This is a genomic window from Agrobacterium larrymoorei, from assembly GCF_005145045.1.
GTDB classification, from domain to species: Bacteria; Pseudomonadota; Alphaproteobacteria; order Rhizobiales; family Rhizobiaceae; genus Agrobacterium; species Agrobacterium larrymoorei.
Genome location: NZ_CP039694.1, coordinates 284,241 through 341,350, shown reverse-complemented (window position 1 = coordinate 341,350; position 57,110 = coordinate 284,241). Strand labels below are relative to the sequence as shown.

The 57,110-nt window shown below is 55.7% G+C and carries 53 protein-coding genes and 4 pseudogenes (1 of these 57 only partly in view); 31 read left to right on the top strand and 26 right to left on the bottom strand.

Annotated features, from left to right (window positions below; all coding sequences use genetic code 11):
• Window positions 1-43: 43 nt before the first annotated feature.
• The 8 genes from CFBP5473_RS24630 (at window position 44) to CFBP5473_RS24595 (ending at window position 6,673) form a co-directional block, all read left to right on the top strand.
• Entirely contained in the window at window positions 44-1,264 is a 1,221-nt protein-coding gene (locus CFBP5473_RS24630; RefSeq protein ID WP_027676668.1) for an ABC transporter substrate-binding protein, read from the top strand.
• 66 nt (window positions 1,265-1,330) lie between these two features.
• Complete coding sequence (locus tag CFBP5473_RS24625) at window positions 1,331-2,191, top strand: carbohydrate ABC transporter permease (protein WP_027676667.1); 861 nt, start codon at window positions 1,331-1,333, stop codon at window positions 2,189-2,191.
• The gene (locus CFBP5473_RS24620) at window positions 2,188-3,039 is read left to right on the top strand and encodes a carbohydrate ABC transporter permease (RefSeq protein WP_051441384.1); all 852 of its coding nucleotides are present in this window, start codon (window positions 2,188-2,190) and stop codon (window positions 3,037-3,039) included. The genes CFBP5473_RS24625 and CFBP5473_RS24620 overlap by 4 nt, the downstream gene beginning before the upstream one ends.
• Window positions 3,040-3,042: 3 nt before the next feature.
• Complete coding sequence (locus tag CFBP5473_RS24615) at window positions 3,043-3,855, top strand: aldo/keto reductase (RefSeq protein WP_027676665.1); 813 nt, start codon at window positions 3,043-3,045, stop codon at window positions 3,853-3,855.
• Window positions 3,856-3,923: 68 nt separating this feature from the next.
• Window positions 3,924-4,982 (top strand): ABC transporter ATP-binding protein, encoded by a 1,059-nt coding sequence (locus CFBP5473_RS24610; RefSeq protein ID WP_027676664.1) that lies wholly within the window; start codon window positions 3,924-3,926, stop codon window positions 4,980-4,982.
• A 1-nt stretch (window position 4,983) separates the two neighbouring features.
• Window positions 4,984-5,466, top strand: coding sequence for a VOC family protein (locus tag CFBP5473_RS24605; protein ID WP_027676663.1), 483 nt, complete (start codon window positions 4,984-4,986; stop codon window positions 5,464-5,466).
• Window positions 5,463-6,218 (top strand): sugar phosphate isomerase/epimerase family protein, encoded by a 756-nt coding sequence (locus tag CFBP5473_RS24600; protein WP_027676662.1) that lies wholly within the window; start codon window positions 5,463-5,465, stop codon window positions 6,216-6,218. Before CFBP5473_RS24605 ends, CFBP5473_RS24600 begins: the two co-directional genes overlap by 4 nt.
• A 29-nt stretch (window positions 6,219-6,247) precedes the next feature.
• On the top strand, window positions 6,248-6,673 hold the full coding sequence (locus CFBP5473_RS24595) for a VOC family protein (protein ID WP_027676661.1): 426 nt from the start codon (window positions 6,248-6,250) through the stop codon (window positions 6,671-6,673).
• Between the two features lie 68 nt (window positions 6,674-6,741).
• Here CFBP5473_RS24595 and CFBP5473_RS24590 read toward each other — a convergent pair whose 3' ends face one another.
• Window positions 6,742-7,824 (bottom strand): LacI family DNA-binding transcriptional regulator, encoded by a 1,083-nt coding sequence (locus tag CFBP5473_RS24590; protein ID WP_084631799.1) that lies wholly within the window; start codon window positions 7,822-7,824, stop codon window positions 6,742-6,744.
• A 178-nt stretch (window positions 7,825-8,002) separates the two neighbouring features.
• On the opposite strand from CFBP5473_RS24590, the gene CFBP5473_RS24585 reads away from it, so the two are divergent.
• The 9 genes from CFBP5473_RS24585 to CFBP5473_RS25215 all read left to right on the top strand — a co-directional run bounded on the left by CFBP5473_RS24585 (window position 8,003) and on the right by CFBP5473_RS25215 (window position 16,206).
• Window positions 8,003-9,223: an ABC transporter substrate-binding protein gene (locus CFBP5473_RS24585; RefSeq protein ID WP_027676660.1), complete on the top strand. Its 1,221-nt coding sequence runs from the start codon at window positions 8,003-8,005 to the stop codon at window positions 9,221-9,223.
• 55 nt (window positions 9,224-9,278) lie between these two features.
• Window positions 9,279-10,157 (top strand): carbohydrate ABC transporter permease, encoded by an 879-nt coding sequence (locus CFBP5473_RS24580; RefSeq protein WP_037171537.1) that lies wholly within the window; start codon window positions 9,279-9,281, stop codon window positions 10,155-10,157.
• On the top strand, window positions 10,154-11,029 hold the full coding sequence (locus CFBP5473_RS24575; protein WP_027676658.1) for a carbohydrate ABC transporter permease: 876 nt from the start codon (window positions 10,154-10,156) through the stop codon (window positions 11,027-11,029). The genes CFBP5473_RS24580 and CFBP5473_RS24575 overlap by 4 nt, the downstream gene beginning before the upstream one ends.
• A 3-nt stretch (window positions 11,030-11,032) precedes the next feature.
• Window positions 11,033-12,118, top strand: a complete 1,086-nt coding sequence (locus tag CFBP5473_RS24570) for an ABC transporter ATP-binding protein (RefSeq protein WP_027676657.1) — start codon at window positions 11,033-11,035, stop codon at window positions 12,116-12,118.
• A 25-nt stretch (window positions 12,119-12,143) separates the two neighbouring features.
• On the top strand, window positions 12,144-13,001 hold the full coding sequence (locus CFBP5473_RS24565; RefSeq protein WP_027676656.1) for a 3-keto-disaccharide hydrolase: 858 nt from the start codon (window positions 12,144-12,146) through the stop codon (window positions 12,999-13,001).
• Between the two features lies 1 nt (window position 13,002).
• Complete coding sequence (locus tag CFBP5473_RS24560; protein ID WP_051441383.1) at window positions 13,003-13,992, top strand: Gfo/Idh/MocA family protein; 990 nt, start codon at window positions 13,003-13,005, stop codon at window positions 13,990-13,992.
• Window positions 13,989-14,879 carry a TolB family protein gene (locus CFBP5473_RS24555; protein ID WP_027676655.1) on the top strand — a complete coding sequence of 297 codons (891 nt, stop codon included), beginning with the start codon at window positions 13,989-13,991 and terminating at the stop codon, window positions 14,877-14,879. Before CFBP5473_RS24560 ends, CFBP5473_RS24555 begins: the two co-directional genes overlap by 4 nt.
• 28 nt (window positions 14,880-14,907) lie before the next feature.
• Complete coding sequence (locus CFBP5473_RS24550) at window positions 14,908-15,375, top strand: heme-degrading domain-containing protein (protein WP_027676654.1); 468 nt, start codon at window positions 14,908-14,910, stop codon at window positions 15,373-15,375.
• 312 nt (window positions 15,376-15,687) lie between these two features.
• Entirely contained in the window at window positions 15,688-16,206 is a 519-nt protein-coding gene (locus CFBP5473_RS25215; RefSeq protein WP_157835814.1) for an MDR/zinc-dependent alcohol dehydrogenase-like family protein, read from the top strand.
• Window positions 16,207-16,567: 361 nt separating this feature from the next.
• Here the strand turns inward: CFBP5473_RS25215 and CFBP5473_RS24535 are convergent.
• Window positions 16,568-16,870, bottom strand: a pseudogene (locus CFBP5473_RS24535) (integrase core domain-containing protein); the annotation flags it as partial.
• Window positions 16,871-16,916: 46 nt separating this feature from the next.
• Here CFBP5473_RS24535 and CFBP5473_RS24530 point away from each other — a divergent pair.
• Window positions 16,917-17,777, top strand: a pseudogene (locus tag CFBP5473_RS24530) (transposase); the annotation flags it as partial.
• A gap of 18 nt (window positions 17,778-17,795) precedes the next feature.
• Here the strand turns inward: CFBP5473_RS24530 and CFBP5473_RS24525 are convergent.
• The 3 genes and pseudogenes from CFBP5473_RS24525 to CFBP5473_RS24515 all read right to left on the bottom strand — a co-directional run.
• A pseudogene (locus tag CFBP5473_RS24525) lies at window positions 17,796-18,446 on the bottom strand (IS110 family RNA-guided transposase); the annotation flags it as partial.
• Window positions 18,447-18,621: 175 nt separating this feature from the next.
• Window positions 18,622-19,881 (bottom strand): glycerate kinase type-2 family protein, encoded by a 1,260-nt coding sequence (locus tag CFBP5473_RS24520; RefSeq protein ID WP_027676652.1) that lies wholly within the window; start codon window positions 19,879-19,881, stop codon window positions 18,622-18,624.
• A gap of 22 nt (window positions 19,882-19,903) precedes the next feature.
• On the bottom strand, window positions 19,904-21,526 hold the full coding sequence (locus CFBP5473_RS24515; RefSeq protein ID WP_037171535.1) for a GMC family oxidoreductase: 1,623 nt from the start codon (window positions 21,524-21,526) through the stop codon (window positions 19,904-19,906).
• A 373-nt stretch (window positions 21,527-21,899) separates the two neighbouring features.
• Between CFBP5473_RS24515 and CFBP5473_RS24510 the strand changes: the two genes are divergently transcribed.
• The 6 genes from CFBP5473_RS24510 (at window position 21,900) to CFBP5473_RS24485 (ending at window position 28,643) form a co-directional block, all read left to right on the top strand.
• Entirely contained in the window at window positions 21,900-22,763 is an 864-nt protein-coding gene (locus CFBP5473_RS24510) for an ABC transporter permease (RefSeq protein WP_084631791.1), read from the top strand.
• A 20-nt stretch (window positions 22,764-22,783) separates the two neighbouring features.
• On the top strand, window positions 22,784-23,581 hold the full coding sequence (locus CFBP5473_RS24505) for an ABC transporter permease (RefSeq protein ID WP_037171534.1): 798 nt from the start codon (window positions 22,784-22,786) through the stop codon (window positions 23,579-23,581).
• 2 nt (window positions 23,582-23,583) lie between these two features.
• Entirely contained in the window at window positions 23,584-24,660 is a 1,077-nt protein-coding gene (locus tag CFBP5473_RS24500) for an ABC transporter ATP-binding protein (RefSeq protein WP_027676649.1), read from the top strand.
• A 57-nt stretch (window positions 24,661-24,717) separates the two neighbouring features.
• On the top strand, window positions 24,718-25,875 hold the full coding sequence (locus CFBP5473_RS24495; protein WP_051441379.1) for an ABC transporter substrate-binding protein: 1,158 nt from the start codon (window positions 24,718-24,720) through the stop codon (window positions 25,873-25,875).
• 106 nt (window positions 25,876-25,981) lie between these two features.
• The gene (locus CFBP5473_RS24490; protein WP_051441378.1) at window positions 25,982-27,139 is read left to right on the top strand and encodes an ABC transporter substrate-binding protein; all 1,158 of its coding nucleotides are present in this window, start codon (window positions 25,982-25,984) and stop codon (window positions 27,137-27,139) included.
• 109 nt (window positions 27,140-27,248) lie between these two features.
• Window positions 27,249-28,643 (top strand): L-serine ammonia-lyase, encoded by a 1,395-nt coding sequence (locus CFBP5473_RS24485; RefSeq protein WP_027676646.1) that lies wholly within the window; start codon window positions 27,249-27,251, stop codon window positions 28,641-28,643.
• 63 nt (window positions 28,644-28,706) lie between these two features.
• Here the strand turns inward: CFBP5473_RS24485 and CFBP5473_RS25210 are convergent, their stop codons facing one another.
• The 5 genes from CFBP5473_RS25210 to CFBP5473_RS24465 form a co-directional block, all read right to left on the bottom strand.
• Window positions 28,707-28,847, bottom strand: coding sequence for a hypothetical protein (locus CFBP5473_RS25210; RefSeq protein WP_157835812.1), 141 nt, complete (start codon window positions 28,845-28,847; stop codon window positions 28,707-28,709).
• Window positions 28,848-29,380: 533 nt separating this feature from the next.
• A complete protein-coding gene (locus tag CFBP5473_RS24480; RefSeq protein WP_037171532.1) occupies window positions 29,381-30,514 on the bottom strand; it encodes an MFS transporter in 1,134 nt (377 codons plus the stop codon).
• A gap of 202 nt (window positions 30,515-30,716) precedes the next feature.
• The gene (locus tag CFBP5473_RS24475) at window positions 30,717-31,820 is read right to left on the bottom strand and encodes an LLM class flavin-dependent oxidoreductase (RefSeq protein ID WP_027676644.1); all 1,104 of its coding nucleotides are present in this window, start codon (window positions 31,818-31,820) and stop codon (window positions 30,717-30,719) included.
• Between the two features lie 272 nt (window positions 31,821-32,092).
• Window positions 32,093-32,596: a flavin reductase family protein gene (locus CFBP5473_RS24470; RefSeq protein ID WP_037171530.1), complete on the bottom strand. Its 504-nt coding sequence runs from the start codon at window positions 32,594-32,596 to the stop codon at window positions 32,093-32,095.
• Between the two features lie 145 nt (window positions 32,597-32,741).
• Window positions 32,742-34,610, bottom strand: coding sequence for a sigma-54-dependent Fis family transcriptional regulator (locus CFBP5473_RS24465; protein WP_169696921.1), 1,869 nt, complete (start codon window positions 34,608-34,610; stop codon window positions 32,742-32,744).
• A gap of 383 nt (window positions 34,611-34,993) precedes the next feature.
• Here CFBP5473_RS24465 and ribB point away from each other — a divergent pair.
• The 7 genes and pseudogenes from ribB to CFBP5473_RS24430 all read left to right on the top strand — a co-directional run.
• Window positions 34,994-35,653, top strand: a pseudogene (gene ribB / locus CFBP5473_RS24460) (3,4-dihydroxy-2-butanone-4-phosphate synthase); the annotation flags it as partial.
• 74 nt (window positions 35,654-35,727) lie between these two features.
• Window positions 35,728-37,224 carry an aldehyde dehydrogenase family protein gene (locus CFBP5473_RS24455; protein ID WP_051441385.1) on the top strand — a complete coding sequence of 499 codons (1,497 nt, stop codon included), beginning with the start codon at window positions 35,728-35,730 and terminating at the stop codon, window positions 37,222-37,224.
• An 11-nt stretch (window positions 37,225-37,235) separates the two neighbouring features.
• A complete protein-coding gene (locus tag CFBP5473_RS24450) occupies window positions 37,236-37,592 on the top strand; it encodes a RidA family protein (protein WP_037171528.1) in 357 nt (118 codons plus the stop codon).
• Complete coding sequence (locus CFBP5473_RS24445) at window positions 37,592-39,049, top strand: FAD-dependent oxidoreductase (RefSeq protein WP_051441375.1); 1,458 nt, start codon at window positions 37,592-37,594, stop codon at window positions 39,047-39,049. The genes CFBP5473_RS24450 and CFBP5473_RS24445 overlap by 1 nt, the downstream gene beginning before the upstream one ends.
• 11 nt (window positions 39,050-39,060) lie before the next feature.
• On the top strand, window positions 39,061-40,647 hold the full coding sequence (locus CFBP5473_RS24440; protein WP_027676640.1) for a GMC family oxidoreductase: 1,587 nt from the start codon (window positions 39,061-39,063) through the stop codon (window positions 40,645-40,647).
• Window positions 40,648-40,719: 72 nt separating this feature from the next.
• Window positions 40,720-41,979, top strand: coding sequence for an NAD(P)/FAD-dependent oxidoreductase (locus CFBP5473_RS24435; RefSeq protein WP_037171526.1), 1,260 nt, complete (start codon window positions 40,720-40,722; stop codon window positions 41,977-41,979).
• 18 nt (window positions 41,980-41,997) lie between these two features.
• Window positions 41,998-43,407, top strand: coding sequence for an NAD(P)-dependent oxidoreductase (locus tag CFBP5473_RS24430; protein ID WP_051441374.1), 1,410 nt, complete (start codon window positions 41,998-42,000; stop codon window positions 43,405-43,407).
• A gap of 362 nt (window positions 43,408-43,769) precedes the next feature.
• Here the strand turns inward: CFBP5473_RS24430 and CFBP5473_RS24425 are convergent, their stop codons facing one another.
• The 16 genes from CFBP5473_RS24425 to CFBP5473_RS24350 form a co-directional block, all read right to left on the bottom strand.
• On the bottom strand, window positions 43,770-43,994 hold the full coding sequence (locus CFBP5473_RS24425; protein WP_027676637.1) for an integrase core domain-containing protein: 225 nt from the start codon (window positions 43,992-43,994) through the stop codon (window positions 43,770-43,772).
• A gap of 127 nt (window positions 43,995-44,121) precedes the next feature.
• Entirely contained in the window at window positions 44,122-44,427 is a 306-nt protein-coding gene (locus tag CFBP5473_RS25680) for a hypothetical protein (protein ID WP_035209878.1), read from the bottom strand.
• Window positions 44,427-45,992 carry an IS66 family transposase gene (gene tnpC / locus CFBP5473_RS24415; protein WP_136954438.1) on the bottom strand — a complete coding sequence of 522 codons (1,566 nt, stop codon included), beginning with the start codon at window positions 45,990-45,992 and terminating at the stop codon, window positions 44,427-44,429. The genes CFBP5473_RS25680 and tnpC overlap by 1 nt, the downstream gene beginning before the upstream one ends.
• A gap of 72 nt (window positions 45,993-46,064) precedes the next feature.
• Window positions 46,065-46,412, bottom strand: a complete 348-nt coding sequence (gene tnpB, locus CFBP5473_RS24410; protein WP_136954339.1) for an IS66 family insertion sequence element accessory protein TnpB — start codon at window positions 46,410-46,412, stop codon at window positions 46,065-46,067.
• Window positions 46,409-46,771: an IS66-like element accessory protein TnpA gene (gene tnpA, locus CFBP5473_RS24405; protein ID WP_136954338.1), complete on the bottom strand. Its 363-nt coding sequence runs from the start codon at window positions 46,769-46,771 to the stop codon at window positions 46,409-46,411. Before tnpA ends, tnpB begins: the two co-directional genes overlap by 4 nt.
• A gap of 75 nt (window positions 46,772-46,846) precedes the next feature.
• The gene (locus CFBP5473_RS24400) at window positions 46,847-47,374 is read right to left on the bottom strand and encodes an IS3 family transposase (protein ID WP_106389481.1); all 528 of its coding nucleotides are present in this window, start codon (window positions 47,372-47,374) and stop codon (window positions 46,847-46,849) included.
• Window positions 47,371-47,733, bottom strand: a complete 363-nt coding sequence (locus tag CFBP5473_RS24395) for a transposase (protein WP_027677276.1) — start codon at window positions 47,731-47,733, stop codon at window positions 47,371-47,373. Before CFBP5473_RS24395 ends, CFBP5473_RS24400 begins: the two co-directional genes overlap by 4 nt.
• Window positions 47,734-48,185: 452 nt before the next feature.
• A complete protein-coding gene (locus tag CFBP5473_RS24390) occupies window positions 48,186-49,211 on the bottom strand; it encodes a BMP family ABC transporter substrate-binding protein (protein WP_027677275.1) in 1,026 nt (341 codons plus the stop codon).
• A 130-nt stretch (window positions 49,212-49,341) separates the two neighbouring features.
• The gene (locus CFBP5473_RS24385) at window positions 49,342-50,280 is read right to left on the bottom strand and encodes a nucleoside hydrolase (protein WP_027677274.1); all 939 of its coding nucleotides are present in this window, start codon (window positions 50,278-50,280) and stop codon (window positions 49,342-49,344) included.
• A gap of 13 nt (window positions 50,281-50,293) precedes the next feature.
• Window positions 50,294-51,187 carry an ABC transporter permease gene (locus CFBP5473_RS24380; protein WP_027677277.1) on the bottom strand — a complete coding sequence of 298 codons (894 nt, stop codon included), beginning with the start codon at window positions 51,185-51,187 and terminating at the stop codon, window positions 50,294-50,296.
• Entirely contained in the window at window positions 51,184-52,221 is a 1,038-nt protein-coding gene (locus tag CFBP5473_RS24375; protein WP_037171945.1) for an ABC transporter permease, read from the bottom strand. The genes CFBP5473_RS24380 and CFBP5473_RS24375 overlap by 4 nt, the downstream gene beginning before the upstream one ends.
• A complete protein-coding gene (locus tag CFBP5473_RS24370; RefSeq protein WP_027677273.1) occupies window positions 52,218-53,798 on the bottom strand; it encodes an ABC transporter ATP-binding protein in 1,581 nt (526 codons plus the stop codon). The genes CFBP5473_RS24375 and CFBP5473_RS24370 overlap by 4 nt, the downstream gene beginning before the upstream one ends.
• A 97-nt stretch (window positions 53,799-53,895) precedes the next feature.
• Window positions 53,896-55,116 carry an NAD(P)/FAD-dependent oxidoreductase gene (locus CFBP5473_RS24365; RefSeq protein ID WP_051441458.1) on the bottom strand — a complete coding sequence of 407 codons (1,221 nt, stop codon included), beginning with the start codon at window positions 55,114-55,116 and terminating at the stop codon, window positions 53,896-53,898.
• On the bottom strand, window positions 55,116-56,231 hold the full coding sequence (locus tag CFBP5473_RS24360) for a cytochrome P450 (protein WP_136954454.1): 1,116 nt from the start codon (window positions 56,229-56,231) through the stop codon (window positions 55,116-55,118). The genes CFBP5473_RS24365 and CFBP5473_RS24360 overlap by 1 nt, the downstream gene beginning before the upstream one ends.
• Window positions 56,232-56,369: 138 nt before the next feature.
• On the bottom strand, window positions 56,370-56,576 hold the full coding sequence (locus CFBP5473_RS24355) for a ferredoxin (RefSeq protein ID WP_051441456.1): 207 nt from the start codon (window positions 56,574-56,576) through the stop codon (window positions 56,370-56,372).
• 86 nt (window positions 56,577-56,662) lie between these two features.
• Window positions 56,663-57,110, bottom strand: the 3' end of a protein-coding gene (locus CFBP5473_RS24350; protein WP_051441455.1) for a LacI family DNA-binding transcriptional regulator. 572 nt of this gene lie beyond the right edge of the window; 448 of the gene's 1,020 nt are visible here — the last part of the coding sequence; its start codon lies off the right edge, out of view; its stop codon occupies window positions 56,663-56,665.

Below are 57,110 nucleotides of genomic sequence, written 5' to 3'. Positions count from 1 at the left end.
CCGGAGCAAAGCGGCTGTCAGCCGCGATTTAGGGAGGAGTAGCATGTTCAGTCGGAAATTGACACTGCTTGCGGCAGCGACTGCGGGTTTGCTGGTAGGCACGACTTTGGCCAGCGCCGGGGAGGTGACCTGGTGGACGCCGAACTTCAACGAGGCTCGGGCACGCGAGCTGGTGAAGACATTCGAAGCGGCGCATCCGGATATCAAGGTCAAGCTTGAAATCACGGCGGCAGATGGCCTGGCACAGCGCATTTTGACGACGATGCAGTCGGGAGCTGCGCCTGACCTCATCGATGTGCAGCACGGCTGGGTCAACGGATATGCCCGCAATGAGCTGGTGACGAAACTTGATGACGTGATCGAGGATCGCGACGATTATGTTCCAGGCGCCCTGGCATACGGCACCTATGACAACGCGCTGTGGGCGATCCCGTATCGCATCGAAAGCCACGCGGTCATCTACAACAAAGACCATTTTCGTGAAGCCGGTCTCGATCCGGAAAAGTCGCTAGAAACCTGGCCGCAGCTTGTCGAGGCGGCCAAGAAGCTGACCCGCGAGGGCCGCTCCGGTTTTGCCATCACCGGCGGTGGAGAAGTCGGCAATACCATCTTCCGCTCTCTGCCGTTCATCTGGATGAATGGCGGATCGATCATTTCCGAAGACCAGACCAAGGCAACGGTCAACGAGCCCAAGGCCGTCGAAGCGGTCAAGTTCTATACCGACATGTATACGGAGCTGAAAGCCTCGCCGGCATCGACGCTGGAAAATGACGGAACGGCCAACCGCCGTCTGTTTATCGCTGGCACGGTTTCGATGTACCAGTCCGGGCAATTTGACGTCGTCTCGATCCGCAAGGAAAACCCCAAGATCGATGTAGGCGTCATGCCGATCCCGCATCCCGAGGGCGCACAAACCGCTTCGATCCTCGGTGGCTGGAGCCTTGTTATTCCCAAGCAGGCACGCAATCCCGAAGACGGTAAAGTGCTGTTGAAGTTCCTGGCAAAGGCTGAGAACCAGGCGATCCTGACCGATACATTTCCGGCCCGGACATCCGGCATGTCTGCCGAGCGCTTCAAAAATCCCGATCTAAACGCGTTCAAGGAAATGCTGCCGCACGGCCGCGCCCTACCTGCCAACAAGAACTGGGTGCAGATCACCCAGGCCTATTTCGATGGCATCCAGCGCATTCTCCTTGGCGACGAGGACGTGCAGACGTCGATGGACCATGCCGCCGAAGATATTCAGGCGCTGCTGGACCAGTAGTCCACCCGTCCGAACGCATGGCCATCGGATGTCTGCCCGATGGCCAGTCTCACAAGGAGATAGCCAATGGTCCGCCAATCGACGGGTCTACTCTTCGTCTTGCCAGCGCTTATCGTGCTCGCGATGCTGATCGCCTATCCGGTCGCCTATACCGGTCTGCTGAGCGTCAGCAACCAGCAGGGTGAATTCGTCGGGGTTAAAAACTTCGCGACCGTGCTGGGTGCCCGTGCAACGCCGCAGGCGTTCTGGAACACGCTCTATTTCGTGGGTGCGTCCATCATCTTCCAAGTGGCGCTTGGAACGGCCGCCGCAGTGTTGCTAAATCAGAATTTTACCGGCAGGGCGATCGTCCGGTCGATCACGGTTATTCCTTGGGTCGTTCCTGGCATCGTTGCGGCGACGACCTGGGCATGGATGTTCCACACAGAGTTCGGGATCATCAACTACATGATGACAGCGCCCGCCATCATTGACCAGCCGATCGGATGGCTGACGAACCGCGATACGGTTATGCCGGTGCTGATCGCCATCAACGTCTGGAAGATGTTTCCATTCGTCACCGTCATGGTGCTCGCCGGCCTGCAGTCGATCCCCAACGATCTTTATGAAGCCGCGCGGATCGATGGTGCAAGTTTCTGGGAGGAGGTCTGGCACATCATGCTACCGCAGGTCCGCCCGATCATCACCGCTGTCACTTTGCTTCTGGTGATCTGGGGCTTGAACTCCATCACCATTATCTACGCGATCACCCGTGGCGGGCCCGCCAACAAGACGCTCATCACGCCCATCCAGATCTTCAGGATGGCATTTGAGGCGGTGCAGTTCAACCAGGCGGCGGCGCTTTCCGTGCTGTTCTTCGCCGTCGCGATCGTGGTCGTCTTCGTCTACGTCAAATTCATTCAAGCGCCCTCGGGAGAAGCTCGATGAACGCCGCTACCCCAAAACTCAAGCGGACCGGCATGCCGGTGGCGCTGATCGCCATTGGCGCCATCCTTCTGGTCGCCGTCAGTCTGTTCCCCTTCGTCTGGATGGCGATCTCGTCGGTCAAGACGCTCGGTGAACTCTACACAGTGCCTCCGAGCTGGTTCCCGCACGCGCCGACTTGGGCGAATTATTACACCGTCATCTTTGAATCCAACATTCCCCGCTATTTCCTCAACAGCGTCATCATTTCGGTGGGGTCGACGGGGCTCGCTCTCATTCTGGCGATCTTCGCATCTTATGGATTTGCCCGCTTCAACTTCAAGGGAAAGTCTGTCCTGCAATCATTCGTGCTGGTGGGGCAACTCCTGCCGACGGCGGCGATCATCGTACCGCTGTTCATTACGCTGCGTGTTCTCGGTCTGGTCAATACCTTCTGGGGCCTCATCCTCGTCTACATGATCATCACGCTGCCATTGTCTGTCTGGATGCTGACCAGCTATTTCAAGGCCATTCCAGTCGAGCTCGAAGAGGCGGCGATCGTTGATGGCGCCTCGCGTATCGGCGTGCTTTTCCGCATTACCCTGCCGCTTTCGACGCCAGGCATTGTCGCGGTTCTCGTCTATGCCTTCGTGACCACCTGGAACGAGTTCATCTTCGCCCTGTGCTTCGCGACGGATTCCTCGGTGAAGACATTGCCGATCGGTTTGGCGGAGTTTTCCACCGAGTTCAACACGGACTGGGGCGCCGTCATGGCGGCATCGCTGGTGATGACGCTGCCGATCGCCCTTCTATTCCTCAGCATGCAGAAGCTCTTTGTCGGCGGCCTGACCGCGGGCGCGACTAAAGGATAAATCATGACTAGCAACATCATTCCTCCGATGGGTTTGGGAACCTATGGCCAGACTGGATCGGAAGGCGTGGATGCCATGCTGGCGGCCATCGAGATCGGATACCGGCACCTCGATACGGCGCAGAGCTATGGAACGGAAGTGACGGTCGGCGAGGCCGTGGCAAGGTCCGGGATCAAGCGAGCCGAATTTTTCGTGACCACCAAGGTCGCCGATACCAATCTTGCAAGCGGCGATTTCCTGCCCAGCGTGGAGCGCAGTCTGCAGACGTTGAAACTCGATCAGGTCGATCTCCTGCTGATCCATTGGCCGACCAGAGACCAGATCGTTCCGTTCGAAGACTATGTGCATGCGCTCGCGCAGGCGCGCGAACAGAAAATCGCCCGCCTGATCGGCGTGTCCAACTTTCCCATCGCCCTTTTGGAGAGGGCGGCGGAGCTTATCGGCCATGATGCCCTGGCGACGAACCAGATCGAGATCCATCCCTATTTGCAGGCGCCAAAAATCCGTAACCATGCGCGTCAGGCCGGATTGCAGCTCACCGCCTATATGCCGCTCGCCAAGGGGCGCGTGCTCGACGATCCGCTGATTGCCGCGATCGCCGAACGCCTGTCGGCAACGCCAGCGGCAGTCGTCCTGGCATTCCTCATGGCCGAAGGCCACATCATCATTCCATCGTCTGCAAACACAAAGCGGCTCAGGGACAATTATGCAGCGCTCGATCTGCGCCTGAGCGATGCCGACATGGCGCAATTGCGCGGGTTGGATCGCGGCGAGCGGATGATCAACCCGGAAAAATCTCCCGCCTGGGACGATTGAGCACGCACTTCATACACACAAGTTGGCGGTCGGCCGCGACGGCGTGGCTAACCGCAGAGGAGGACTGAATGGGTTCTGTAACAATTCGCGATGTGCGCAAATCCTACGGTGCGCTGGAAGTGCTGCACGGCGTTTCGGTCGATATCGCCGACGGAGAGTTCGTCATTCTGGTCGGGCCGTCGGGATGTGGCAAATCCACGCTGCTGCGCATGCTTGCAGGCCTTGAGGACATCACTGCCGGCGACGTGCTGATTGATGATGATCTTGTCAACGCTAAGCCGCCGAAAGAGCGTGACATCGCCATGGTGTTTCAAAGTTACGCGCTTTACCCGCACATGACGGTCGAAGCCAATATGGGCTTTTCGCTCAAACTCAGCAGGGCGCCAAAGGACGAGATCAAGAAGCGTGTGGCCAATGCTGCCCGTATTCTTGGCCTCGAACCGTATCTACAGCGTTATCCCAAGCACCTGTCGGGAGGGCAGCGGCAGCGTGTGGCGATGGGCCGGGCGATCGTGCGCGATCCAAAAGTGTTTCTGTTCGACGAGCCGCTCTCCAATCTCGATGCCAAGCTGCGTGTGCAGATGCGCTCGGAGATCAAGCAGAACCACCAGCGCCTGAAAACCACCACGGTTTACGTCACACACGACCAGATCGAGGCGATGACGATGGCAGACCGGATCGTGGTGATGAATGGTGGTTATATCGAGCAGATCGGCACGCCGCTCGAGCTTTATGATACGCCGGCTAACCTGTTCGTCGCCGGCTTCATCGGTTCGCCAGCCATGAATTTCATTGAGGGCACAATTCGCGACGGCAGGTTTGCGTCGACCGATGGCACCGTGATCGACCTTGGCGGCCGCAATGCGCCTGCAAACGGAACTGCAGTGAAGCTCGGCATTCGCCCCGAGCACCTGCATCTCGATGTGGATGGGGCGAAGGCGGAGGTCATAACGGTCGAGCCGACCGGTTCCGAAACGCTCGTCGCGCTCAAATATGCAGGTCAAGATGTCGTTGCCGCCTTCCGCGATCGTATCGCCGCGCGACCGGGTGATATCATCACCATTCGACCGGATCTGGCAAAGCTACACCTTTTCGACGCAAAGACCGGCGTTAGGCTAGAGGCGTGATATGGGCGATCCGGCTGCAGCGCTGACCCAGGATACAGTCATCCAGATATGCTTCTTAACCCATGATGTCGAAGCATCGGCTCGATGGTTTTCAGGCCTGACCGGCAAGCCCATGCCGCAGATGACCTTTGCCGCCGATCCGCAGAAGGCCTTTGCCGACTACCGCGGGCAGCCTGCTTCGGTGACGTGCCGGATCATGATGTTTCATTTCGGAAATATCGATCTCGAGTTTCTCGAACCCGGACCGGAGCCCAGCGTCTGGCGCGAACTGTTGGAGCACAAGGGGCCGGGTTGTCACCACATTGCGTTCAGGACGCGCAACATGGGGCAGCAGGGCAAAACTCTCGAGGCGCATGGCCACGCGAAAATCCAGAGCGGGGAGTTTCAGAGCGGTACGGGCCGATATGCCTATTTCGACACGATGAACGATCTTGGGGCGTTCATCGAACTTCTCGAATTTGATAACGACAAGGACGTTCCATGACCTATCTGGTTTCCTACCAACTGTATTCCTCGCGAAATTTTCCGCCCCTGCCTGACCAGTTTCCCGTCCTGAAGGCTATGGGATATGATGCCGTCGAACCATGGCTACCCGCTTACGAGGCGGACCCGCAACTGTTTCGCCGCCAGCTTGACGATGCAGGGCTGAAATGCCTCGGCTTTCACATGCCGCTGACCGGCCTAGTCAGTGAGCCGAACAAATACTTCGATATTGCCGAAACGCTGGGAAGCGACCTTCTGATTCCGCCGTATGTCAAACCAGAGGACCGCGGGAATACGCCCGATTACTGGAAGTCGCTTGGACTGGCGCTGGCTCAAGGCGCTGACGACGCCGCAACGAGGGGCCTTCGCGTGGCCTGGCACAACCACGATTTCGAATATACGCTCTTCGACGATGGCACGCGCCCGATCGATCACATCCTCGGCCAGGACAGCATCGTCAAGTTTGAGATCGATTGCGGCTGGATCACCCGGGCCGGCGGGGATGCCGCCGCAGAACTCGAAAAATTCGCCTCCCAGATCGTTGCAGTTCAGCTGAAGGATGTCGCTCCGGTGGGAACGGAAACGGAGGATGGTTGGGCCGCGACCGGTGACGGAATTATCGACTGGGCAGGGCTGCTTCCGTCCATCCGCGCGACGTCGGCGGATCATGTGGTCGTAGAGCACGACAACCCCGCTGACTGGAAACGCGTGGCGCAGCGTTCCATCGATTTCATTCGCCGCACGATCGCTTGATCGTCGTCCGCAACAACAGGAGTTTCCCCATGCTTACCGTTTCCGAGATCGCCCATGTTGCGATCATGGTATCTGACGTCGAACGAACCCTCGATTTCTACGTTAACAAGCTTGGCTTCGAAGAAGTCATGCGGCTTGATCGCGATGGCGCCCTCTGGCTTGTCTATCTGCGGGTCACCGACACGCAGTTCATCGAGATTTTCCATGGCGGCACGGGCGACCGCGCGCCTGCCTTCGAACTGATCGGGTACAATCACCTCTGCCTTTCGGTTCCTGATATCGAAAAGAGTGTGGTGGAACTCGAACAGGCCGGTATCCCGCTGTATCGGGCGAAGAAGCTCGGGCTTGATGGAAACTGGCAATGCTGGATCGAGGATCCGGACGGCCACCGTATCGAAGTCATGCAGATGATGCCGGATGGGATGCAGATGACGGCGATTGCACGACGACGGTAATCAGCCTGAGCTTCTTTTCGCGCAAGATGAGGTCCAAGGTCGATAAAAGAGCAGAGAACATATGATATCTAAGGACTAACGGCTGTATGGTTCACTCCATACGATGCCAAACCCGTTGCTGACGTCGTAACGCTGCTCTGACCGGGGCGAGCAGAACTTTCTCTTATCTTTAGTTCCCCGGGCAAAAGCGTCAGGCTCGGTGCAGGAAGTGTGCCTCGCCCCTCCATCAAGGCCACGAGCTTGTTTGCTGCTGCTTGCGCCAACAAAGTCCCGTCATTGCGCACGGAGGTGAGTGTCGTGTGGGAAAAGGCTCCAAATTCTATGTCGTCATAACCGACGATAGAAAGGTCTTCGGGTACTCGAAGACCTTTCAGCTTCGCCCAGCGCATTGCGCCTAGGGCAAACATGTCTGAGGAGGCGAATACGGCTGTCATCCCGGAATTGCGTTCCGCAAGTTCGTCCATCGCCCGAAATCCGGCCTCCATGCTGAAGCCGGCGGGTTCCACGATCCGGGCGATGTCCAAGGGCAAGCCGTGCACTTGGTGTGCATGCTGAAATCCCTTCAACTTCAGTGGTTTATCGTATAACGGGCCGAGTGCGCCGATTTTTGTGTGGCCGAGTGCTATCAGATGTGTCGTGGCGTCATAGGATGCCTGAAATTCGTCGACGCCCACGGCGTCCAGGCCGGTGTCGCGGGCGCCGACCAGCATGACGATCGGAAAATTTCGTGCCCTGAGACGGCGTAGCTGTTCGAGATTTGTGTGGTCCACGGGATAGATCAGCAGGCCGTCTATCATGTGGCGGCGGAACATCTCTATTGCCGATGTCTCCTGCTCCGGCGTCGAGGAACTGGCGAAAAGCACGCTGTAACCCCGTGCGGCCATTTCGCGTTGCAGTGCGGTTGCAACGGCTGCGGGCTGTGGGTTGGTCAGATACTCGACCAGCATGCCCACCGTATGGCTTCGCTTGGTAACCAGAGACTTTGCCGTGGCGTTGGGTATGTAGTCCAGCTCTTCCGCCGCCTTTAAAATCTTGTCCCGCGCTGCCTGCGAAATCCGCGTGCTTCCCCTCAAGGCCAGGGAAACGGTGTTCACTCCATAGCCGGTAGTAACAGCGATATCAGCCAAGGTCGGTTTGCGTGGTGCTGCCATTGGATTCTCCTCAATCCTACGTAACCCACAAAAACGGACTTGCAAAGTAGATGTAGTAGCGTTACTACATATTTATGGCGTAACCATACTATACCCCTTCAAAGGGGTCGCCAGAAAGACGGTGCGCCGCCTGAACCAAGGCGTCGTTTCGATCTTCGAACCTTGGAGGAGGAAAATAATGGATTACGTAAAAAACGCCGTTCTGGGCGGACTTTCAGCATTGCTTTTGTCAACATCCGCGTTCGCCGAGGACTTGAAGGTAGAGGTCTACACCAACTGGGTTTCAGGTGGAGAGTCCGCAGCTCTGAACGCCATTGCCAAGGCTTTCGAGGCCAAGGGCGGTAAGTGGATCGATTTTGCTGTGCCGGGCGATACCGTCGCTCCCGCAATTTCGCGCATCGTGGCAGGCGACCCGATGGGAGCCGCGAAGATGCAGTCTGCCGATCTCACCGAATTGCAGAAGGCCGGGCTTTTGGCCGATATCGATGAGGTTGCCGCCAAAAACAAATGGAAGGATCGCCTTCCTGACTTCATGTGGAACTCGATCACGCGCGATGGCCACGTCTATGGCGCACCCATCAATGCGCAATCCGAAGTCTGGCTTTGGTACAACAAGGCGGTGTTCGAGAAAGTCGGCATCAAGGAGCCGCAATCCTATGACGAGCTTTTCGCTGCGCTCGACAAGATCAAGGCGGCGGGCATCATTCCGTTTGCAGTCGGTGGTCAGGACTGGCAGTTGAACATTCTTTTCCTCAAGGTCCTCGCAGGCGTGGCTCCGGACGTGTATCTCCAGATGCAGGGCCCGGATTACGAGGCAGCCATTAAATCCGACGGTTTCAAAAACGCTGCCGCCATATTCGGTAAGCTGCGGGCCTATGATGATGCGGGCAGTCCCGGTCGGCAATGGAACGTAGCCGTCAACATGGTCGCATCAGGTCAGGCCGCCATGATGGTGATGGGCGACTGGGCCAAGGGAGAGTTCACGGCTGCCGGGCAGACCGCAGGCAAGGAATATGGCTGCATGCTGGGCCCGCAGAATGACGCCATCATCCTGACCGGCGACATGTTCATTTTCCCCAAGATCGATTCTCAGCGTCCCGGACAGCTGCTTCTGGCCGAAACGATGCTTGAGCCTGAAATTCAGGTGCCATTCAATATTGCCAAGGGCTCGATGCCTTCCGTGCTGGATACCGATGTCAGCCAGATGGACGAATGCACGCAGAAGGCGATGAAGGTGTTGCAGGACCCGGCCAAGCGTTTGCCCGGCCTGTCTTACGTCATGACGCCGGACCGCAGGGCTGCGATCATGGATGCCGTCGCGAAATACTGGAGCAATGGGTCCTCCGCCCCAGATGTTCTCGTCGACTCGATGCTGAAGGCCTTCAACTCCACGGAGTAGGCCGGGACGTAACGCCCTTCAGAAGGGTTCGTCAGCGTTTTTCGAAGGACATCCCATGACTAGACCCAGGTTTCGCACCCTGCCGGCCATGATTGCCATGACGCCTACGATTTTCTTTGTCGTGGTGGTGATCGGTTTCGGCCTCCTCTGGACGCTCTGGACCTCGTACACTTCGTCCAAACTCCTGCCTAACAATGACTTCATCGGGCTTGCGCAGTATTCGAGGCTTTTTGCCTCGGATAACTGGCAGGTGGCCTGTATAAATGTCGCGATTTTTGGCGGGCTCTTTATCGGCGGCTGCCTTGCTCTGGGCTATGGTCTTGCCGTGGCTCTGGATCAGAGCATTCGCTTTGAGGACACGTTCCGCACCATCTTCCTCATGTCGGCCTCGCTCTCCTTCGTCGTCACCGGCATCGTGTGGCAATGGCTCTTCGATCCGACGTTCGGCATTCAGGCCGCAGTTCGTGACTGGGGCTGGACCGACTTCCGCTTCGACTGGCTGACGCGCGAAAGTACGGCGATCTACGCGCTGGTCGGCGCTGGCGTCTGGCAGGCCACGGGGCTTGGCATGGTCATCATGCTCGCCGGACTGCGCGGCATCGATCAGGACATCTGGAATGCCACCCGTGTGGATGGTGTGCCGGCATGGCGCGTCTACATTCACGTCATTCCCGCCATGATCCGGCCGATGGTTGCCACGGCAGCCGTTCTCCTCTCGCTGACCGCCATCAAAATCTACGATCTGGTGGTGGTGATGACGGGCGGCGGGCCGGGAATATCAACCGAAGTGCCAGCCAAATACGTCATGGACATGCTGTTCCAGCGCAACAATCTCGGGCAGGCCACCGCTGCGGCCACCATCATGCTGCTGGCGATTTGCGTTCTCGTGGGTCTGCCATGGCTGCTGCTGCGCCGAAAGGAGGCTGCGAAATGATCCCCGACGGTCCAAAACCACACCGCCTCTCTCTTTCCCGCATCGCCGTTTATGTCTTTCTCTGCCTCTCGGCGCTGTTCTTCCTGCTTCCGGTTTATGTGATGGTCGTAACCTCGCTAAAGCCGATGGCGGAAATCCGCGATGGCAATCTTTTCGCCTTGCCGCACGCCCCCAGTCTGGCCGCCTGGGCCAAGGCGTGGGGCACGGCCTGCACCGGTCGCGTTTGCGAGGGGATAAGCCCCGGCATGCTGAACTCGTTCAAGATCGCCATTCCCGGAACCCTGTTCCCGGTCATTCTGGGTGCTCTCAACGGCTATGCCTTGTCTTTCTGGCGCTTCCGTGGGGCCAACTGGGTGTTTACCGCGCTTCTGGTCTCGACCTTCATTCCAATCCAGGTCTTCATTTTCCCGCTGGTGCGGATGATGACGGCGACGGGACTGTTCGGCTCGCTACCGGGGATCATCCTGATCCACACCGGTTTCACCCTGCCGCTGACGACGCTTCTGTTTCGCAACTTCTATGCTGCGGTTCCTGAGGAAATGTTCAGTGCCGCCCGCGTGGATGGCGGTGGCTTCTGGTCGATCTTCACCTTCGTTCTGGTGCCGATTTCCACCCCGATCGTCATCGTCGCCGTCATCCTGCAATTCACTGGCGCCTGGAATGACTATCTGTTCGGCCTGATTTTTGCCGGTCGGGAGAACCAGCCGATGACCGTGCTTTTGACCTCCATCGTCACCAGCCAGTACGGCGAGAAGGAATACAACGTGAATATGGCCGCGACATTGCTGTCCGCCGCCGTGCCACTGGCCGTCTACTTCATATCTGGCCGCTGGTTCGTGCGTGGCATCTCAGACGGCGCGCTGAAAGGATAAATCATGAAAAACAAGGCAAAAGGCGTCTCCGTTCGCAATGTGCAAGTGGCTTATGGGGCCTTGCAGGTCATCCGTGAGATGAACCTTGAAATCGAACCGGGTGAATTCATCGTGCTTCTGGGTGCATCGGGTTGCGGCAAGTCCACGCTTCTTTCCGTCATCGCGGGTCTGCGGGATGTAACGGCTGGGCAAATCTGGATCGGTGACCAGAATGTCACCTGGGCCGAGCCCAAGGACCGCGATATCGGCATGGTCTTTCAGAGTTATGCGCTTTATCCGCAGATGACGGTACGCGGCAACCTTTCCTTTGGATTGAGGATGGCGGGTGCGGACAAGGCCGTGATCGAAAAGCGCGTCACGGAGGCGGCGGAAATCCTTCAGCTCAGCAAGCTTCTGGAGCGCAAGCCGAAACAGCTTTCGGGCGGGCAAAGGCAGCGCGTCGCCATTGGCCGCGCCCTTGTGCGGCAGGCTGGCGTGTTTCTGTTCGACGAACCGCTGTCCAACCTCGATGCCAAGCTGCGCACGGAATTGCGGGCAGAGTTGAAGCGGCTGCACCGGGAGCTTGGGACGACGATGATTTTCGTCACCCATGACCAGATCGAGGCGCTGACGCTTGCAGACCGCATCGCGGTCATGGAGGGTGGGGTCATTCGCCAGATCGGCACGCCGAAAGAGATTTACCGCACGCCTGCCAACCGTTTCGTGGCGGGTTTCATCGGTGCGCCGGGGATGAACTTTTTCGATGGCGAACTGGTGCTTGCGCCGGAGCCCCGTTTCATCGGTAACGGTTTCGAACTGCCCCTGAACGGCTATGCCTTCACCGAGGCCCGGCCCGGTCGCGTCACTCTGGGCCTGCGCCCGGAACATGTGGGCATTCGGCCGTCTGGTGCGCATGCGCAGTTCAACACCCCTTTGACCTCGGTGGAACCCATGGGCGCAGAGACCTTGCTGTGGGGCCGTTTGGGCAACGAAGCCCTGTCGATCCGGGTGGATAGCCTGACCGGGCTGGACGAAGCTTCGTCCCTGACCTTTGATATAGATCCGGCTCTGGTTTCCCTTTTCGACGCCGATAGTGGCCAGCGCCTCTAACCTCAACACGCAGAAAGGAATGATAATGACCAATTCCGATGACACTGGCTTTGTGCCGCTTTTCGATGGTAGGACGCTGGAGGGCTGGTTTGCTACTCCTCGCACCTATGGCGAGGTGTGGCCGGGTGGCCCGACGGTGAGTGAGGCGCATCCCAAACTGTTTCCCGCCGATTATAACGAAAAGGCCGCCGCGCATCCCGCCGTCTGGACTGTTGAGGACGGTGCAATCGTCGGCCGGCAGGATGCTCCCGGCAGCGGCTGGGGAGGCTATCTGGTGACCGAGGGAGAATATGGCGACTTCGACCTGCGGTTCGAAGCCAAGCCCGATTGGCCTGCCGATACCGGCATCATGCTGCGCAAGAAAGCGCAGACGTTCCACGGGTTTCAGGTGCTTCTCGATCACCGCAAGTCGGGGTCCATCGGCGGGTTTTACGGCAACGGCATCTCCGGCTTCCACGCCGTGCCCTTTGCGCTGGATGTCGTGACCGATGCGGGTGGTAAGCCTGTCGGGCTGCGGGAGGATGATCCCGCAACCTCCATCGAGCCCTTCCGCCAGAGCAAGCGCGACCTTTTGAGCGAAGCCTGTACGGCGGAAGAGTTTCTCGAAGCCTGGAAATTCGAAGACTGGAACGACTTCCGCATCGTGATAACCGGCGCCAAGCCGAAGGCGACCTGCTGGATCAACGGGCTGAAGATCGCATCCATCGACCTCTCCACCATCACTTACCCCAATTACGACGCCGATGCCGTGGCCGAATTCCTGGGGCCGAAGGGCCACATCGCTTTCGAGGTTCACGACAATGACTGGGGCGGGTTGGGGCAAGGCCGGTGGGGCCGTGAGGCGGCTTGCCGCTGGCGCAACATTCGCATCAAGGAGCTGTAAGATGGCCGATATTCGATGGGGCATCCTCGGCACGGGGTGGATCGCCGGGCTGTTTGCGGAGGATTTGTCCAAAACCTCCGGCGCTGTCTGCGCCGCCGTGGCCTCGCGTGACGCGACCCGCGCCGAAGCCTTCGCCACCCACCACTCCATTCCTCGTTCCCATGGTGATTATGCGGCGTTGGCCGCGGACCCGGACGTCGATGTGGTTTACATCGCTTCGCCGCACAGCCACCATCACCAACACACGCGGATGATGCTGGAGGCGGGCAAGAACGTGCTGGTCGAAAAGCCGTTCACGATGAACGCAGAACAGGCGGCCGACCTGCTGGCGCTCGCCCGCGAAAAGGGGCTGTTCATCATGGATGCCATGTGGACGCTCTGCAATCCGCTTTACGGCGAATTGCAATCGCGCATCGCGGCTGGCAGCATCGGCACGCCGCGCGCCTTCTCCGCCCATATCGGTCCGATGGGAACGGGGGCAAACAGTCGCGTCGCCGATCCCGATCTTGGCGGCAGCTTCACACTGGAATGCATGGTTTATCCTTTGAATATCCTTGCAGGACTTGCGCCGAATCTGACGAAGACCGCTACTGTCGGCGCTTCCGGCCTTTTGACGGCGCGGGGGGTGGACAGTGCATCCTCCATCACGCTGAATACCTCCGATGGATATGCCTCCATGGCAGGCGGTTTCGTGCCTGAGACCGAGGGCATGGCTGGTTCCGGCTTTCACCTGATTGGAGACAAGGGCTGGCTCGCGGTCACCGACAATCTCTTCAATCCAGGAAAAGCGCTCTTTAGCACGGCGGCCGGAGTGGAAGAGTTGATCGATCCCGGTCACGAAGCCCGGTATGGATGGGAAATCGAAGAGGTGGGGCGCTGTTTGAGGGAAGGCCGGTGGGAAAGCAGCCGTGTCCCGCACGACTTGACCTTAGGCGTGATTGAGCTTCTGGATAAGGCGGTTATCCAAATCCATGGAAAGGTTCTCTCTTGACGTTCGAACCGCGCCATCTTTTCTCCGGTCAAACCTGTCAGGTCTGGACCCATGATACGGTCACGGGCGAAAATCGGCTGGTGTTCGAGACAGCCGATCTTCTGCTCGAAGCGCCTAACTGGATCGATGACGCGCTGATCCTGAACGGCGATGGCGTCCTGTGGCGGCTGCCGCTGTCAGAGCCTAACCTGGAAAAGATCGATATTGCGGGCGTTCCACCGCTGAACAACGACCACGTGCCCGACCCTGACGGTCATCACATCTTCATTTCAACGGAAGATGACTGGCAGATCTGGCGTGCGCCTCTGGCCGGGGGTGCGGCACGGCGTATCAGCTGCGACGACAACCTCATGCATTTTCTGCATGGCGTTTCTCCTGACGGTAAGCGTCTGGCCTTTGTCGGGCTCGAGGCCGAAGTTACCGAAACCAGCTTCCGCCTGATTGCGGCGGAAATCTGCACCATCGCAAATGACGGCAGTGACTTTTGTCGACTGACCGACGGTGCCGTGGCGGACGGGCCGGAATACAGCCCGGATGGCCAGTGGATCTACTATAATACGGAAAGCTTTTCGGGCCATGCCCAGATTGCGCGAATGCGGACAGACGGCAGCGGCAATGAACGGCTGAGCCATGCCGATACCGTCGACTGGTTCCCCCATCTGTCGCCGGACGGCGCAAAAGCGGTCTACCTGTCCTATCCGCCCGGCACCGAAGGCCATCCAGCCGACCTCTGGGTTGAAATCAAGCTGGTGGACGGGGGCTGGAGCGAGGCCCGAGCGGTAGCAAAGCTGTTCGGCGGGCAGGGGACGATCAACGTCAACTCCTGGTCCCCAGACAGCCGCTCTTTCGCCTATGTCGCTTATCCACTTTCTAAGCCACTGTGCTGACCTGTTTGCCTGAAGTATTGGATTGAAGATGACCTACACGCTCCAGACGCTCTCCACCGAATTGCAGGAACTCCAACTGCCAACTTTCGATTACGAGATTGCATGGCGGCTCGGCAGCCTGATGCAGGCGCAGGCCGCAGGGGGCGCTTTGCCTGCGGCCATCACCGTGACCCATGGTGAGGATGTTGTGTTGTCTCTGCTGATGCCCGGTGCGACCCTGGATAATTCCGCGTGGGCCGCACGCAAGCGCGCCGTGGCGCACAGGTTCCATCGCAGTTCACTTGCAATCCGCCTGGAGGCAGAGGCGGGCAGCTTCGACTTCAACAAGCGCTATCGCCTTTCGGATACAGACTATGTGGCCTCTGGTGGCGGAGTTCCAATCATCCTGCGCGCCGGCACCTTGATCGGAACCATCGGGGTCAGCGACTTGCCGGATGTCGAAGATCATCGCCTTGCGGCAAGCACCCTACGCAAGCATCTAGCCGCAGAACCATAAATGGCGCTTCTTATTAGCGGACAGCTTCTCAGGGGCAATCCGTCTCCACAGCCATATTGGATTAGGAATTCTTTTCAGTAAAATCAGATGCAAGTGACTTGTTTGGGTAGGAGTGGGTTGAAGGGGCCGAGCGACTAGTTGCTGCCGGGCTGATCGAGGGCCAAGTAATGCCTCCTTCGCAATCCGTAGAGATCGGGCGTTACGTTGGACGAGGTGCGTCCGCAGATCGGACTTCGATATCCGGACGAGCGCTGAAAATCGCCATTCGGGTAGTATATGGCGACTCGTCCGCGTCGGCATGTAGGAAATAAGGTGACCAGTATACTTCGCCGCGATTGGGCCGTTGGACCGCCAACGCTGGATCAAGGTTGGGGCCTCGAATCTCCGGACGAGGAAGGCGTGCTTGCCGAATATGTCGTGTTGCGAGCTGAACGTATTGCGGCGGCCCCAAAAACCCTCACGCTAGAGGAGGCTAACGGCCTGCCATGTGCAGCGCTCACGGCCTGGACAGCTCTGAACGGAAACCGCCCCTACCTCAAACCTGTCGGAAAAGGTGACAAAGTCCTTGCGACCGGAACGGGTGCGGTTGCGCTGTTTTCCGTCCTCTTCGCTCAAACTGTCAGGGCGAAGGCCGTGGTGACAACGAGCCGCGACAACAAATCGGTTCAGGTCCACGCGCTCGGGGCGGTCGATGTCATCAACTACAAGACCATTCAAATTGGGGCGAGGTGGTGTTCGAAGGTTTTGGCGGATTCCATCGGGTCGTCAATGCCGCCGGTGGCGCGGAACTGGATCAAGCTATCTCCGCCCTTGCACCAGGTGCACAGGTAGCGTTGATGGGTTTGTACAGTCAGGCTGCTGCTCCGCCAAATTTGATTGCTCTCATGATAAAGAACGGATCCATACGGGGCACATCCGTCGGAAGTGCCGCAGTGCACGGGGATATGGTCAATTTCGTTGACAAACACCGCATCAACCCGCCAATTGCCGAGGTGTTCACAAATCTCGCAAGCCAGGGAAGCTTACGAGTCAGCGGCGTTCGGTCACGTCTTCGGAAAGGTCGTCATTAAGGTCGCTGGATGATAGCGGGAACAGAGCGGAGGCGAAGGGTGGTCCGTGCAGATTGTTCTGCGTCGCCCACCAGTCCTTGTTATGAACCGCCCCGGCTTTGCCGGAGACCGTTAGGTTTAAGTTATGCGGCCATGGCTGGTTCGTCCAGCATGGCGTAGTAGCGCTCTTCGGCCTCTGCCGGAGGCATGTTCCCGATAGGCTCCAGAAGGCGGCGGTGGTTGAACCAGTCGACCCATTCCAGTGTGGCGAACTCCACAGCTTCAAAGTTGCGGCATGGTCCTCGCCGATGGATGACCTCGGCCTTGTAAAGACCGTTGATCGTTTCAGCGAGGGCGTTGTCATAGGAATCGCCGACGCTTCCGACAGAAGGCTCGATGCCAGCTTCTGCCAACCGTTCCGAGTAGCAGATAGACACGTATTGGCCAGATTCAACCGGTCGCCGCAACACCCTAAACATGGAAGTTTTTATTGTGCCAGGAAGAAGGAAATCGGAGCAGTCAACGCGGCAGAAATTGTCCTCGCCAGGCCGGCCGCCTGTATGGCAGCGTGAGAACCTGTATCGGTTCAGGCGAGAAATAGCGGCTGGCTTGTCTAGCGAGGATGCCGCTATTGAAGCTGGCGTCTCTGCCCCCGTTGGGAACCGGTGGTTTCGGAGTTCAGGCGGCATGCCTCCTACGCATCTTTCACCCTCGGCAACACCACTTAAAAACCGCAGCCTTACGTTCTCAGAGCGAGAAGAAATTGCTTTGGAGTGTGCTCGAGGCACCGGCATTCGTGCCATCGCACGTAAGCTGGGACGATCAGCAAGTACAATCTCGCGCGAGATCAGGCGTAATTCAGCGACACGCGGCGGCGATTTCGATTACCGCGCCACTACTGCGCAATGGCACGCTGATCGGGCTTCGCGGCGACCGAAGGTGGCGAAGCTGGCAGCCAATACTGCCCTTCCCGATTACGTGCAGGACCGGCTTTCGGGCCTTATTGCCACGCCCGGCGGCATCGCCTTTGATGGGCCTGCCGTGGTATGGAAAGGACGACGGGCCGGTCATCGGCAAAGCCGACGCTGGTCCAAAGCCTGGAGCCCGGAACAGATTGCGCAGCGTCTGAGACTGGACTACCCCGAGGACGCAACCATGCGCATCTGCCACGAAGCCATCTATCAGGCACGCTACATTCAAGGCCGAGGCGCATTGAAACAAGAGCTATCGGCTTGCTTGCTGTCTGGGCGAGCACTGCGTTTACCTCGCGAACGGGCTCGCAATCGCGGTAAGTCCTTTGTTGGCAATGGAATCATGATTGTCAATCAGCACCGAACATTCACCCCACCAGAGGGGTCAACATTCCATGCTTAAACACATGAGCCGCTTGGCAACGTCATCCTGCCGCGCCCTCCGCGCAATCTCCAAATCGAGTTCCCGAACTTTGTCAATCAGTGCTCGCAGCGTGACAACCAATGCCAAGCAGGGCGCGCGTGCCGCCTCCGTTAAGCTCGAGCTATCGTCTTCAACGTGACTGATCAGAATTCCGACATGTGAGGGACCTTGTGGAACGGTAATTCCGAACTCTGCCATCAGCCCACGCAAAGCGTTGATGATTTGGGTCTTTTGCCGCACGAGAAGGTCACGCACCTTGAATACTGTCGCCGCAGCCTGCTTTTCCTCGCTTTTGACCGCGACGAAACGCATCGTCGGACGCATTGTCGCCTCGCAGATGGCTTCCGCATCGGCCGCATCGTTCTTCTGACGCTTAACGAACGGTTTGACGTAAATTGGCGCGATCAACTTCACTCGATGCCCAAGCTTGGCAATCTCACGACCCCAATGGTGGCTTCCGGCACATGCTTCCATCGCCACTGTGCAAGGACGAACCTCCGACAGGAAGGCAAGCAACTTCTTGCTCGAGATCTTCCGCCGAAGAAGCACCGAGCCATCAGCGCTCGCCCCATGAACTTGAATTATGCTCTTGGCCAAATCCAGACCGATTATGCTAACCTTTTCCATGGACGCTCTCCCTCTAATGGTTCAAACACAACCATTCTGGCACAAAGATGCCGTTGAGTGGGAGCGTCCACCCCATCGCTCACCTTAAGTCCACTCTCGAGAGCGCAAAATCACGGTGTCGCCCCAAAAACTCGCAAGGCGGTGCACGCCGGAGGGATACCGTTTGAATGGGAACCTACTTGACTAAGATCGCTCGAAAGTCGTTCACGTTAGTGCCGGTCGCACCCGTAACAAAAAGGTCGTTCAACGCCTCGAAAGCACTATAGCTGTCATGGTTGGCAAGTAGCTTTTGTGCATCCAAACCCATGCCACGCAGTCGGCTGAGTGTAGCGGAATCCACGAATGCACCCGAGTTGTCTTCGGAGCCATCTATTCCGTCCGTATCGGCAGCAAGGGCGGCCACTTGCAAGCCAGGTTGCGCCAGTGCAAAGGCGAGAGCAAACTCAGTATTCCTCCCGCCTCGCCCCCAAGCCCCCGAGGAACTTACCGTAGTCTCTCCGCCAGACAACAGAACAACAGGCCTTCTGAATGGCCGATTCTTAGTAAGTACCTCTCGAGCGATCGACGCATGGACACCGGCAACAATCCGGGCCTCGCCTTCAAATGAATCTGACAGGATTGCAGCGCCGACGCCATGATCTATTGCGCATTTACCAGCGGCTTCTAAGGAGAGGCTCGCTGAAGCAATTACATCTACAGTGTTCCTAGCGAAGTGCACGCTGTTTGGGTTCGGCGCATCGGCCGCACTACTCTGGAGTAGTGCGACAACTGATACCGGAAGCCGAATACCGCTACGCTGCACTATCGATAATGCCGCCTGTCGAGTTGCAGGATCCGGGATCGTTGGACCGGAGGCAACGAGAGCAGGGTCGTCGCCGGGAATATCCGATACCACCAAGGTCGATACTCGGGCTGATGTCGCCGCGGCGAGACGCCCGCCCTTGATGCCAGAGGTGTGCTTTCTAATGACGTTCATCTCAGCTATCGACAGCCCGGATTTCAGCAGAGCCTGATTGGTTTGTATTTCATCGGAAAGTGAGATTCCTGGCAGCGGCATTGGTAAAAGCGATGATCCACCACCGCACATCAAAGCGATCACCAAATCGTCTGGACCCAGTTCGCTGACAAGCCCCATAAGGCACCGAGAGGCGCGCAATCCAGCTTCATCGGGGACGGGATGTGCAGCCTCCAACACTCGTATCCGCGTCGTGGGGCAACCATAACCGTAACGCGTCACGATAGCACCGCTCAAAGGTCCGTCCCAGAGCTCTTCGAGTGCTGCTGCCATGTGCGCGGCGCCTTTTCCCGCCCCTATGACAACGGTTTTCCCGCGAGGTCTCTCAGGGAGGTGCCCCCTAAGGCAATCCCTGGGATCCGCCGCCTTAATCGCGGCGTGGAACATTGATTTAAGAAGTCGGCGATCATCAATAGTCATTTAACCTCCCAAATATTTGTCATTACGTCCGAATGGACGCACCGCGGTGGGATGCCTTGATGTGATCGGCTGCTTTTTCGCCGATCATTATGGACACAGCATTCGTATTTGCGGAAACGATGGAGGGGATAACGGAAGCGTCTGCCACACGCAGCCCGCTGATCCCGCGAACTTGAAGATCCTTGTCGACCACACCCAAGACATCATCGCCTATACGGCATGTACCGCAGACATGAAGGCCTGGGCGCTTCTGGTCGTAGAGGAATGCTTTGACCTCGTCCTCCGATTCAAATTCTTTTTTGGGATGGCTACGGCGGGCTATCTGACCCTTCATGCTAGGCTGCTGCATGATATTATCTGCGATCCGCATTCCATCCATTATTGTCTCAAGATCATTACCGTTGCTGAGGTAGTTGGGATCGACAATTGGAGGGGCTTTCGGATCTGCGCTACGTAGCCCAACATAGCCCCGCGACTTCGGTCTAGCGAGGCTTATGCTCGAAGTGCACCCACAGCCTGTGCTGGTAGTCCCCATTCCCTCTTCGACACCGACGCCTGGCAAAAAGAATAGCTGAATATCTGGTGTCGATGCACCGTGCTTGGTGTACCAAAAAGCTCCGGTCTCAATAATGTTGCTGGTAATTGGACCTGATTGAAAAAGAAGATACTGCAACCCGGCTAGGATTTGCCAATGTAATCTTTTATACCGATCGAAGCTGTTCGTGTTGTTAAGATCGTACACAAGTGAAACTTCAACGTGGTCATGCAGATTTTTGCCCACGCCCGCCAACCCGTTCACAACTTCAATACCGTGAGACGCCAGCTCGCCCGGACTTCCTATGCCGGAAAGCATCAGTAATTTCGGGCTGGTGATTGCTCCCGCGCTCAGAACCACTTCGTGGCGGCAGCGCACCGTTTTTACATTACCCCCCCGCTCGTATTCTACACCGGTCGCCTTGTTCCCGGCGATGACAACACGGCGGACGGTGCAATTGGTTCGGACGTCAAGTTGACCGGTCTTTTTCGCTCGAGATAGATAGGATACTGCGGTACTCGAACGTCGCGCACCCCGGGCCGTAATCTGATACGGTCCGCAACCCGCGGGCGCGCCCGTGTTGAAGTCAGGAACATATGGTATGCCGGCCTCTTGGGCTGCAAGCAGCCATTGCTTACTCAGGGGATGCAAGTTCCTCTGTTGAGAGACCTTGAGAGGACCGCCAACACCATGGTGATTGTTATGGAATTGGTCATTGTCCTCGGCCTTTCGGTAGTAGGGAAGGATATCATCATAACCCCAGCCCGAAGCGCCGTTAGCTTCCCAGATATCGTAGTCTTCCCTCGTACCACGAACATATACCATACCATTGACCGAGCTACCGCCGCCGAGAACACGCGCCTGGACCATCGTAAGGGCCTCATTGCGGTTGTTTGTTCCCGCTCCGTCGACGTAGTGATAGCGCTCAACGAGATTACCAGTCCCGGTCTTGTAAAACATTGCGGGCATATGAATATACGGGTTCCAGTCACTCGGCCCTTTTTCAAGTAGAAGTACGCGCACGTCTGGCAGCTCACAGAGGCGTGACGCGACAACGCAACCGGCTGACCCACCGCCCACCACAATATAATCAAAAATATCTTCGCTCATTCCACCGTCCCTTGTCGATGCCAAAGAAGATTTTGCAAGACTTGTGCCAGTTGCAAAAAAGCGATCGATGCGCGGCTTATTGGGGCATATCGTGTCGAGCGTCTCACTAGAGATGCGACCGCCTCCTTTCTCAGATGAGATTTCTCAAAATGAGACGAGAAGCGGGAATTCTCGAGCCGAAGTGTGAGCCATTGGCCTCAAAGGCATCAAAAAATATACAGATATTTCAGATGGATACTATGCGGGATCGGGAAGATCTGGCTACCTGATCAACACAAACATACAATTTGTTTTATCGCACAGCAAAAACTGGCACGACAGTTGCATACACTTATAGCGATCGCGAAAGCGAGCGAATAAATGGAGTACAGAAGTGAAAAAATCTAAGGTCAGTGACATAATCTTGGCGGGTCCAACAATACTATTTCTGCTGGTATTTTTCATTCTGCCAAGCTGCATTCTATTGGTTTACAGCTTCTGGACAGTCCGCTCGTTTCAGCTCATCCCTGGCTTCTCTTGGGTGAACTACTCTCGCTCGCTCTCTGCTACAGGTTTCTATTACAGCGCATGGATGGGCATCCGGAACGGCTTGTGGACCGCCTTGATATCGGTTCTGGTAAGTTTCCCAGTCGCGTATTACATCGTCTTCAAAACACGAAGTAATCTCGTCCTCTACTTGGCGCTTCTTTCGTGGTTTTCAAGCTACCTCGTGCGCGTGTACGCTTGGCGTACTATCCTTGGGTCGAATGGCCTTATAAACTCGACGCTGATTAATCTCGGCATAATCGACAAGCCGCTCGAAATCCTCCTGTTTAGCCCGTTTGCTGTGGTGCTGACACTCGTCCATATCATGCTTCCCTTTAGTCTTTTGCTTCTGGTTTCTTCGCTGCGCGATGTGAAGCAGGACTACATAGACGCAGCACGTGATCTTGGAGCCTCGTGGCGACATGTGCTCTGGAAGGTCATCCTTCCAATGGCTCACAAAGGTTTGCTCGGTTCATTCATGTTTACGTTTGTGCTTGCCGCCGGAGACTACGTGACACCTCAGCTTCTGGGTGGAACCGAGGGCACGACGACGGGCCTCCTTATAGCAAATCAGTTCCGCATGGTTGGCAACTGGCCATTGGGTGCTGCCATGGCGTTCATCCTGCTCGCCGTTTTCCTCGTAATCTACCTGATTGTGTTGCGCCTCATGTATTTTGTGGATCTGGCACCGGGCAAGCGCTACTCACGCTAACTTCTAGAAAGGTCTCCAACATGTTGTTGCGAATTTGGGCCTGGGCTTTTCTCGCCTTTCTCTATGCACCTGTCGTTCTGATCACGCTCTTCAGCTTTCACAGTACGCCTTCTCTAACCTTCCCTTTCACAGGTTTCAGCTTGCGTTGGTATCATACCATCTTCTCAAACGCAGACTTTATGCAATCTTTGTGGAACAGCGTTCGTGTCGCCACGCTTTCGGCGGTTGCGACTACGCTGCTCGGCGCGATGGCTGCCCTTGCTCTGGTTAGACTAAATGGGCCGGTCAAGACGGCATTTGCATTTCTTTCCTTTTCACCAATTGCCCTGCCGGGGCTATTCCTAGGAATTGCATTAGTGGCCTTGTTCGCGCAATTTGGAATAAGCCGATCCCTCACGACTGTCGTCATCGCGCATGTCTTGTTCACGTTGCCGTTCTTCATTGAGGCGATGAGGTCGAGCGTCGAGTATTTTGACTTGACGCTGGAAGACGCAGCTCGCGACCTTGGTGCCACACCGTTTCAGACCTTCCGCTTGGTGACCCTGCCGATAATTGCGCCAACAATCGCTGGTGCTGCGATCCTGTGTTTCGCGCTATCATTCGATGAATTTATCATCACCGTGTTTGCTAGCGGCAGCGACACGACCTTGCCACTGTTCGTGTTCTCCATGATGCGGCGAACAATCGATCCGACAATTAACGCAGCGTCGGTGCTGGCGCTTGCTGTGTCCACGCTTGTTCTCGTCATTGGGGGCTTGCTCATGTGGTACCGCCGCCGCACAGCAATCAACTCGCGCGCCAATCAAACTGGAGAATAGACATGAACCCCATCGTACAGATCAAAGACGTGAAAAAGCGCTATGGACCGGTAACGGCTCTCAGCGGGATAGACCTTTCCGTCATCAAGGGGGAAATTGTCACGCTCCTGGGTCCCAGCGGATGCGGCAAGACCACGCTGATGAGACTTATCGCTGGCTTTGAACAGCCAAGCGAAGGTTCGGTGCTCCTCGAGGGTCGGAATGTTACCAAGCTTCCGCCGGAGTTGCGGCCCGTCAACATGGTCTTTCAGCGCTACGCACTGTTCCCGCACCTCGATGTGTTTGACAACATCGCATTTGGTCTGCGCTTGAAGGGAACGCCCACCAAGGAGATAAAGGCGAAGGTTACTACGATGCTGCACATGGTTCAGCTCGATGGCTTCGGTAATCGCTGGATCAACGAGTTGAGCGGGGGACAGGCGCAGCGTGTTGCGCTGGCCCGCGCTCTCGTAAATTCGCCTTCGGTCCTACTGCTCGACGAGCCGCTCGCTGCGCTCGACCTGAAGATTCGTCATCACATGCTCCATGAACTCAAGCGGATCCACGCGGAAACCGGCACCACTTTCGTGTATGTCACCCACGACCAAGACGAAGCCATGATCCTATCCGATCGTGTCGTCCTCATGAACAAGGGCTGTATCGAACAGATCGGCTCGCCAGAGCAGATGTATTCCAGGCCGAAGACCTTGTTCGGCGCGAAATTCTTTGGCGATACCAACATCATACCCGGTACGGTTACCAGCGCCGATCCAGAGACGACACTTGTCGATATCGGTTGCTGCACTGCGCGGGCGGAAATGAACGGCGTCAAGCCAGGTCAATCCGTCTTTCTGTCGATACGCCCCGAGCTGATGCATATCGAAAAGGCTGCCAAGACACCTTCGACGAACGCGAACTTCATCGAAGGTATGATTTCCGATGTGACCTTCATCGGAAGCCGCGTTGTCTACGAAATAAAGAACGAAGAACTGACGGTCAAATATCAGACCGCAAAGCCAATCCATACCGAGGGTATCGCCGATGGCGACAAGGTAAGGGTGTCCTGGTCATCCAGCGATGTTGTCGTGCTAACGCACTAGCAGTGCCAGGACTAATCGTAAGTGTACCGCAACAGAAAATAAACAAAGGTGGAACATATGGCAAAAACTGGCACAGATAAATTTCTAGAGATGATGCGTCAGCACATGCTGAACCGACGATCATTTCTCGGCGGAAGCGCGGCACTTGCGGGCGGAGCGATGCTCGCTCCTATCTTTCCCTCAACGGATGCCTATGCGGCTGTAGGCGGCTCAATCAGACTACTTGCTTGGGAAGGATTCACGCTTGATAAAGAGTTGGCGGACTGGCGCAACAAGAACAAAGTAACCGTTAATGTCAGCATCATCAGCGCGCAGGAGGACGTACAAGCAAAGCTGCTCGGGGGTAGCCCGGTCGCGCTCGATGTGACGGAAGTGAGCGCCAGCTACGGCGAACTCTATGCCCGGGATCTGAAGATCACCACGCCTTTGGATCCATCTCGGCTCCCCAACTATAACGCCGACAATATTTTCAAATTCTTCTACAATGGAAAATACTGGCTTATCGATAACGTGCTGACAGCTCTGCCCTGGATTTGGGGCATGGACATGCCTCTTTACGCCGATGGTGCGCCACCGATCAAATCTTTCAGAGACTTTCTTAAGCCTGAGTACGAAGGCAAACTGACGATGATCGATGGCCAGATTGGTACGTTTGACCTAGCATCGCGCTTGGCTGGGCTCGGGGACAAATATCCCTACGTCACTCGCGACGAAATGGCGAGCGCATGGAAAGCGCTCCTTCCTTGGAAGAAACAGATCCGGACGTTTGCCGCATCGAATGGTGACGTAGCGTCGCTCGTGTCTTCAAAGGAGGTGCTCGGATGCTTCTGCACCTGGACTGGCGTTCCAGTTGAGACGCTTAAGTCGGGTGTAAAGTCCCATTCCGTCATTCCGGAAGAGGGCGGCGTGACTTGGTGCGACGCCTGGTTCATCCCGAAGACAGCCGAGAATGTCGACACGGCGTATGAATTTATGAACCAGTCGCTTGATCCGGTCGTTCAGGCTTCGGCCGCCAAGACAGCAGCCGGGGCATCGGTAAGCAGCAAATCGCTGGTCCATATGGATGACGACACAAAGGCTTTGTTTGACTATGCGAACATCGACAGCGCCTTGGCTAAGTCACCGATACGTCCGCTGCCGCCAGGTTCATCAGACAAATTCGCGACATATGACGACTGGATGCAGGGTTGGAGCGACTTCAAGTCGGGCATCTAACCCAGGAAGGTTACTGCAAGCAGTGGCCTGCTGAAGTCTACAGGATGGAGATCCCGCCGTGCTAGCACGGCGGGAAATTGTAAAGCATTTCTCAAAGGCACAATCCATGGAAAAGACTCAAACTGACATTATCACCAATATGATGCGGGAGCATCTGCTGAATAGGAGGTCGTTCCTCGGCGCTTCTGCCGTAGGGGTTGGCGGCGCGATCTTGGCCCCGCTCTTCGGTGCCGGGCGAGCTCAAGCCGCAGTCGGCGGCTCGATGAAGCTTATGGCTTGGGAAGGATTCACGCTCGACACCGAACTCAAGAGCTGGCGCGAAAAATCTGGTGTCAATGTCAACGTCAGCATCATCAGTGCACAGGAGGACGTTCAGGCCAAGCTGATTGGTGGAAGCCCCGTCGCCCTCGACGTCGCTGAGGTGGGCGCGAGCTACAGCGAGTTGTACGCTAAGGATCTTAAGATCACGACGCCCCTCGATCCGTCAAAGCTACCCAACTACAATGCTGATAACATCTACAAGTATTTCTATAATGGCAAATATTGGCTCATCGATGATCAGCTAGCTGCACTGCCATGGATATGGGGCATGGATATGCCACTGTATGTCGAAGGTGCTCCGCCAATCAAGTCACTGAAAGATTTCTTGAAGCCCGAGTATGAGGGGAAATTGACGATCATCGATGGGCAGGTAGGCACCTTCGATCTTGCGTCGCGTCTCGCGGGTCTTGGCGACAAATTTCCTTATGTTACTCGCGATGAGATGGCGGCGGCATGGGAGAACCTGCAGCCATGGAAGAAGCAGGTGCGTACCTTTGCGACGTCAAACGGCGACGTAGCATCTCTAATAGCATCGAAGGAAATCCTCGGTTGCCTTTGCACGTGGACAGGCGTGCCTGCAGAGACGGCGAAGGCCGGCGTCAAGTCTCATACGGTCATTCCCGAAGAAGGCGGTGTAACCTGGTGCGATGCCTGGTTCGTTCCGAAAACGGCCGAAAACATCGACACCGCATACGCATTCATGAACCAGTCTCTTGATCCTGCTGTTCAGGCGCAAGCTGCAAAAACCACAGCATGCGCCGCCGTTAGCAGCAAGGCCATTGATTATATGGACGCTGATACAAAAGCGCTTTTTGACTATGGAAACATCGAGGCGGCGCTCGCCAAATCGCCAATCCACGCCCTACCGCCGACCACGTCGGACAAGTATGCGACCTACGACGACTGGCTCCAAGGCTGGAACGATTTCAAGTCTGGTTTCTGACCTTCACGCTCACGCTCGCCCCTAAAGTGGGGCGAGTATTGCGACGATCTTCGTGCGCATCTCCCGCCACACCGAATACGAAAGTGATTATGCTCCGCAGAGAGGCGAGATGTTTATATCTGTTTTCGACCTTTACAAGATCGGCATCGGCCCATCGAGTTCCCACACGATGGGGCCTATGGTTGCTGCGACGCGCTTTCTCAACGAACTGCTTTGTGGAGACTGGCCACGGCCTAGGGCTGTGAAAGTATCCAGCTTAAGGGTTACGCTCCATGGGTCCCTTGCTTTCACTGCAGTCGGCCATGCGACCGACCGGGCGGTCATTCTCGGCCTATGTGGATATCATCCTGCGACAATCGATCCCGATCGAATGGACGATGCCGTCAGCATGGTGCGCGCTGGCAAGTGTGTGAACCCGGACGGCCACCCGTCCTACGCATTCGATCCTAAAACAGACTTGGTTTTTGATCGGACAACGACCCTGCCGGGTCATCCAAACGGCATGTCATTTGAGGCGCTGGACTCAGCAGGCAAGCTGCTACTCAAGAGGATCTATTATTCCATTGGCGGTGGATTTGTGGTTACACCCGAGGAGCGCGAAAGTAAGTCCGCTCCTGCTGCCGTTCATTGCCAGATTCCGTATCCTTTCGACACCGCAGCGAGAATGCTGGACATGGCGCGGAAGTCTCAGCTTTCCATAGCACAAATGAAGCTTGCAAACGAAGAAGTATACCGCAGCAAGGCCGAAGTCAGTGACGGACTAACGCAGATCTGGGGCGTGATGTCCGCGTGTATCGATCGCGGTCTTGACAATGAAGGTGTTCTGCCCGGCGGCCTAGGTCTCAAGCGGCGTGCTAAAGCACTCGTTGACCGCCTTAAACAGGATGCGAGACGAAACACCCCCAACCCAATGCTCGCTAACGACTGGCTTGCTGCCTATGCGATGGCTGTAAATGAGGAGAATGCTGCCGGAGCCCGCGTCGTCACGGCGCCGACAAACGGCGCTGCGGGCGTCGTACCCGCTGTCTTAAGATACATGCTCCATTTCCATACCGGACGTGACCCGAAGGCGGTCGAGACCTTCTTGCTCACATCTGCGGCTGTCGGTGGTATAATCAAACACAACGCCTCGATTTCCGGCGCCGAAGTCGGCTGCCAGGGGGAGGTCGGCTCGGCCGCTGCTATGGCAGCGGCTGGACTGACGGCAGCCCTTGGTGGTACGGCGGAACAGGTGGAGCAGGCGGCCGAAATCGCCTTGGAACATCACCTCGGAACGACCTGTGATCCGGTCGGTGGCCTGGTTCAGGTGCCGTGCATCGAGCGCAACGCCGTTGGGGCCGTCAAAGCTGTTACGGCTGCGTCCCTGGCGCTAAAGTCCGACGGCTCCCATCTTATAGCATTGGACGCCTGTATCGAAACAATGCGCCAGACCGGCGATGACATGGATGTGCGGTACAAGGAAACCAGTCTTGGCGGTCTGGCTATAAATGTTCCCGCTTGTTGAAATTGCGCTCTAGCGTATAGGACTTCGGCCGAACTAAAATTAGGACGAATTGATATTCTGCCCCTAGCGCAGGGATTTGATGGCATCTGCGAGCGCTTCGCCGAGCTTGGTATTGGCGCCGCGCGGCAGATGTATGCCGTCGATCCCCTTAGACATCATGACCCCGCCAGCGTCGAAGAAGCCGGCCTGCATGAAGCCGCTCATACTGACGTAAAACCCGGGCCTCGCTCGAGATTTATCGGCGGAACTCGAAGACGTCTCCCTGCACAATGGATCGGATATAGTGCCAAGCGGGGGTGGTGCCAAAACCAGTTTCCGCAGAGCCGGATAGAGTGTGCCGGTACCGCCCGCTGCGCTCGCCACCTGTCCGACCAAAGTTGCCATGCCAAAGCTATATCGAATGGTGTTCTTTGATATGTAGCTAGGTATCGTTCGTACCCAGCTTGATGATGACCAGATCGAGCGGCAGATGGCAGGCAGGCTGCGCCGTTAAGGCGTGCGTCGTTCGAATCTACGTTTGTCGCCTGTCCGCTAGGGCACCCCTCTATAGGATAGAAATCCTGTCCGTGCATCTAAGAAGCCCGCCCTTTTCAACATTTCCAATCCTCATAACGGCTCGTTGGAACGACGGTCTGAGTAGGCGCCCAACCCCAAGTAAGTGAATCTCCACAACAGATTACGTTTTTTTACCTTGTCATAACGGGGTCGTAATTCTGGGTGAAACAGCGCCTTCGCGGCTAGCTCCGGATGGCAGGGAGGGCGAGCCGACTCATAGTTACGGTCGCCATAAGGATGGCCAAAAGTATAAATGACGATTTCAGGCCACTCGCGTGCGACACGAAACCGATGATGGCGGGACCAACGAGTATGCCCGAATAGCCAATGCTTGCAATAGCCGCTACAGCCAAGTGCTCTGGCATCTTTTTCTGGTCTCCGGCTGCCGAGAAGAATATCGGGGCTAGATTTGAGACGCCGAGACCGACGACGAAGTAGCATCCCAGCGTTGTCGGCCAATCCGGGGTTATTGTCGCCATGAACAAAGCGGTTGCCGAAGCGATCGCTCCGCAAAGGACAAGCCGCCTGGCCCCAAGCAGCCGAACCCAATAGTCGCCGCTGAGACGACCGAAGGTCATTGCAATGGCGAACGAGGTGTAGCCAAGTCCTGCGCTTGCAGGTTCAATGGATTTTTCTGATGTCAGGAACACGGCGCTCCAGTCCAGCATTGCACCTTCGATCAGGAAAACGGTGAAGCAGAACAGGCTGATGGCGAGCACCTGACCTCTAGGGATCGCAAAGAGCGCTCCATTGCTGTCCAAGGACCCAGTGATAAGACCGGGGAACGACGCAGCAGTGACAAGTGCTATGACCGCCACCGCGACCGCCGCAATTGCTGGCAATGAAAGACCATAGGTGAGCATCGCTGCGACGATGGCAGGACCGCAGATGCTACCAATACTGAAAAGAGCGTGAAACCCTGACATCATCTTTCGGGCGCAAAGCCTTTCGACCTGTATTGCCTGGATGTTCACGACGCCATCGATCGCACCAATGCTCGCTCCGAAAAAGAACAAGACAATCGATAAAGTCAGTGGATTGGCCACAAGGACGAGCATCGGGAAAACCACGAACAGGACAAACGACGCGACCAGAATTGTCGCCCGTACTCCAAACCGTCCGCAGGCAGCGCCCGACAAGGGCAGCGCTACCATTGATCCCATGCCGAAGCAAAGAAGGAGAAATCCCAGTTCTCCATCGTCAAGTCCCAGCCTAGCCTTCGTTAGGGGGACGATCGGTGCCCATGCCGACATTGCGAAGCCGAAATTGAAGAACGTCAGCCGTGTCGCCAATCGTTCAGAAAAATAGTCGGACATAATGAAACCATTTGCCCCGATTTAGCGGTTGTCGTCCGATTTCTTCAAATGGATTTTGTCGTCTCGACCACGAATTCGTTTCAGGAGCTCCCACAGTGTGCTAGCCCAGTCAATTTTAACCCGGTTGGACCATATCAAGTATCGAATTAAATTCATAATCCGCTCCTTAGTGCCGGCTCGCGAAGCGAGCCGGCTTGAAAAATTAGGCTGCCTTCTTGGACGCGCAGTATGCGCGCAGCTTCGGCATGACGTCTTCGGCAAGCAGTTGCAATGACTGCTTCTGCACTTCGGGATGATCCCATTCCTTGAAGCCTGCAAGCAAGCCGCCGAATGGTCCGCCCATTTCGTCGACGAACGCAATGAGCTTGTCGAGAACGGTCTTGGCCGAGCCGGAGATCACCATGGTGTCCAAGCAATATTGCAGGGTGATATCATCGCTCGGCATGCTGAGATCCTGCTTCAGGACGCCTTCGATATTGTAGGTGCGCATATCATCGATAACGAAGTCGTAGTACCAAGCGTACGCGTTGCCTTCCTGCGCCAGGTAATCCGCCGCTTCCTGATCGCTGCTAGCGACGAGGATAGAGCGTCCGACACGCCAGTTCTTACGATCTGGTTTGATCCCTGCGGCTTCACAACCCATCGCATACTGTTCCCAGTGCGTCTTGGCCCAGACCGACTGAATGAAGTTCGCCGAGGCGATGCCCCAACCCTTCTGGCCGGCAACGTATGCAGACTTCGAGTTCGGGGACATGATCGAGACGACTACCGGCGGGTAGGGCTTCTGGAAAGGCTTCAGCATCGGACCAAAGCCGAGCTTTTCGTGGATCGTGTCCTGAACCTTAACATTCCAGTACTTGCCTGGGATGTTGTATGGCGGGTTGGAGGCCCAGATCTCATGGATCATACGAACGGATTCGCCCAGCATCTCACCACGGTTCTTGTCCATAGTGTCAAACAGCTCGAAGTCGCTGGCCAGACCGCCGGGACCAACCCCCATGATGACGCGCCCCTTCGACATGTGGTCTAGCTGGGCGACATCGCCAGCGATTGTCGCGGGATGATGCTGCGGCAGATTGAGCACGCCGGTGGCAAGCTTAAGTTTTGTGTCCGCCATGATCGATGCAAGAAACTGCAGAGGATTGACGATCGGCTCGATGCTCGACGAATAGTGTTCGCCGACCCAGATTTCATCGAAACCGACCTTGTCGATGAAAAGCGCTGCTTCCCGGTCCTGTTCCAACATTTCGGTAATCGTGCGCTTCTTTGGATCGTGAAGCGGTTGCATGAAAAGGCCAAGATCCATTTTATTTCCTTCCCCGCCCTGTTGGCGGCCAGACTAATTCAATAGCGTTGTTTTGAGCATTGCCAGCGGTGCGGCATCACTACTCAGTAAATACCAAGCAAAGGACATGCCAGATTTTAAATAATTGTATCTATTGAATTATTTAGCTTCTGGAGGCGCTGAGATTGAGACTGAGACTCGGTTGCGACGGGAGTAGATATCAATGAGGATCGATGAGATATTAGTCGTGAACTGGCCGCTAATCGGTTGGACGGTCACCGGCCAGGGTTAGTTCAAGCGTGAGAGGTGGCAAGCTCGTTGCTCTGGTGATACTTGCGTCCTCTCCAGAGGAGGCAGCTCTCCTCTGAGACATCGCTGAGCTTGATGGACTTGATATTGCCGAGAAGGATGCTGTGCGAATAGCCGTCAAACCGGGAGCCAAGTTCGCAGTCCAAACTGATGAGGGCCCCTTCGAGTAGCGGCGCACCGCCTTCCGTCTGGTTCCAGACAGCATCGTCGAATCGGGCTACGCCCTTTCGTCCATCCATTCCGGCGAACCGGTTTGCGATCCAGGCCTGCCGCGGCGCTAGAACGTTTACGCCGAAGTAGCCGTTTTCCACGATCGAATCATGTGCGCTCGCAGAGCCATTAACGCAAACGAGAATGGATGGTGGATTGGCGGAGAGGCTGCAGACCGCAGTTGCTGTCAGTCCACACCGGCCTTCGTCCTTGCCTGTGGTTATGACGGTCACAACACCTGTTAATCTTGCCATGGCCTCTTTGAAAAGATGATCCATTGTCTTTCTCCTGATTTCTAATGAGGAGCAAGATGCAAACGACGTGCCAGGCGGCGGACGCCCTATTTAAATAACTGAAATTTATACACTTTAAGGTTCACGGATTTGGATACTCGGTTTCGGATAACCCACTTCTCGAGAATTCTCACGAGTAGATAGTTTTGAGATCGATAGCATGCTTGCTTATCTTTCGATAGATCGTAGCTCTGCTCATTCCGAGAGAAGAAGCTGCGGCTTCCACGTCTCTGGGATACTCCGAAAGCGCAGTTAGGAGAAGCTCGCGTTCACGCTGGTTCGAGCAAGCTTTAGGTCCAGCCGGGGAGGCCGATCGTGCTGTGGGGATGGGATCATGAGTATCCGCATTATGGTAAGCTGCCCTAAGCATCAGATCGTCGGCTGTGATCAACCCTTCGCTGGCCACAGCTGCGGCCCGCCGCAGTACATTCACAAGTTCTCGGATATTTCCAGGCCAGCGATGCTCCAGCAAGAGCCGCCGCGCATTTGGAGCAAGCTCGATTTGGCCCGGAGTAAGCCTTACTAGCAGCCGATCTATGATCTGACCGACATCGTTGCGATCTCTCAAAGCGGGAATGTCGATTACGGCACCTGCAAGGCGGTAGTACAAATCCTCTCGAAAGTGCTTCTTTGCGATAGCCTGCTCAAGATTTTGGTTTGTCGCAGCTATGACATGAATATCGACTTGGGTTGCTTTGCCCGATCCTAGCGGCACTACCTCCCTCGTCTCCAGCAAGCGGAGAAGCCTCGTCTGCAGCGAGATCGGCATATCGCCAATCTCATCGAGAAATAGTGTGCCGCCGTGAGCTTCAAGAACGCGCCCCTGATTCCCTTCCCTATTTGCTCCTGTGAATGCGCCCGACGTATATCCAAACAATTCGCTATCGATCAGGGTCTCAGGCACTGCCGCGCAGTTAAATGCTACAAAAGGACCAGATGAACGAGGGCTCGCTTGGTGGAGTGCGCGGGCCAGAGTATCTTTTCCGGTCCCGGTCTCACCAAGTATCAAGACCGGAAGGCCAGCGGACAAAATTCTTTCAGCAAGTTGTGCGGAACGTTGCATTTTTGCGTCGCCACCCGCCCAATCTTCCAGCGTGACGCTTGAACCTGGCAAGGTCCGAAGTGGAGTACGGGCCTTGGAAATGCTTGAAGCCTTGGAGGTAGTTACCCTGCTGGCGAAGCTTATGTTCCCAGTAACCAAAGTTGGACGGTCTCTAAGCCGCAAGCTCACATCTCGTGAACGCCCCCCTGATTTGAAGAGAGCCGTATCCCTTTCGACGAATCGCCAAATAGTAGAAGAGTTAATTTCGCGCTCGTTAATATTGAGGAGCTTCCGCGCCGCTGCATTCGCCCCCAGGAGCAGCTGATCCTCGCCTAACGCCAAAAGCCCGATATCACCACCATCTTCACGGAACTGAAATATTGAGGTCTCGCGAAACTTGTTCTTGAAAAGTCGCGCTGAGAGGCGGCGGGCATATTGGCGCGTTATGGAGGCCGCAAGCTTATGTGTTTCTTCCTGTAACATCTCGCGCTTGATCGAAAGGTTTAAAACGCCCCAAAACTCGCAACTTGGGCCATACAACGGCGCCGCAACGCATGCAGTCGGCGAAAGATCGGAGAAGAAATGCTCGTTTTGAAAAACGGTAGTGAATTCTCCCGTAGCAATACACGTCCCGACGCCGTTCGTGCCGCCGTATGCTTCAGTCCAAACCGAACCCGGTCGATCGAATTCGCACCAATTCGCAGAATCATGATCTGCGCTGTCCACGATTAGCACACCATCCTTGTTCGCCAAAGATGTCGAATACCCTATCGACTTTACGGCTAGATAAAGCCCGTCCAGCTCTTCTTTCGCCAGAAGAAGGGCATCTTCAAGGCGTTCTCGTTCGAGGTTAAGCTCCCGATGCCCCATGATGGGCAATGATCTGAAGTTACATGGATCAAGGTTATGAACTTCCACGCAACGACGCCAGGACGCTGTTGCGGACGTATCACTCATGATGCGCTCTGCACTTACGGCGGGCTCCTTTATTCGAGCCTCGACGCGTGCGTAATGGTCTGAAGCACGCATTTGAAGTTCCCATTATTGGTCTTATTCCACAATAGCATGCCTAACAATCTCGTTTGTCAACAGCCGCTTATAAATATTTTAGAAGCGTCGCAGATTTTCTGCCAAGCGGTTACCGTCTCAAATCAAATGAGACTGAGATGAGAATTTTATAAATTCACCGCCGTTAGCGAGTTATGCTATCATTCTAAGTATATGATTTAACTCCGTTAAGTGATTTTTGAAGGAATTGGCACGCGGATTGCTCCATGGAAAATTATGCCACGCCGTTGCGACTGGCGTATCCCGGCTACGTCTATGGAGTGTGATCAGCGATGCAAAGTTCCCGTGCCCATGAAGTATCAGTCAGTTTGCAGCAGGAGGCGGACGTTGCGGATGTTCTGGTCTCGACAACTGAGCTCATAGAGGATTTGCGCGCCGGGCGAATGGTCATCCTAGTGGATGATGAGGGTCGCGAGAACGAGGGTGATCTTTTCATCGCTGCCGAAATGGCGACGCCTCAAGCGATCAATTTCATGGTAACGTATGGCAGAGGCCTCGTGTGTCTTACGCTCGATCAGGCCCGAGCTGACCGACTGCAACTTCCGATGATGACTGCCAACAATGAAACGCCGCTGCAAACAGCGTTCACGGTTTCGATTGAGGCTCGTACTGGTATTACGACTGGGATCTCGGCCTTCGATCGTGCTCACACAATTGCAACCGCGATCAATCCAAGTTGGGGTTCAGAAGCGATTTCGTCACCAGGACACATGTTTCCCCTTGTGGCGCGAGAGGGTGGGGTGTTCGAGCGAGCAGGGCATACAGAGGCGTCGGTCGATCTGGCTCGACTTGCCGGAATGCAGCCAAGCGGCGTGATCTGTGAAATCCTGAAAGAAGACGGCAGCATGGCTCGCCTGCCCGAATTGGTCGCATTCGCGCGAAAGCACAGCCTCAGCGTCGGATCGATTGCGGACCTGATTTCTTATCGCAGGAGCATCGAAACGACCGATCCTATTACCACCGACGCTAATGCTTAACCAGACTAGGAGTATCGATATTGTGTGAAATTGAGCAACAGACGCGGTCCGCGCCAACAGCGGGCGAAGCGCGGTTCGGCCACAAAGGCCTCTTGATTGATGGGAAGTTCGTCGCTTCAGTGAGCGGGGAGACGTTTGAGACACGGAACCCTGCCGACAACGAGTTACTCGCTACGGTCTCGATGGGGAACGCCCAGGATATCGATCTGGCAGTAGCGGCAGCGAATCGAGCGCTTGCAGGTGAATGGGGACGCATGAAGCCCGCTGACCGTCAAAGAATCCTGCTTAAGCTCGCGGATCTCGTGGAAGAGAACTTCGAAGAGATCGCGATGCTGGATACTCTCGATATGGGAGCGCCAATTTCGCTTACACGTGGTCGTAAGCAGCGAGCAGTGGGGCAGTTGCGTTACTATGCCGGCCTCGCAGCGACGATCCACGGCGATACGATGCAGAACTCGATGCCTGGGGAGTATTTCTCTTACACCGTGAAAGAGCCGATCGGCGTGGTGGGCTCGATCACGCCGTGGAACGCGCCGCTGACCTCGACTATCTGGAAGATCGGCCCCATCCTTGCCAGCGGATGCGCCGGAGTGCTGAAGCCTGCAGAGCAGGCCCCGCTGACGGCATTGCGCTTGGGAGAACTCATGCTGGAGGCCGGTCTGCCTGCAGGCGTCCTAAATGTCGTACCGGGCACAGGCCGGATAGCAGGAAATGCGCTGGTTGAGCACAGGGACGTGCGCAAGATTGCCTTCACGGGCTCCACAGGCGTAGGTCAAGAAATCGTCGCGCGCGCGCGCGGCACACTTAAGAAGGTGACCCTTGAGCTCGGCGGCAAATCTCCGGATATCATCTTTGCTGACGCCGATTTGGCGAAAGCAATTCCGGCTGCGGCAATGGGCGTCTTTGTCAATTCAGGTCAGATCTGCAGCGCTGGAACGCGTGTGCTTGTAGAGCGCTCGATCTATGATGAAGTAGTCAAGGGAATGTCGGCATTTGCAAAGACACTAAAGGTCGGGTTCGGGACCGACCCTGAAACGCAAATCGGTCCCCTGGTGTCGGCTCAGCAGCTTGAACGGGTGGCGAAATATGCTGATATCGGCAAGGCCGAGGGCGCAACGACGGCGGTGGGCGGTAACCGCATCCTGACAGACGGACTAAATGACGGATACTTCTTCGAGCCAACCGTGTTTGCCAACGTCACCAACAATATGGCGATTGCAAAGGAAGAAATCTTCGGTCCGGTTGCTTCGATCATACCCTTCGACACTGAGGAAGAAGCGGTTCAAGTTGCAAACGACAGTGAATATGGCCTGGGTGCAGGAGTTTGGACGACCAACGCGGCTAGAGCTCACCGTGTTTCCCACAACATCGAGTCTGGCATCGTTTGGGTCAATTGCTACGGCCTTCTCGACGCCGCGGTACCTTTCGGGGGCTATAAAATGAGCGGCTACGGTCGAGAGTCTGGCCCACACCATCTCGACGAGTACTTGCAGGTCAAGTCGGTTGTCATGAATATTGCAAAGTAGGTAGAACTGTTATGAGCGCATCTGAAATAACAAGAATTGACCCCATCGGTCGTCTCTCGAAGGTCGTCGTCGTGAACGGCGGCGTCTATTTGTCGGGTCTGACGTCCCGCAACAAGGAGCTTGACGTCAAGGTACAGACCGCAGACATCCTTAAGCAGATCGAGGAGTATCTAGAAAAAGCGGGCTCGAGCAAGGAGCGGCTCATCCGCGTCAATATCTGGCTGAACAACATCGACGACTTCGATGCGATGAACAGTGTCTGGGACACATGGGTCAACAAAGATCATCAGCCAGCGCGGGCGACAGTCGAGTCCAGGCTGGCGGCTGGCGGCAATCTCGTGGAAATGATGGCCACAGCAGTGGTCTGATGCAAATGACGGATTCGCAAATTGCTAGTATGAATGGAAAACGTGCGGTCGAGCTCCATGAGAGGTCCTGGTGGCTTGATGAGGCGCTGCACTATGAGAAAGCTCATAACGCTCTTCCCGTGCTGAAAGGGGAAGTATACGCCGACGTCGCAATTGTCGGCGGCGGCTATACCGGCTTGTGGACGGCGGTTCAGTTGAAAATTGAGCGGCCCGACCTCAATGTGATCGTCATAGAAGCGAATATCTGCGGAGCCGGCGCAAGCGGCAAAAATGCCGGCAAAGTGCATGGGTACTGGATGTCACTCTCGTCCCTTGCAAGCAGTCTAGGCAAGGAAGATGCCCTGGAGGTCGCGCGGCTGGGGAGCGTCGCCCAGCAGCACATCACAGATTTCGTCAAAGCATCCGACGTTGATGTTTGGTGGCTTGAGGGCGGAGGTCTGAAGGTTGCGACCACCGCAGACCACGAAGCGAAGCTGAGGAAGACAGCCCAGACAATGATCGAGCTCGGATCAGGTTCGAAGGCGAAGCTTTTATCTGCACGACAGGTCAGCGAACATTGTTCGTCACCTTCGTTCCGCAACGGGATATTCTATCCCGAAGAGGCGACGGTGCACCCGGCTCGTCTGGCCAGGGCTATCAGAGCCCACGCGCTAGCCCTAGGCGTCAAAGTTTTTGAAAACACGCCAGCACTTCTCATAAAAGAGGGCCGAAGGCCACAGGTGACCACGCCAGATGGAATTATATCTGCCGATCACGTAGTTCTCGCTACGAATGTAGGTCTTCTGAAGCAGCCTGACGTCGCAGCCAAAGTCGTTGCATTTTCGAGCTATGCCTTGGTTACGGATCCCAACGAAGACATAGTGGGCACTTCCGGCTGGAAGTCGGATTGCAGCTTATCCGACAGCCGCATGTTTCTACACTATTCGCGCAAGACGGCGGATGGCCGCGTTTTGTTTGGCGCCGGCTCCGGGCCGATTGGGTACGGAAGTCGAGTGGAGGCCAAAAGCCTCTCTATGGACACAGACACCGTCGAGCGTGTCGAGCGTGGTTTCAGACATCTTTTCCCGCATGTCACTGACATGCAGCCATCTCGGGCGTGGGGTGGGGCAATTGATGTCTCGTCCGACCGGTTGCCATTCGCGCGGACGAAACCGGGAACGAATGTACATTATGCATGCGGATTTTCAGGTCACGGTATCAATCCGAGCTACATCATGGGACGCTGCCTTGCCTCGCTTGTGCTCGGAAAGGATAACGAGTGGACGCGTTCCGCATTCTGTACGCGAGCACTGCCGAACCTCCCGCCGGAACCTTTCCGCTATCTTGGCGGACGGATGATCAGATCGAGTATTCTCGCTTGTGAAGATGCGGACGAACGTGATCAAAAGGCACCCGCAATTGCACGGATGATGTCCAGACTACCAGAACTTTTAAACCTACGTATCGGCGTAAGATAGCTGAGGGAAACATGCCAGATTATATTATCGTCGGCGGCGGGTCTGCCGGATGCACCATCGCCGGACGTCTGAGTGAGGATGAAGCCGTCAGTGTCGCTCTTTTCGAAGCTGGCCCAAGCGATAAGAGCCCATGGATCCATCTGCCTGTTACATATTACAAGACGTGTAAGAGTAGTCTTCTTCAACGGTTCAAGCTTGAGACGCTGAAGCACCAGAACAACTTGGAAACCGATACGGGGCAAGCTCGTGTCCTCGGCGGCGGCAGCTCTGTCAACGCCATGATCTATATTCGTGGCTGCCCCGAAGACTACGATCGTTGGGCAGCGTCAGGCGCCGAAGGCTGGAGATACCAGGATGTCTTGCCGTTCTTCAAGAAGGCAGAAGGCAATGAGCGCTTCTCGAATGATCAGCACGGAAGTAATGGGCCCCTTACCGTGTCCGACCAGCGTCAGACGCTTCCGATCTCAAAGGCCTGGGTTAAGGCATGCCAGGAGGCGGGCATTCCGTACAACCCAGATTTCAATTCCGGCAATCAGGCAGGAGCCGGCTTGTACCAGTTGACGACGCGAGATGGCCGCCGATGCAGCGCAGTGGTCGCCTATCTTAATCCGGCACGCAATCGCCGCAACCTGAAAGTTCACACTGGAAAGCAGATCACCAGAATACTGATCCAGTCTGGCCGCGCTTATGGCATCGAATATATCGAAAACGGCGCGGTCAAGACCTTACGCGCAGATAAGGAAGTCATCGTGTGCTCAGGCGCGCTGGGCTCTCCGAAGCTGCTTCTTCAGTCCGGCATCGGCCCCGCAGATGAACTCAAGTCCGTCGGCGTAACGGTCGCGCACGACCTGGCGGGCGTCGGCAAGAACTTGCAGGATCATACGGATTGCTTCCTTGTATATGATCTCAAGGAAGCTTCGAGCTATGACAAATACAAGAAATTCCGTTGGCAAGCCGCCGCCGCCTTACAGTACGGCTTATTCGGCAATGGACCGATTTCATCAAACGTTTGCGAAGGCGGCGCCTTCTGGCATGGCGACCCGAACGATCCGGTACCCGACCTCCAATATCACTTTCTTGCAGGCGCTGGTGTCGAGGAGGGGGTGGACAGCACACCGAGCGGAAACGGTTGCACGGTAAACGTCTATGCCTGCCGGCCGCATTCAAGAGGTGAGATCAGGCTCCGTTCAAGCGACCCCTCAGTCGCACCTATCGTCGATCCGAACTATCTCGCCGAGCAATACGATGTAGATCGCATGATCGACGGTGTGCGTATCGGGCAGGACATCATGTCCCAACCTTCCATTGCGAAGTTTGTTCGGGCATCGCACCTTCCGAGCGCCCAGCTGAAAACAAGATCTGATTTCGACGCGTTCGTGCGCAAGCACACGCAAGGTGCATACCATTTGAGCGGAGCTTGCAAGATGGGCACCGATGAAATGGCTGTGGTTGACCCGCAGCTTCGCGTTAGAGGTATTGACGGTCTACGCGTCGCTGATTCATCTATCATGCCCTACGTCACATCTGGCAACTTGAATGCACCCAGCATCATGATCGGCGAGCGGGCGTCCTCCTTCATCAAGGGAAATCGTGTCTGACAAATAAGTTCGCTGCAGTGTTCGATCTGTAAATCCAACTCACCGCTCCTGAACGAGCAGGAAAGTAATATCATGAACATTCCCTTGAATGTCGACGAAGCGGATGTGATCGTCATTGGCGCCGGAATCGTCGGTCTTTGTTGCGCGCTGTCTCTGCAGCGCGCGGGTCGCAACGTTACAATTGTCGACCCTATGTCAGCAGGCAAACAGAGTTCTTATGGAAATGCGGGCTTGCTCAGTGCATGCACGAACAGCCCAATCGCTTTGCCAGGAATGTGGCGGAAGGTGCCGGGATGGATGCTAGATCGGAACGGTCCTCTTGCAGTAAGCCCTAAGTACCTGCCCGTCGCCTTGCCGTGGCTGGTAAAGTGGCTCGCCGCGAGCCGCATGAGCGTCGTGCGCAGATCTTCAGACGCACTTTACCATCTGCATCACAATACGATGTCGCGGTATCGAGAACTCCTCGGTAACTCGCTTTTCGAAGACCTCATTCGTACCGAGGGAAGTGTCAGCGTCTTTGAAGGCGAGACTGAAACCTCTACTGAACGGGTTATACGCTATCTCGCGGACAGGCACTCGCTAGGCGGGCAAGATGTGAGTGCTGAACAGCTGAAGGAGATATTCCCCGCAATCGGGCCAAGAGCAAAGCGCGGAATATATTTCCCGCGAAACGGCTGGACCGTAAATCCGGGCAGGCTTACCGCCACATTGCTGCGTCTCTTCCATGAGGCCGGCGGGAAATCGGCGGCAGAAAAGGTGCTGAAGCTTATCCCGGGAGAGGGATATGTAGACTTGTTCACCAATAGCCAAAATCGTCGGGCCTGTAAGGTGGTCATTGCAACAGGGTCTTGGGCCAAAGAACTACTGGCTCCGCTCGGCGTGAAGCTGCCGCTAGAAACGGAGCGCGGCTATCATGTGATGCTGGAAGGACCCAGCCTTTCGAACAAGTTGCCGATACTGTTGCGCGATAGTGGAATGGCGATTACGCCGATGGAACATGGGCTTCGCCTAGCGGGCGGCGTGGAGATCGCGGGTTTGGTTTCAGCGCCAAATGAAACGCGCTGCAACGCGCTCTATGCGAAGGCACGTGCAATCTTTCCAACACTCCAGGCTGACGCATGCAAGCAGTGGATGGGTTTCCGCCCGTCGCTTCCCGATAGCGTCGCGGCTATTGGAGCGGCTTTAAAGCATAAGGACATTTTTGTGGCTGTTGGCCACGGGCATACCGGCATGGTGGGTGCAAGCGAGACTTCATCTCTCATAAGAGACCTCGTCCTAAATCGCCCGACAGCAATCGATCCCAAACCTTATAGTCTTGGTCGCTTCAATTAAATGCAAGGAGTTGGAAAAATGGAACGCGGAAAAATTGGCGCACGTATCCTCATATGCGACCGAATTGGACTTCGTTCAGATCCTGATGGATGCCACGACTTCAGCGAGGTCGTAGAATTTATTGAGGAACACGGAGGGGTCTTCCATATTGGTCCAGCAAGTATGGATGCGGACACTCCGTTGGATCGGCTGCATTTTTACTACCAGCCCGATCTGTCGGAAGCCGAAGATCTCATTCTCGCGGCAGGCGGCGGTCGATACGATGCCGTCATTGCTGCAGCAACAATTATTCCTCCAGCGTGTAGGTTCGAGAAAGGCGGCGTACGCATTGGTGCCGGAACGGGCAACATGCAGTCGCAGTCTTGGGGAGGATCTGACGGCAGTGGTGGAACGGCTCCACTGATGAACACACCCGGATTTAACAGCCGGGCGACAGCGCATATGGTCTTCAAGGCTATTCTACGAGCATCCCCTGACCTGCCGCTGGATGAGCTCCATGAGGCGGTGATCGCGGGTCAGATGGACACTGGGCGGGACCTTAAGAATTTCCCGACCGACAAGATCGAAGGGAAAAACCTCCTCGTTCTGGGATACGGAAACATTGGCCGTGAAGTCGCGAAGCTGGGAAAGGCATTCGGGATGCATGTGTCGATCTACGCAAGGAAGATTCACCGCGATTGGATAGAGGCTCAAGGGTACCGCTATTGTGAAACGCTCGCTGACGCTGCAACGGATGCTCATTTTGTCAGCGCTCACGTTGGCCTTGGAACCAAGAAAAACGGCAGTGAGCACTTTGCCAATGAGCAGTTGATGGATCGAAGCTTTTTCGGGAAGCTCAGCCCCGGTGCAGTGGTCGTAAATTATGATCGCGGACAAATTGTCGATATCGACTCCCTTGCTGAAGCTCTTGAGAACGGGACGATCAGCTTTTTTGCCGTTGATGCCGACATCTTCGTAAATGAAAAAGATTGTAGCGTCAGCGGTCCACTTTCACCATATATCGCACTGGCAAAAACGTACCCGGGCCGTATGCTTCTGCTGCCGCACGCAGTAGCAGACACAGATCATTCATCACGGGTTGAGGGGGCCAAACAGGCCGTCCGACAGATGTTCGATTCCATCACTCACGGGCTTGTGACCAATCTCGTTGGGGTGCTGCCGGAAGGCTACCGATGGTATGGGACAAAAGTCGCTCCTGGTGTAGGCTACGTGCAAGCAGAAGACTTAAAGACGATCTTGAACGATGAAGCTGGCTTGACCCGCCTGCGGGTTCTATCTTGGCAAATGGCGGAGATCTGGCAGGGTTTGACGACAAACAATATTGATAGTGAGTCGAGAGACTTGGTCCTAGCGATAAACAGGTACGTTACTTTGGTCTCAGACTTGGGCCTTTTGCAGCCTACTCGAATTGAACCTTTCAATTACTGATAGCTAACGGTACCTAGGTTTCTTTCCCTTGTGCTCTAAACGCGATCGAAAGCGAAGTTAAGCAGGTTGCCTTAGTTCGAATTTCTCTCTGCACGTGAGGGAGTTGCACCCTCTAACCCGTTTTGGAGAGCGAACTTTTGGTTTGACCGGCCCATGCGCCGACGGTCGCGATTGTGCGGCAAATCTCGATCAATCGATTGACCTTCATTAACCTCAGAAGCCAAGCGATGGTGGTAGTGCGCTCATTGGCTAGTTTCAACGCTAGTTTCCTTGCACAGGCTGTCGATCGTTGTTGATTTCCACTGAGAGCTGACCCGGCATTGGAGTGAACACCTAGGGCTGGACCACGGGACCGCTTCAAACTAAGCCGCCTGCTGGGCGAGTTGAGTTTCGAATTCTACTGGCGATAAATAGCCAAGGGCTGAATGCAGCCGTTTGGCATTGTAAATCTGCTCGATGAACCTGGGCAAGTGTTCGGCCACGTCAGCGAATGTCTCGTAGCCTGCGGGGTAGATTTCCTCCACTTTCAGGGTCTTCATGAAGCTTTCTGCCTGCGCATTGTGATAAGGGTTGCCGACGGCGCTCATGGATCCCTGTAGACCTGCCGCATCGAGCGCTCGTCGATAGGTTTCACTTGCGTATTGGCACCCGCGGTCCGTGTGGTGAATAGTGAGCGTCCGGCGAAAGCATTTTTCGGGTGTCGCGAGATAGAATCTAAAGGCCGCGCTTCATCTCATCGGCCATGATGCGGTCGATTATTTCAGGATCGCACTGTGTGTCGATGAGGAACTCGCGGATACCGCCGTCCCACGTCCTGATGTCGGCAAGTAGGCTTTGAAGTTCTTTGATGCCGTTCTCGGTCAGACCCTTCGTGCCATCTTCAGTGCCATCGCTGACGTAAACCAGTTCGCCTTCGGAGATGTTGTCCGAGTTGGCCGTCACTTCTTCGATCAGTTCGAGGTTCTCGCCGATCATGCCGGCGACTTGGTTGAGTGTGTAAATGAACCTTGAGCGTGCCATCAGGCAGCCTCGCACCGAGCGTTTGCCGGCGTCCAGTTCCAAGGCAGCAGATTTTCAAGTCGGTCTTTGGGATGATCCTGGATCCGGGCCAACACATCGGTCAGATAGGCTTCCGGATTGTGGCCATGAAGCTTTGCGGTTTCGATGATGCTCAAGATATTTGCGATGCGCTCACCACCCTTGTCGGAGCCCGCAAATAACCAGTTCTTTCGGCCAATTCCCAGTGGTCGCATGGCACGCTCAGCTATGTTGTTGTCGATTTCAACCCGGCCGTCATCAAGATAGACGCTCAATGCTGCCCATCGTGACAGCGCATACCGCATCGCTTCCGCCAGCTTCTGTTTCTGTGGCAGTGTTGTCTGGACATCCTCAATCCACTCTTTCAGCTCGTCCAGGATGGGTTTGGCATGCTGCTGGCGCAAATCCCGCCTCTCGTCAGGCAACATGCCACGGATACGATCCTCGATATCGTAGAGAGCACCAATGCGCGACAGCGCTTCCTGCGCGATCGTTGATGGCTTGAGTTTGATCACGTCATGGAATTTGCGGCGTACATGCGCCATGCAGGCAGCCTCTATGATCTGATTGCCGTACAGCTTGTTGTAGCCAGCATAGCCGTCCGCGTGCATCACGCCACTGAAGTTGGAAAGATGTTCGGCTGGGTGAACCCCCTTGCGGTCAGGGCTGTAATAATAAGCGATCGCTCCGGGCCTGGGATCTTGATAGCCACGCCCATCGAAGACGTAGACCCAGACCCTCCCGGTCCTGGTCTTTCCTCGTCCAGGGTCGAGAACATCGACCGGAGTGTCGTCGGTATGGATCCGATCGACGGCCGCGATATGCGCTCTGATCAGCAAAATCAGGGGGCCGAGCAAAGCCGATGCACGCCCCATCCAGTCGGCCATCACGGAACGGGAGATATCGATCCCAAGCCGATCGTACATCTCCGACAGTCGGTAAAGTGGGATGTGATCGTCGAACTTGGAGACCATGATATGGGCAAGCAATCCGGGACCGGGTTTGCCGCGCTCGATCGGCAGGGTCGGCATCTTGCCAGCCAACGAAGTGTCGCAGTCCTTGCAAACGAAGCGCTTTTCGACATGGCGAACAATCTTCACGGATGCCGGCACATGCTCCATGACCTGGACCACCTTATCAGGTGCTTTCAGGAACGATGTCCCGCCGCAGGTCGGGCAATTGCACGGCGCCGGATAGATCCGCTCTTCTGTCGGCAGCCCATCCGGCAAAGGTCTGCGTTTTGGCTTTTCGCAGGCATCTTCCAGCTCCGGCAGTGGTGTCCTTCCAGAGCGAACCTCAGCCTCGGCGCGGGACGCTTCAATCTCCTCGAGCATCAGTTCGAATTGTTCGATCTTGCGGTCTATTTTCTCGGACGAGGCCCCATGCTGTCGATGGCGCAGCAACTCCAACTGCGCGCGCAAAATGTCGATTATGGTATCGCGCTTGGTAACTTCCGCGTCTTGTCGCTCGAGTTTCGCCGCCTGTTCAGCAACCAATGCACGCAGTGCAGATAGCTCGTCCTGACCCTGTGGCGGCGTTGTTTCCATACCCAAAAATGTAACTGATTTGGCCCTTTAGCGCCAGCATTTTACCCCTGACACCCTTGCAAATTAACGCTTTCAGCCCGTGCGATGAGGCGCTGACGTCCATGTCGGTCGTCGCCAGTCGATCCCCTCGACGAGCATCGACAACTGAGCCTGCGTCAGATGCACAACGCCATCTTTGGCCGCCGGCCATGGGAAGTATCCGCGTTCCAAAACCTTGTAAAACAGGCAAAAGCCTTGGCCGTCCCACCATAAAAGCTTGATTCGGTCCGCGCGCCTGCCGCGGAACCCGAAGATCGCGCCAGAACCAGGCGCTTGTCTGATCACCCCCTCGACCAGCGCTGACAAACCGTCGATACCGCGACGCATGTCAGTCACTCCGCAGGCCAGATAAACCTGTACATTCCCTGACGGCCCGATCATGCCGCCTCCACGCAAGCGACGAGCGGGCCGAGCAGTTTCAACTCAACGTCAACAGGAACCTTCAAACTCCGACCGTTTCGAAGCAAGATCTCGACGATCGCCAGCCTCGTTGCCGTCGTAGACGCCTGACTTACGCCAAACTCCTCCACGATTTCCACTGGAAGGAACACCGTCGGTCGATCAACATAGTTGAACGACTTTCGCCACAAGCGGATCTGGCCAGGATGAACGTCATGCCGGCGCGCCACGTCACCAATGCGAGCACCCGGCTCATCAGCTTCCGCCAGTATCCTCAGCTTCGCCTCGTCCGACCAGCGCCGTCTGCGCTCGGTACCGGACATGATCTCCATGCGGGCCATGAAACCTCTTTGCTCTGGTATTTATGTCAGCACTAATGCTGGTTCTAATGCCAGAACATCGCCTGATTTGCCCGATCAGCAAAAACAGCTCACTGGACGCTCACGGTGAATACAGCCGGGTGGAGGCTTTCTGTTCTCGAGCGCCGAACGCAACGCTGCCAATGCCAGCGGCGTATCCAGGCGTTTTGACAGGCCATAGCCGATGACTTTCCGGCTGCAGGCGTCGAGAATGACAGCGAGATAGCAGAAACCAGCGGCGATGCGGATGTACGTGAAGTCGGCCACCCAGACCATATCGGGCCGCGCCGGGATCACATTGCGATAAAGGTTCGGGTAGATCGGCGAACCGTGGTTGCTATCCGTCGTGCGAACATACCGCTTGCGAGGCTTGATCCCGAGGCCATTGGCCCGCATGACGCGGGCGACACGCTTGTGATTGACGATGTGGCCTCTTCGCTGAAGCTCGTGTGTTACGCGTCGGTATCCATAGCAAGGCAGCTCGTCCTGGATGTCCTCTATGATTGCAATGAGCTCGCTGTCGCCGAGATTTAAAGCTTTTGCCGTTGATCGGTAATAGTAAGTGCTCCTCGGGAGATCGATCATTTTGCACCCCCGTCTGACAGAGCAGGCCGGGGACCGGTGATGATGGAGGAGCTCCCGCTGTCGCCGACGATCAACTGGCGCGGTGTTTTTTTAACCAGGTCCAGCTCCATGGTGAGCTGGCCGACCTTGCGTTCAAGCGCCGCAATGTGGGCCTCGTACTCGGCAATGACGCCGGCCTCAGCCTCCTCATCGTTCAGATCGCCGCGATCGAACTGCGTCAGCCACAGCTGTATGAGGTTTGCCGAAACGCCGTATGTCCGCTGTGCGTCGCGCCGTCCGATGACGCCGTTTCGGACATCTTGGCAAAGCTGCAACTTGAACGGCGTCGAATGCCGGCGATATGGACCTCGGGACTCCATGAGCCTTCTCCGATTGAGGCCCGCAGAGTGTACCAGTTTTTCTGGGTCCCGTGGTCCAGCCCGAGGGGTTCACTCCACTGCCGGGTCAGCTCTCAGTGGAAATCAACAATACGGGACAGTCTCAGAAGCAGATTTAGGTCGATTTTCGCAAGCGCCGTTCTGGCACATTGCCTCCTCATCATCGGTTGAGAGGGGCCATGCCATGACGGAAGCAAGCGAGACGAACGACAGTGAAACAATTCGGCAGCCAGCCATTGTTTCCGATTGGAATGAAAACACCAATTTCCATACTGTTTCTCCGAAAGCGGATGTTTCTTGAAATCCGCGTTAGGCAAATTGTGCCGTTTGGTGGCGAGGTATCGTTACCATATTATTCAAAAACTGTCATGTCTCTTTACCATGGTCTTCAGATCCGGCTCGAAAGCAAATGCTCTCCCTCTTTAACCGATACGCTAGATCGTCGTGTTGAAAGGAACGACGATCGAACCGTCGAGGATTCCCGCACGAACCTTTTCCACTTCGAGCATCGCCGCTTTGGCTTTTTGCGCAAGTTCGCCGGCGCTTTGTTCAGCAAATACCGGTGAGGCGATAAAGTCGATTACGCCATTGCCCAGTCCAGTTTTCTCATGCGTGCCACCCTTCCACCCAGACGTCAACGCCTTCGAGATTTCGTTATAGAGCGAGACGCCGAAATCGAGGCTGACGATTGAGACGACGGATTTCGGTCCAAGTGCATATTGGGAAGGAGAGATAGAGCTGACCAAACGCCCGTCTTTTTCATTGGCCGCAGCGATTATGCCGCTGTCAGTTGCAGCAGCGTCGGTCTGAATGTAGTCGATGCCGCTGTTGTACATCTGCGTCGCAATTTCCTGACCCTTAGCCGGGTCTTGAAACGATCCGGCAAAGGCGCTGGTTACATTGGCTTCGGGGCGTACGGATAGTGCGCCGGCTTTCAATGCATTGAAATCCGCATTTAGTTGCGGCAACGACACGCCCCCGACGTAGCCAATTTTACCTGATGTTGTGATGTGGGCGGCAAAGACGCCGGAGAGATAACAGCCCAGATGATAATCGTAGGATACCGTGACCACATTGGCGATAGGCGGATTGAAGGCATCGCCGAAAAGCTGGATCCATTTGGTTTGTGGATATGATGGTGCAAGCGCTTTGAAAGGTTCGGAAACGCCGTTAAAGGTGGAAATAACAATTGCGGCGCCAGCGTCACCGAGTGTTCGGAAAATCGCCTCATAGGTTGCAGGGTCCTGCGCGTAAATGGCGCGATGCTCGAAACCCTTTTCCTGCGAGAGTTGTTTCAATTTTGCAATCATCTGATCGACAGGACCATTATCGCCCGCGGCCTGTGTATGCACCAGCGCAACGAGCCCTTCTGCGGCGCCTGCAAAATCAGGAATTGCGCTTAGGGCCACGCCCATGGCAACGGCACCAGCACTGCCTTGGAGAAAGGTGCGACGGTTTATTGTTGTCATCATCCCAGTATTATTTTTCATTTTCGTTCCCTTTTTTAATGTCATGCCTATTTCAGCAATTAAACGTGAAACTTATTCAAAGGCCGTCCTATTTACTCCCGCGTCCAACGCGTTTTTTGGGTCATGGTAGATTTGCCAAGGACTGATTGAGAAGTCGGTAGCTATCGGATGCAACACAGTCTCTTACGTAAAAGGCATTCTTCGGTCTGTTGGTGATCTGCCACCAATCGACGACTGTCATTCCCGTTGTCAGCGTGCCTGCCAGTTCGACGGAAACAATGACATCTCGCCCAGAAAAAAGCTGCGGCGCGGCCATGAAGGCTGACACGCATAAGCCATGGAGAGGTGCGCCTTCCCAACCGTATTTCTTGAGGTCAGAAGCCGCGGAGAATTCAAGCATTTCGGCAAGAGCCACGCCGCAACGACTGCCGACTGCTCGCATGGCATCGAGCCGCTCCCGGTTCGACAGCATTCGATGGGTGACATCCAGCGGAAGGAGTGTTGTTTTCACACCGGATTTAAGCACTATATCGGCAGCCTCCGGGTCAACGTAGCAGTTGAACTCCGCCGTGGGCGTTATATTGCCGACCTCGAAATAAGCGCCCAGCATGGCGACGATCTCTTGAATTTTGTCGGCGATGTCCGGTTCCTCGCGCAAAGCCATGGCCAGATTGGTCGTGGGTGACAGCGAACAAATGGTGATCTCGCCGGGATGCGCGCGAACAGTGTCGATGATGAAGTCCACGCCATGTTGGTCTTGAGCCAGGATCGACGGTGACGGTAGATCTGGACCGTCAAGACCTGTCGGGCCATGGACATGCTCGGCCATGACGAGCGGGCGGACGAGGGGATGGACACATCCTGCAAACACAGGAATGTCAGGACGCCCAGCCAGTTCCAGCAGCTTCAGGCAGTTGTTGATCGTATTGGCGAGGTTGATGTTGCCCGCAGTTGCGACGAGACCGAGAACGTCGAAGGACTGCGGCTGACCCAGAAACATGAGGATCGGTGCCGCCTGATCCTGGCCAGGATCGGTCAGGATGATCAGTTTGCGTGCCATTCCAGTTATCCTCTCACTGATCTTTAAGTTCGTTGAAACCGTTCACGCCTTTGGCACCTCCACGCAGTCGCCCTGATAACCACACGCCAAAGATCGTCGCGATATAGGGTAAGCTTTGGAGGATCTCGTTCGGCATCTTTCCTCCGAACAACAATTGAGCGCGCACGCCGATTGCACCGGCGACCGCAAAAAACACGGCCGCAAGGGCTGCGCCCACCGGATGTGCAGCTCCAAAAATCACGGCTGCGAAGGCCATGAAGCCACGGCCTGCCGTCATTCCCTGCGCGAAGAACTGCAAGCTACCAGCTGCAAGCTCTGCTCCACCGAGCGCACAGAGTGCACCACCTATAATCAAGGCTATCAAGCGCATTCGTGAAGGATTTATGCCGACGCTACGGGCAGCGAAAGGGTGTTCTCCAGACGCAGCAAGCTTTAGGCCGAAGCGAGACCGGCGCAATAGAAGCCAAATGCCGAAGACCACGAAAGGCATGGCAGCGACAGCGATGGAAAGGACGCCATATGCGCCGAATGCCGGTCCGAGTTTCGGCAGGCCGAATGGCGCCGTTACCGTAGCCTGACTGCCAAAAATCGATTGAACCGCAAGTGCCGTTCCGCCAAGCCCGAGACCTGTCATTCCAAGGCCTGCGATGATGGGGTTTGCCTTCAGCTTATCGATGACAAACCACAGAAGCACCGAGGCGAGCACGCAGAGCGTAATGGCGATAAGGATCGCCGCTGCAACGGAATGGGTCAGCATGATGCCCACGATCGTGGCGCATGCGCCTATGATCATCAACCCTTCGAGGCCCAGATTCCAGACACCGGCACGCTGTGCCAATACACCAGCCAGTGTCACGTAAATCAGCGGAGTTCCAGAACGGAGTATGGCAATAATGATTTCATTCATTTGGGCTGACTCCCAACACCGAACACCCTGTCGATAAAATTCGATTTGGCCGTAATGAACAGGGCGATTGCAGCATTTATGATATCGATGGCAGAGGCCGGGAGGCCCGCGATGATGGGCAGGTAAAGTGCAGCTGCCGATAGGCCACCGAAGAATATGGCCGTGACTGCGGTTCCGACAATCGACAGGTTGGCGACAAGAGCGATGAGGATTGCAGTGAAACCATGAGCGGGCAGGAAGCCAGATACGATACGGCCGTTCGGCCCCATGAATTCTATCGTTCCGGCAAGTCCTGCCAATGCACCAGAAATTAGAAAGCTCGACAGGCCAAGTTTCCAGATCCGCGCTCCCTGCCATTTTACCATGACAACGTTACGTCCGGCGAGGCCCGCAAGCACGCCAAAAGCAGTACGATTGACCAGCAGCCACGTCGCGATGCCAACAATCAGCGCGATGGCAATAATGGTTGGAGAAAGACCAAGCGAGTCCGACATACGATAGGCCGGATCAAGAGGTTTGCTGGATGCTTGCTGCCCCGAACCCGAGGGATCCTTGAGTGGGCCGGAGGTAACGTAAATCAGCAAAAGTCCGGCCAGAAAGTTGCCCATGAGGGTCGTGATGACTTCGTCAGTGCCGGAACTTAATCTTAAAAGCCCCGGCCATAGAGCCCAAATCGCACCTCCGCAAATTCCTGCCAGGAAGATCAGGGGTATGACCACAAATGCCGGACCGCCCGACAGAAAATGGGCAGCGGTTGCCGCTGCAATCGCACCAACATAAAATTGACCCTGCGCACCTATGTTGAAAAAGCCTGCTCGAAACGAAATGGCGACGCCAGCCGCAGTGATGAACAACGGTAGCGCCCATCTCAGGCTTTGGACAATCGCACCATTTCTAAAGAACGCGCCTTCGATAACGGACCAAATCATGAGTGGGGCGTTATAACGACACGCCTGGAAAACCACCGCGCAAAGCGCCAGTGCCAAAATGACGAAGATAAAACTGCGTCCGACTGTAGCGAGACTGTCTCTCATGCTGTTACCTCTGTCGCTGCGTCAGTCATGGCCCTGCCAACAGACAGCATGTCGTATGGCGCGGAAAACTCACCGTTGATACGGCCAGACAGCATCACGAGAACTCGGTCGGAAATGTCGAAAAGTTCATCCAAGTCTGACGAAATCAGCAGCACTGCAGCACCTCGATCACGGGCTTCTCGTAGTGTCTGCCAGACGAAAGCCGTCGCGCCGATGTCGAGCCCGCGCGTGGGTTGCGCAGCAATGATGAGCTTCGCATCCGGATCGATTTCGCGGGCGAAGATTACCTTTTGCGCGTTGCCGCCGGAAAGAGATTCCGCTCGCTGACCGGGACTGTGAAAACGCACACCCCAGCTTTTTAGCGATTGGTCGCAGTCTCTTCGGATTGCGCTTGGTGCGATAAACCGCAAAAGACCATTTTGTAGCAGGGCTCGCGCGCTCCAGTTTTCCCATAGCGAACTCGTCAGGCTCAGGCCTTCTACGTTTCGTTCAAAAGGAATGATGCGTAAACCGCTGTTTCGGCGGCCTGAAAGCGATTGATCCGTGACATCTTGCCCCCCAAGACAGAGGTGTCCGGAGTGCATATCGGAAAGTGCCGCTATGGTGCGAACCAAGGTTCTTTGCCCGTTGCCCTCAACGCCTGCGATGCCGACTATTTCGCCCGCTCGTATCTCCAGATCGACATCGTCGAGAGGCATCCCTTCGCTGTCCGGATTCGTAGAAACACCGCGCAGTTCGAGCGCCTTTGGTTTGCTCGGCTCCGAAATTTTGCCGCTTCCGGCGATGTCGGATTGCGTGACCTGGACAGGAACACTCTGACCAAGTGCATTCGGCGCCCTTACGACTGAATCCCCGATGATGAGTTTCGCCAACCGCTCGCTTGACAGCTCTTTAACCGAGAGGGGGCCTTCGATCTTGCGACCGCCACGCAAGACCGTAACCGTATCTGCAATGGCAAGGACTTCCCGGATTTTGTGAAGGATCATAATGACCGTCACGCCACGTTCCTTGAGACGTCTCACGCGATTGAACAAAACATCGATACCCGCAGGAGACAGTACTGCCGTGGGTTCGTCCAATATGAGGACTTTGGCATCTGTGACCAGAGCGCGAGCAATCTCTATGCCTTGCTGGGTTTCAACGGGCAGAGCGCGTAAACGCTCGCCGAGATCGACGGTGATATCGAGATCTCGGAGATGATCATGCCATTTGTTTTTCAGACATTTCCGGCTGTAGAAGCCTCCAGTTCCGGCAACGCTGAACTCCATGGCTTCGACCACCGTGAATGAGGGCGGAAGCGCAAAGCTCTGGTGCACGAGTTCCACACCGGCAGCGCGGCTGTCGTTGACATGACCAGTTCGGACTTCTCGCTCCATGACCATGACTGATCCAGATGTGGGGCGAACAAGACCTGCTGCGACGCGCGCAAATGTTGTTTTGCCAGCGCCATTCTGACCTACTACCGCGTGAATCTGCCCCTGCGCAAATCTGGCGCATACGTCTTCAAGCGCGGTTACCTGTCCATAGTTCACGGTAACCTTGCGACATTCAAGAGCAGGCTTTGTCTCTTCGGACATTGTTGTTCCCCTTTTGGATCGCCTGTTTTTGATACTCATTGTTGATGGCGGACGTTCCACTTGCTTCGTGTCACGGCAGCCCAGCCGTCATGCGCGCTCAAACGCCTTTGTATTGAGAGATTATCTCCTTTCGGTAGGACATGAGCTGTTTCGGCATGTTTATCGCTATTGCACCGCGAATTTTATCGTTGCGCCAATAGCTGCCTGCGAACCTGTTGTTCTCAGGCTCGTCATGATCAATGCGAAATACATCATTGGGAAGAAATCGCCCAACAGTCTGAATTTTCAGGCCATATTGGTCGGACCATACATAAGGGACATGATCGAACACCATTTCGTGGGAACTTTCACCGGCCAGTTCGCGGATCAAACATTGTGCGACGTGCTGTCCCTGTTCTCTGGCAGTCGTCCAATGTTCAAGCCGCATTTGCTCATTGAAAAGCGAGTTAAGCCAGGAGGCAGCATCTCCTGCGGCATAGACCGCCGAAAGGTTCGTACGGCCATGGTCGTCGCAGACAATTCCATCGCTCAGAGCGATGCCTGAATTTTCCAGCCACGCCAGAGCCGGACGCACACCGATGCCGACGAGGACGGTATCGATATCCAAACGCGTGCCGTCATCTAGAACCAGCGTTTCGACCTTTACACCTCCCTCCGCAGAGGCAACCGTCCGTCCACGCAGGAAGTTGATGTTATGGCGTTGATGCAGATCCAGAATTCGCTTGGCGACGATTTTCCCCAATCTCGCTTCCATTGGAAGCGGAGATCGCTCTATTACCGTCACATCGATATCGAGACTTGCCGCGACAGCTGCAACCTCGAGCCCGATAAAACCGCTTCCGACGATTGCAAGACGCCGGGAGCTCTTGAGGGCTGTGGCAAGACGCTGACCATCGCAGAGTGTTCTCAGCGAGATAACGTTTTCGCGACCTTTCAAGACTTTGAGATTGATTGGCTCAGCACCTGTTGCAATGATCAGGCCATCATTCTCAAACGAACGACCGTCGCTCAAACGCAAGCGTCGACCCTTTTCCTCGATCGCGGCAACTTTTAACCCAAGATGCAGGGTCGCACCAAGCCTGTCCCAGCCTTCGATATCGTAAAACTGAAGCTTCTCCACATTACAGGTGCCGAGGGCGAACTGCTTCGAAAGGGGCGGGCGATCATAGGGAAGCGACGTTTCGGAATCAAAAACGTCAACCGTCCCCAGGAACCCGCCTTTCGAGAGCGCCTCTGCCGCTGCAACACCAGCAACGGATGCTCCAACGATAGCGATGCGCTTTTGATCTGGCTGTCGTGGTGTCGTGGAGATGACCATCACGCAGCCACCGTGTTCAGCTTTCTGCCGGGTGTGAACAATATCGGCACAGCACGTTGACCATAGGACGAGCCGACCGTATCAGGACCCACAACCTTGTCCCAAACAACTTTGTAATCCGGAAGCCTTTCGAGAACTCGATCCAGCACGATCCGCAACTCGGTGCGCGCCATGGTCGATCCCTGGCAACGGTGGCCCCCGATGCCAAACGTCATGTGGCGGTTTGGCACTCTGTCAATCACGAGCTGGTCTGCAGTCTCACCAAAGACGCTTTCATCCCGATTAGCGCTCGCCCACAGCATGAAAACAGTTTCGCCTGCTTTGATGGACTGATCACCGACGCAAGTGTCACGCATTACTTTGCGTCCGAAGCCTTGGATCGGCGCTTCGAAGCGGAGGAATTCTTCAATGGCAGTTGGTAACAGTGCCCTGTCGGCGATGAGGCGCTGCCGAATATCGGGGTGGCGATCCAGTTGCAGGAAAATATTTCCCAATGCAGCGACAACAGTGTCCATGCCACCGAAAATGACCATCCTGACCAGATCGATGACTTCCTGGCGCGAAGTCTTGATGCCGTTGGATTCCGAGGCCAAAAGTCGGGAGATCATGTCCTCCCGCGGGGCTCTTATTCTTTCATCGATCTCATCGACAATCTTTTGCGAAAACGCGAGAACCCGACGCTGGCCATCTTCATTCTCAGGGGTGCCAGGCCGCGTGTACATGACGTCATGAAGGGGCTCGGCAAACATGCACCATTCAGACGGATCAAGGCCAAGCAAGCGCATTGTCCCCATTGCCGGAATGGGACTTGCAAGCTCCGCAACGATATCGACAGAACCTTGTTCAATAAAGGAGTCTATCGCGTCGTCAGTGATACGCCGTATGAACGGTTCTATTTCCTTTATGGCCTTGGGCGTAAGGAATGGATTGATCAGGGTCCTGTAACGCTCAAGCTCAGGCGGGTCTGCCATGATCGGCAAAAGTCTGCCGACATTTGTGTTGGGTACCACTGTTCCACCAGCCGACGAAAACGTGTCGTCATCTCTGGCAACCTGAAAAACCTCGTCATATCCTGCAATAACCCAGTAGCCCCCGTGTCTTTCGGTCTTGGCCACGGGACACTTCGATCGGTGAAGCTTGTATGTATCGTATGCGTTGTCCACATGGTCTTTGCTGTTGTGGTCAAAATCTACTGTGCTCACAGCGCTAACTCCTATACAAAGTGACCCTGACTCGGTCCGACGGCTGGAAATTCACTCTTCAATGATCTCGATTGCCCGCTCGGGACAGACTTCCGCAGATTTTCTGGCAGCATCGTGCATGTCCTCGGGCACTGGGTCCAACAGAACAATCGCCCGACCGTCACTGTCTCTGATTTCGTAAAGTGCCTCGGCTGCGAAGTAGCAAAGCCCATGTCCTTGGCAGGCCTCAAGATTGACCTTGACGTGCATCTTCTTCATAGTTTTCCCCGAACTCAAGCGAAACGTTTTCAAGTTAAGCGCTTAACTAACTGCGCGAGATGTGTGCCCTACACCGTCGTATCGTTTCAGGCGAGTGTCTTAGCTTTGCCTGTAGAGGCTCGCGGGTGCAGCTCTACATTGATAACGATGCTGGCTATGCGTGGAGACTTCTGCTTTAACAGCCCACGCAATTCAGCGACAGCGCCTCTTGCCAGTGCATCGCCGGGAAGTCGCACGGACGTCAGCTGCGGGTCCATCGCTCGGGAAAACGGCAAGTCATCAAACCCTGCGAGCGACATGTCATCCGGCACCTGTATTGCAAGTGCCTTCAATGCAGTGAGGACACCGTAGGCTTGTAGGTCGGTTGCGCACACGATGGCTGTGATCCCGTCCGACTTCCATTTTTGAAGAATGGTTGCGACAGTCGTTTCTGCGTCTGTCATCTCGATTTCGGTTTCCAGAATGACTGGACTTTCCACACCCATTTCCGCGAGTGCTGCCATAAACGCATTGCGACGTGCGGGAAATGTACGA

What these genes read in the sequence shown, in the direction of transcription:
- CFBP5473_RS24570 (WP_027676657.1), top strand. Translation starts at nt 11,033, where the DNA reads ATGAAAAACAAGGCAAAAGGCGTCTCCGTTCGCAATGTGCAAGTGGCT.
- CFBP5473_RS24590 (WP_084631799.1), bottom strand. Translation starts at nt 7,824, where the DNA reads ATGGCAGCACCACGCAAACCGACCTTGGCTGATATCGCTGTTACTACC.
- CFBP5473_RS24595 (WP_027676661.1), top strand. Translation starts at nt 6,248, where the DNA reads ATGCTTACCGTTTCCGAGATCGCCCATGTTGCGATCATGGTATCTGAC.
- CFBP5473_RS24395 (WP_027677276.1), bottom strand. Translation starts at nt 47,733, where the DNA reads ATGGAGTCCCGAGGTCCATATCGCCGGCATTCGACGCCGTTCAAGTTG.
- CFBP5473_RS24620 (WP_051441384.1), top strand. Translation starts at nt 2,188, where the DNA reads ATGAACGCCGCTACCCCAAAACTCAAGCGGACCGGCATGCCGGTGGCG.
- tnpC (WP_136954438.1), bottom strand. Translation starts at nt 45,992, where the DNA reads ATGGAAACAACGCCGCCACAGGGTCAGGACGAGCTATCTGCACTGCGT.
- tnpA (WP_136954338.1), bottom strand. Translation starts at nt 46,771, where the DNA reads ATGGCCCGCATGGAGATCATGTCCGGTACCGAGCGCAGACGGCGCTGG.
- CFBP5473_RS24440 (WP_027676640.1), top strand. Translation starts at nt 39,061, where the DNA reads ATGCCAGATTATATTATCGTCGGCGGCGGGTCTGCCGGATGCACCATC.
- CFBP5473_RS24425 (WP_027676637.1), bottom strand. Translation starts at nt 43,994, where the DNA reads ATGAGCGCCGTCGGCAACCCTTATCACAATGCGCAGGCAGAAAGCTTC.
- tnpB (WP_136954339.1), bottom strand. Translation starts at nt 46,412, where the DNA reads ATGATCGGGCCGTCAGGGAATGTACAGGTTTATCTGGCCTGCGGAGTG.
- CFBP5473_RS24580 (WP_037171537.1), top strand. Translation starts at nt 9,279, where the DNA reads ATGACTAGACCCAGGTTTCGCACCCTGCCGGCCATGATTGCCATGACG.
- CFBP5473_RS24430 (WP_051441374.1), top strand. Translation starts at nt 41,998, where the DNA reads ATGGAACGCGGAAAAATTGGCGCACGTATCCTCATATGCGACCGAATT.
- CFBP5473_RS24565 (WP_027676656.1), top strand. Translation starts at nt 12,144, where the DNA reads ATGACCAATTCCGATGACACTGGCTTTGTGCCGCTTTTCGATGGTAGG.
- CFBP5473_RS24435 (WP_037171526.1), top strand. Translation starts at nt 40,720, where the DNA reads ATGAACATTCCCTTGAATGTCGACGAAGCGGATGTGATCGTCATTGGC.
- CFBP5473_RS24370 (WP_027677273.1), bottom strand. Translation starts at nt 53,798, where the DNA reads ATGTCCGAAGAGACAAAGCCTGCTCTTGAATGTCGCAAGGTTACCGTG.
- CFBP5473_RS24490 (WP_051441378.1), top strand. Translation starts at nt 25,982, where the DNA reads ATGGAAAAGACTCAAACTGACATTATCACCAATATGATGCGGGAGCAT.
- CFBP5473_RS24450 (WP_037171528.1), top strand. Translation starts at nt 37,236, where the DNA reads ATGAGCGCATCTGAAATAACAAGAATTGACCCCATCGGTCGTCTCTCG.
- CFBP5473_RS24585 (WP_027676660.1), top strand. Translation starts at nt 8,003, where the DNA reads ATGGATTACGTAAAAAACGCCGTTCTGGGCGGACTTTCAGCATTGCTT.
- CFBP5473_RS24495 (WP_051441379.1), top strand. Translation starts at nt 24,718, where the DNA reads ATGGCAAAAACTGGCACAGATAAATTTCTAGAGATGATGCGTCAGCAC.
- CFBP5473_RS24625 (WP_027676667.1), top strand. Translation starts at nt 1,331, where the DNA reads ATGGTCCGCCAATCGACGGGTCTACTCTTCGTCTTGCCAGCGCTTATC.
- CFBP5473_RS24605 (WP_027676663.1), top strand. Translation starts at nt 4,984, where the DNA reads ATGGGCGATCCGGCTGCAGCGCTGACCCAGGATACAGTCATCCAGATA.
- CFBP5473_RS24630 (WP_027676668.1), top strand. Translation starts at nt 44, where the DNA reads ATGTTCAGTCGGAAATTGACACTGCTTGCGGCAGCGACTGCGGGTTTG.
- CFBP5473_RS25680 (WP_035209878.1), bottom strand. Translation starts at nt 44,427, where the DNA reads ATGGCACGCTCAAGGTTCATTTACACACTCAACCAAGTCGCCGGCATG.
- CFBP5473_RS25210 (WP_157835812.1), bottom strand. Translation starts at nt 28,847, where the DNA reads ATGAGCGGCTTCATGCAGGCCGGCTTCTTCGACGCTGGCGGGGTCATG.
- CFBP5473_RS24355 (WP_051441456.1), bottom strand. Translation starts at nt 56,576, where the DNA reads ATGAAGAAGATGCACGTCAAGGTCAATCTTGAGGCCTGCCAAGGACAT.
- CFBP5473_RS24480 (WP_037171532.1), bottom strand. Translation starts at nt 30,514, where the DNA reads ATGTCCGACTATTTTTCTGAACGATTGGCGACACGGCTGACGTTCTTC.
- CFBP5473_RS24500 (WP_027676649.1), top strand. Translation starts at nt 23,584, where the DNA reads ATGAACCCCATCGTACAGATCAAAGACGTGAAAAAGCGCTATGGACCG.
- CFBP5473_RS24385 (WP_027677274.1), bottom strand. Translation starts at nt 50,280, where the DNA reads ATGGCACGCAAACTGATCATCCTGACCGATCCTGGCCAGGATCAGGCG.
- CFBP5473_RS24520 (WP_027676652.1), bottom strand. Translation starts at nt 19,881, where the DNA reads ATGACTATTGATGATCGCCGACTTCTTAAATCAATGTTCCACGCCGCG.
- CFBP5473_RS24550 (WP_027676654.1), top strand. Translation starts at nt 14,908, where the DNA reads ATGACCTACACGCTCCAGACGCTCTCCACCGAATTGCAGGAACTCCAA.
- CFBP5473_RS24575 (WP_027676658.1), top strand. Translation starts at nt 10,154, where the DNA reads ATGATCCCCGACGGTCCAAAACCACACCGCCTCTCTCTTTCCCGCATC.
- CFBP5473_RS24375 (WP_037171945.1), bottom strand. Translation starts at nt 52,221, where the DNA reads ATGAGAGACAGTCTCGCTACAGTCGGACGCAGTTTTATCTTCGTCATT.
- CFBP5473_RS24610 (WP_027676664.1), top strand. Translation starts at nt 3,924, where the DNA reads ATGGGTTCTGTAACAATTCGCGATGTGCGCAAATCCTACGGTGCGCTG.
- CFBP5473_RS24365 (WP_051441458.1), bottom strand. Translation starts at nt 55,116, where the DNA reads ATGGTCATCTCCACGACACCACGACAGCCAGATCAAAAGCGCATCGCT.
- CFBP5473_RS24400 (WP_106389481.1), bottom strand. Translation starts at nt 47,374, where the DNA reads ATGATCGATCTCCCGAGGAGCACTTACTATTACCGATCAACGGCAAAA.
- CFBP5473_RS24515 (WP_037171535.1), bottom strand. Translation starts at nt 21,526, where the DNA reads ATGAGCGAAGATATTTTTGATTATATTGTGGTGGGCGGTGGGTCAGCC.
- CFBP5473_RS24600 (WP_027676662.1), top strand. Translation starts at nt 5,463, where the DNA reads ATGACCTATCTGGTTTCCTACCAACTGTATTCCTCGCGAAATTTTCCG.
- CFBP5473_RS24560 (WP_051441383.1), top strand. Translation starts at nt 13,003, where the DNA reads ATGGCCGATATTCGATGGGGCATCCTCGGCACGGGGTGGATCGCCGGG.
- CFBP5473_RS24505 (WP_037171534.1), top strand. Translation starts at nt 22,784, where the DNA reads ATGTTGTTGCGAATTTGGGCCTGGGCTTTTCTCGCCTTTCTCTATGCA.
- CFBP5473_RS24475 (WP_027676644.1), bottom strand. Translation starts at nt 31,820, where the DNA reads ATGGATCTTGGCCTTTTCATGCAACCGCTTCACGATCCAAAGAAGCGC.
- CFBP5473_RS24485 (WP_027676646.1), top strand. Translation starts at nt 27,249, where the DNA reads ATGTTTATATCTGTTTTCGACCTTTACAAGATCGGCATCGGCCCATCG.
- CFBP5473_RS24380 (WP_027677277.1), bottom strand. Translation starts at nt 51,187, where the DNA reads ATGAATGAAATCATTATTGCCATACTCCGTTCTGGAACTCCGCTGATT.
- CFBP5473_RS24615 (WP_027676665.1), top strand. Translation starts at nt 3,043, where the DNA reads ATGACTAGCAACATCATTCCTCCGATGGGTTTGGGAACCTATGGCCAG.
- CFBP5473_RS24470 (WP_037171530.1), bottom strand. Translation starts at nt 32,596, where the DNA reads ATGGATCATCTTTTCAAAGAGGCCATGGCAAGATTAACAGGTGTTGTG.
- CFBP5473_RS24445 (WP_051441375.1), top strand. Translation starts at nt 37,592, where the DNA reads ATGCAAATGACGGATTCGCAAATTGCTAGTATGAATGGAAAACGTGCG.
- CFBP5473_RS24465 (WP_169696921.1), bottom strand. Translation starts at nt 34,610, where the DNA reads ATGAGTGATACGTCCGCAACAGCGTCCTGGCGTCGTTGCGTGGAAGTT.